The sequence below is a fragment of the Pseudomonas sp. UM16 genome, assembly GCF_050312595.1.
In the GTDB taxonomy this organism is placed as follows: domain Bacteria; phylum Pseudomonadota; class Gammaproteobacteria; order Pseudomonadales; family Pseudomonadaceae; genus Aquipseudomonas.
Map to the genome: position 1 here is coordinate 109813 of NZ_JBNPJT010000010.1, position 56596 is coordinate 166408.

The window sequence follows — 56596 nt, forward strand, 5'->3', positions numbered from 1 at the left end:
TCTCGTTGACGAAAAGCGCCCCGCCCCAACACTTGCTGTTGGGGCGGGGCTTTTTTGCCCATCCCGTTTGGCGCTGGTCGCAAACGCCTTCGGGAGATGGCTATTTTGGAGATACAAAATGACTGATTTCACTCTGAACGCCCAAGCGCGTACCGACCTGGGGAAAGGTGCGAGCCGCCGCCTGCGTCGTCTCGCCGCCCAAGTCCCTGCCGTTGTATACGGTGGCGACAAAGAGCCTGCATCCATCACCATGCTGGCTAAAGAAGTGGCCAAGCTGTTCGAAAACGAAGCTGCTTTCAGCCACGTTATCGAACTGAACATCGACGGCAAGAAAGAAAACGTCGTTGTTAAAGCCATGCAGCGTCACCCAGCCAAGCAGTTCATCATGCACGCTGACTTCGTTCGCGTTGTTGCTGGCCAGAAACTGACCGCTATCGTTCCTGTGCACTTCATCAACGAAGAAGCACCGGTCAAGAAAGGCGGCGAAATCTCCCACGTAGTGGCCGAGATCGAAGTTTCCTGCGAAGCCAAAGACCTGCCTGAGTTCATCGAAGTCGACATGGCCAACGCCGAAGTCGGCACCATCGTTCACCTGTCGGACCTCAAAGCTCCGAAAGGCGTCGAGTTCGTCGCTCTGGCTCACGGTAACGACCTGGCTGTTGCCAACGTTCACGCTCCGCGTGTTGCGCCTGAAGCTGCAGAAGGCGCTGCTGAGTAATCTCAGCACGCCGGCGTTGATCGGGTTACAGTGCCCCGCACTGTAACCCCCAACTCCAAGGAAGAGCCCCTGACGTGACCGCCATCCAACTGATCGTCGGCCTGGGAAACCCTGGCCCCGAATACGAACAGACCCGGCATAACGCAGGGGCTCTTTTCGTAGAACGCATTGCCAGCGCCCAGCGTGTCAATCTGACTGCTGACCGCAAATATTTCGGCCTGACAGCTAAATTCAGCTTTCAGGGCAACGACGTTCGTCTGCTGATCCCGACCACCTTCATGAACCGCAGCGGTCAATCCGTTGCTGCACTGGCGAATTTTTTCCGCATCCCGCCAGATGCCATCCTGGTGGCCCACGACGAACTCGACCTGCCCCCCGGCGTCGCCAAACTCAAGAAAGGCGGCGGCCATGGTGGGCACAACGGTCTGCGCGACATCATTGCGCAGCTCGGCAACAACAACGACTTTCACCGTCTGCGGCTTGGCATTGGCCACCCGGGTGACAGCAGCAGGGTCTCCGGTTTTGTCCTGGGCAAGGCGCCACGCGCCGAGCAGGAGAAACTGGACGCCAGTATCGATTTTGCCCTCGGCGTGCTGCCGGACATCCTCGCCGGCGACTGGACGCGTGCGATGAGAGAGCTGCACAGCCAGAAGGCCTGACTCCACGAAGAGGGATTCACCATGGGTTTCAATTGCGGCATCGTCGGTTTGCCCAACGTCGGCAAGTCCACCCTGTTCAACGCGCTGACCAAGTCGGGTATCGCGGCAGAGAACTTCCCTTTCTGCACCATCGAGCCGAACAGCGGCATCGTGCCAATGCCTGATGCGCGCCTGGATGCCCTGGCGGCCATCGTCAAGCCGAACCGCGTGCTGCCGACCACCATGGAATTCGTCGACATCGCAGGCCTGGTAGCCGGCGCATCGAAAGGTGAAGGCCTGGGCAACAAGTTCCTCGCCAACATCCGTGAGACCGACGCCATCGCCCACGTGGTGCGCTGCTTCGAAGACGAGAACGTGATTCACGTCTCCAACAGCGTCGACCCTAAGCGCGACATCGAAATCATCGACCTGGAACTGATCTTCGCCGACCTCGACAGCTGCGAGAAGCAACTGCAGAAAGTTGCGCGCAATGCCAAGGGCGGTGACAAGGATGCATTGGCACAGAAAGCCATCCTGGAAAAACTGATCCCGCACTTCACCGAAGGCAAGCCAGCGCGCAGCCTGATGAAGGGCATGGCTGATGACGAGAAGGCACTGGTCCGTGGCTTCCACCTGCTGACCAGCAAGCCGGTCATGTACATCGCCAACGTCGCTGAAGATGGCTTCGACAACAACCCGCACCTGGACGTCGTGCGCGCCATCGCCGAAGAAGAAGGCGCTGTCGTGGTACCGGTGTGCAACAAGATCGAAGCGGAAATCGCCGAGCTCGACGAAGGCGAAGAAAAAGACATGTTCCTTGAGGCCCTGGGCCTGGAAGAACCTGGCCTGAACCGTGTGATCCGCGCCGGTTACGGCCTGCTCAACCTGCAGACCTACTTCACTGCCGGCGTGCAGGAAGTTCGCGCCTGGACCGTGCGCGTCGGCGCTACCGCCCCGCAGGCAGCCGGTGTGATCCACACTGACTTCGAGAAAGGCTTCATCCGCGCCGAAGTGGTCGCCTATGACGACTTCATCCAGTACAAGGGTGAAGGCGGTGCGAAGGAAGCCGGCAAATGGCGCCTGGAAGGCAAGGACTACATTGTCAAAGACGGTGATGTGATGCACTTCCGCTTCAACGTCTAAGCCCCAGCATCGCGTTGAAAACCAAAACCCCTTGAGGCCAATCCGCCTCAAGGGGTTTTTCATTTCTATTGCCCTCAATCAGCCACCCGGCGCTGATGCCATGCCTATACTCAGATCCACTTTCAATCACGAGGACTCGGCGCATGGCTAAGAAGCAAAAGAACAAGGAACATAGCGTAGAGCGGCTCCCGCGCAAGGATTACGATCAGCAACTCAAGGACCTGCACGTCGAGCTGGTCAAACTACAGCAGTGGGTAGTGGCCGAGGGCCTGAAGGTTTGTGTGGTCTTCGAAGGCCGTGATGGCGCGGGCAAGGGTGGCACCATCAAGGCCATCACCGAGCGGGTCAGCCCGCGGGTGTTCCGGGTTGTCGCCCTGCCGGCGCCGACCGAACGGGAACAGAGCCAGATGTATGCCCAGCGCTATATTCAGCACATGCCTTCGGCTGGCGAAGTAGTGATCTTCGACCGCAGCTGGTACAACCGCGCTGGCGTCGAACGGGTGATGGGCTTCTGCTCCGAAGACAAAGCGAAGAAGTTTCTCACCGTGGTACCCCTATTCGAAAAGATGCTGGTCGAATCCGGCATCATTCTCGTCAAGTATTGGCTGGAGGTAAGCGCCGAAGAACAACAGCGGCGTCTTGAAGAACGTATCACCGATGGTCGCAAGATCTGGAAACTGTCACCGATGGACCTGAAGTCGTTCAGCCGCTGGGATGAATACACCCGCGCACGCGACGACATGTTCGCCGCTTCCGACTCCTCCTGGGCGCCCTGGTACATGGCGAACTCAGAAGACAAGCGCCGGGTGCGCCTGAACATCATCAAACACTTGCTTGAGCAAGTGCCTTACAAAGACATCACCCAAGATCAAAAGATCAAGCTGCCCAAGCGCGGCAAGATCGGCTCGTACAAAGCTGCCAACTATCCATTCCGGATGGTTCCCGAACGCTCCTGAGCAAGTCGATAAACCACAAAGCCCCGTCTGTGCGTACCAAAACGGGGCTTTGTGCTGTCAGGGTCAGCCGAGCACTTTGCTGGCGACCTCATCGACCGCTTCTTGGGTGATGGCGACGATCAGGTCGGCATCTTCACGGGTCAGTACCAGCGGCGGTGCAAAGCCGAGGATGTCGCCATGCGGCATCGCGCGAGCAACCATGCCACGTTCAAGGCACGCCGCCGATACTTGCGGCCCCACTTTGAAGGCTGGATCGAACGGCGTGCGCGCTTGGCGATTAGCCATGAACTCCACTGCCGCGAGCATGCCATCACCACGCACTTCTCCGACCAGCGGGTGCCCTTCCAGGGTTTGGCGCAACTTTTGGTTGAGGTAGGCACCCACGGTCTCGGCGTTCTCGGTGAGGTTTTCCCGCTCAAGAATGTCCAGGTTGGCCAAGGCTGCCGCCGCACACACCGGATGCCCCGAGTAGGTCCAACCATGGCCCATAGCGCCTTCTTTTTGCGAGCCCTGCTCGATCACGCTCCACACCTTCTCGCCAACAATGACCGCTGACAATGGTGCATAGGCGCTGGTTAGGCCTTTGGCGGTGGTGATCAGATCCGGCTTCATGCCATAGCGCTGGCTGCCCATTTTCGAGCCCAGTCGACCAAATGCGCAGACCACCTCATCGGCGATCAGCAATATGTCGTACTTGCTCAGCACCTCCTGGATTGCCGCCCAATAGCCCTTCGGCGGCACGATGATGCCACCGGTGCCCATCAGTGGTTCGCCGATGAAAGCAGCCACAGTATCGGGGCCCTCGGCGAGGATCATCTTTTCCAATTCGTTGGCGCAGTACTGCACGAAGGCCGTCTCATCCATGCCCGACGGTGCCTTGCGGTACCAGTGTGGGCAGACGGTATGCTTGACCCCCTCCACCGGCAGATCAAAGTTCTGGTGGAAACTGGCCAGCCCGGTGAGACTGCCAGTCATGATGCCCGAGCCGTGATAGCCACGGTCGCGAGAGATGATTTTCTTCTTCTGCGGGCGACCGAGGATGTTGTTGTAGTAACGCACCAGCTTGACCTGGGTTTCGTTGGCGTCGGAACCGGACAAGCCGTAATAGACTTTTTTCATGCCCGCTGGCGCCCAGTCGATGATGCGGCTGGAAAGCTCGATGATCGCCTCGGTCGAGTGGCCGACATAGGTGTGATAGTAGGCCAGCTCCTTGGCCTGCTTGTAGATCGCCTCGGCCACTTCAGTGCGGCCGTAACCAATGTTCACGCAGTACAGGCCGGCAAAGGCATCGATCAGCTCCCGCCCCTCGTGATCGCGCAAACGGATGCCCTCGGCACCGGTAATGATCCGCCCCTTGAGCGCACCGCTAGCGTGATCATGGGCGTGGGTTGAGGGGTGCATGAAATGGGCACGGTCTTGTTCGAACAGTTGGCTGAATGTTTGGCTCATGGCAACGCTCCTTAAATTTGACCTTGGTGGTGCACGCAGAAGTATTTGGTTTCTACAAAGGGTTCGAAGCCTTCACTACCGCCTTCGCGGCCCAGGCCTGAGGCCTTCATGCCACCAAACGGAATCGGATGGCCAGTGAACTTCACGCCGTTGACTGCAACCATCGCGTGGTCCAGTCGACGAATCAGTGGATAGACCTGGTCCAGGCGGTTGGAACAGATGTAGGCCGCCAGGCCGTATTCGCTATCGTTGGCCATGGCGACGGCTTCATCGAGGCTGTCAAAAGGCATGACGCCAGCGATCGGGGCAAAGTTTTCTTCCTGGTAGATACGCATTTGCGGAGTGACATCCGCCAGTACGGTCGGCTGATAGAACCAGCCACCCAAGGCATGCCCCTCTCCGCCCGCCAGGCGCCGCGCGCCTTTTTGCATGGCATCCTCGACCCGTGCACAGGTGGCATCGAAAGCGCCCTGGTGCATCAAGGGGCCGACATCGACCACCATCTCTTCACCCTCCACCATTGCAGGCCCCACCCGCAGGGCCTTGACCGCTTCGGCGAAGCGGGCCACGAAGGCTGAATACAATGGCCGTTGCACCATGATCCGATTGGCGGCACAACAATCCTGCCCTGAGGTCTGGAACTTGGCCGCCACGGCGACCTTCACCGCCAGGTCAAGGTCTGCATCGGCGCAGACGATAAATGGCGCATTACCTCCCAGCTCCAGTGCGACTTTCTTCACATCCTGGGCTGCCGCCTGCAGCACCAGCTTGCCGACCCGGGTGGAGCCAGTGAAGCTGACCGAACGCACGCGTGAATCACGCACCAGGGTTTGCATGGTCATCTGCGGCTCGCCGATGACCACATTGAACACGCCAGCAGGAAAACCCGCCTGCTCTGCCAACTGAGCCAGGGCCAGGGCCGAGAACGGAGTTTCGTGTGCCGGTTTGACCACAACGGTGCAGCCAGCCGCCAGGGCTGCGGCGGCCTTGCGGGTGATCATCGCGCTGGGGAAGTTCCACGGCGTGAGCAATGCACAGACCCCCACCGGTTCCTTCACCGTGCCCAGATGAGCACCGGGGATGTGGCTGGGAATGGTCTGCCCATACAAGCGCCGGGCTTCTTCGGCGAACCAGGGGATGAAACTGGCGGCATAGGCGATTTCGCCACGCGACTCGACTAACGACTTGCCCTGCTCTTCACTGAGGATCCGCGCCAGGTCTTCCTGATGCGCCAGAATCAATTCGGCCCAGCGCCGCAACAGCGCCGCCCTCGCGTCCAGGCTCTGTGCCCGCCATGGGCTGAAGGCGCGCTGGGCGGCGTCAATGGCAGCGACAATTTGCTCGTGTTCGAGCAATGGCACATGTCCAATCACCTGGCGGGTGGCTGGGTTGTGTACGGCAATACTGTTGCCCGTGGTGCTATGTAACCATTGGCCGTCAACATGACAGAGGGTTTTGAACGTCAACGCATGCTTATGTGGCATATCTTGTTCTCCAAACCGTATGGGCTCACGCGCTAGCGCAGTACCTCGGCAACCACCGCAAGGGTGTCGCCGCACTGCACCAGCCCCGGAAAGTGCCGCGCAGCCAACAGCCCGCCACGCCGTGCGCGGTACTCGACCGGCGCGGCACCGCTGCGCTTGATATCGTGGATGCGGGCGATGACCTCACCCTGTTCGATGTTGTCACCCAGGTCGCGGCACATCTCCAGCAAACCGTCATGTTCACTGGCCACGAAGCAGTCATCACCAGGCATGTCGAGCATGATTGACGCCGCAGGCGCAGGAGCCACCTCGGCGCTGAGGATCCCAGCGTGAATCAGCAGGTTGCGTACACCACGCTCGGCTATGGCAACGCTTTTGGCCGTGGAGGAACCGCCACCACCCAGCTCAGTGGTGACAAACACTTTGCCTTGGCTTTCCGCTGCTGTGTCATACATGGCCTGTGCATCCAGTTCGAACATGCGCATGCTGTAAGGCGCGGCAAAGGCATGCATGGCGGCCTCGCAGCGAGCTTGCTGGGTTTTGTCAGGCAAGACATGGCAAGCAGCGAAGGGCAGAAAGTCCAGGGTGCGGCCGCCGGAATGAATGTCCAGGACGATATCCGCCAACGGCAGCAGGCTGCGGCGAAAATAGTCGGCAATCTTTTCCGTTACGCTGCCGTCCGGCTTGCCGGGGAAGCTACGGTTCATGTTGCCTTTGTCAATCGGCGAGGTGCGCTGACCGGCATGAAACGCCGGGGTGTTCATGAACGGAACGATGATCACTCGACCACAGACCTGATCGGCTTTAAGGCGTTGTGCCAGCTTGCTCAGGGCCACCGGGCCTTCGTACTCGTCACCGTGATTGCCACCGCTGAGTAGCGCCGTCGGTCCGGTGCCATTCTTGACCACGGTGAGCGGAATCATCACCGCACCCCAGGCCGAATCATCGCGTGAATAAGGCAATTTGAGAAAACCGTGTTGCACACCATCACGCTCGAAATCGACCGAGCTGCTGATCGGATTCTGCGCCAGGGTGGTGTCAGGTAGAGGTGCGTTCATGACTCACTCCTTCACGAACAGTTGGCGCGGCACGTTGCACAACGTCTCGACGCCGGTCTCGGTAATCAGAATGCTTTCCGTGATCTCCAGGCCCCAATCGTCCATCCACAGGCCCGGCATGAAGTGGAAAGTCATACCTGGCTGCAAAACGCTGGTGTCACTCGGGCGCAGACTCATGGTGCGTTCGCCCCAATCTGGCGGGTAGCTGATACCGATGGGGTAGCCGCAACGGCTGTCTTTGTGGATACCGAACTTCTCCAGCACCTTGAAGAAAGCTTTGGCCACATCACCAGTGGTGTTGCCGGGGCGGGCTGCCTCCAGGCCGGCAGCAATACCTTCGACCACGGCTTTCTCGCCTTCGAGGAAATGCTGAGGCGGCTTGCCCAGGTAGACCGTGCGCGACAGCGGGCAGTGATAGCGCTTGTAGCACCCGGCGATCTCGAAGAAGGTCCCAGCGCCTTTGGCAAATGGCGTGTCATCCCAGGTCAGGTGCGGCGCGCTGGCATCGGCACCGGTGGGCAGCAACGGCACGATTGCCGGGTAGTCGCCGCCGAAGCCATCGGCACCGCGGATGCCGATGCTGTAGATCTCAGCTACCAGTTCGTTCTTGCGCATGCCGGGTTCAATTCGTTCGAGAATTCTGGCGTGCATGTTCTCGACAATGCGCGCAGCGATGCGCATGTACTCAATTTCCTGACTCGACTTCACCGCCCGTTGCCAGTTGACCAAGCCGGCGGCATCACTGAAACGGGCCTTGGGCAGATGCTTTTGCAGTGACAGATAGGCAGCGGCGCTGAAGTAGTAGTTGTCCATTTCCACGCCGATGTTCAGCGTGCTCCAGCCTCTGGCAGCGATCACCTCCTGGCACAGGTAGTCCATGGGATGACGTTCACGCGACTGCACGTAGATATCCGGGTAGCCAATGATATTTGCGTGCTGCATAAAAACCGTGCGCTTGGCGCCATTGGCGTCCTGACCCCGGCCATACCAGACCGGCTCGCCCTCTAGCGAAAGCAACACACACTGGTGCACATAGAACGACCAACCGTCATAACCGGTCAGCCAGGCCATGTTCGACGGGTCGGTAACCAACAACAACTCGATACCTTGCGCCTGCATCGCGGCACGGGTCTTGGCCAGGCGCTGTGCATATTCCTGCCGGCTGAACGGCAGATTGACGACGACCTCAGACATACAAATACCCTCGTTGGGGGAAAAATCGGAGTGATCAGCTGTTGAATTGCAATCCCTTGCCAGCCTGGAGCGCACGCTCGAAGGCCAGGTTGGCAATGGCGGTGTCCTGGGCCCCGGTACCAGTCAGGTCGCACAAGGTAATTTCACTGGCAGCACTGCGCCCCGGCCGCAGCCCGCTGATTACCTGGCCCAGCTCACTGAAACCGCGTTCCTCATTGATCAGCCCAGCCTTGAGCGCATGGTGCATCTCGCCCAGCACACGGGTCTGGCTCAGGCGGTCTGCGACATAACGGTCAACCGCTGCCAGTGCCTCTGGGGCAATTTCATTCTTGTGTTCGGCATCCGAGCCCATAGCGGTGATGTGCAGGCCAGGTTGCAGATGACGGGCGGCGATCAGTGGCTCACAGCTTGGCGTGCAGGTAATGGCAATATCGACGCCGTGCATCGCCTCATCGACCGAGGTGCAGGCCTGGACGTGCAGGCTGCCATCACGGCCGAGTTCATCGCACAAGGCTGCAACCTTGTCTGCGTCCCGGCCCCATACCCGCACAGCATTGATCGAACGCACCAGGCGTAACGCCCGCAGTTGCAAACGTGCCTGCTCACCGGTGCCGATCAAGGCCACACAGCGACTGTCATCGCGTGACAGCCAGCGCGCAGCGACAGCACCTGCGGCAGCGGTGCGCACTGCAGTGAGATAGCCGTTGTCGAGCAGTAAGGCGTCGAGCAATCCGGTACGCGCAGACAACAGCATCATCATGCCGTTGAGGCTCGGCAGCCCCAGTTTTGGATTGTCGAAAAAGCCTGGACTGACCTTGATTGCAAAGCGATCAAGCCCGGGCAAATAAGCGGTTTTCACGTCGACCTCGCCGTGGTGCTCCGGAATATCCAGGCGCAGGATCGGCGGCATGGCCACCGCCGCTGTAGCCAGCAGGAAAAAGGCCTGCTCGATAGCTTCGAGCACCGCATGGTCGAGGCTGACGCACGCTCGCAAATTGGCTTCGCTGAGCAAGGTAGTAGCAGGCATCACACATCCTCCATAGAAAATCAGGCGTCAGCGCCGTTGATCACCCGCAGGTGTTGTTCGATATCGATATTGCGACCGCTGACCACCACCACAATCGGGCCACGCGCCGGGATCAGGCCCTCGAGCAAGGCGGCGATGCCGACCGCGCCAGCGCCTTCCACCACCTGCCGCTCCTGACGATAGGCGTGGCGCATACCGGCAGCGATTGAGCCTTCATCAAGCAGGTGCAGTTGGTCACAAAGATCACGGGTCATGGCGAAGGTGTATTGGTTGTCCAGGCCGATGCCACCACCGAGGGAGTCGGCCAGCGTCGGCAGCTCCTGCACCTGGACCGGCTGATCTGCGCTGAGGCTGGCGTGCATTGCCGCGCCATCGCGCATGCTGATTCCGTGCAGGGTGATGGCCGGACTAGCGCTTTTCAGTGCCAATGCGACACCAGCAAACAGACCGCCTCCAGACAGCGGCACCAGCACCTGGGCGACCTGTGGTAACTGCTCAAGAATTTCCAGGCCCAAGGTTCCTTGGCCAGCAATGATTGCCGGGTGATCGAATGGCGGCAGCAAGATAGCGCCATGCTCGGTGGCAATGCGCTCGGCTTCGCGCTGGGCGTCATCCTGGGAGTTGCCGACAATGCACACTTCAGCGCCAAGGTCGCGAATGGCTTGCACCTTGTTGTCCGGCACCAACTGCGACAGGCAAATCGTCGCCCTCACCCCCAATTGTGAAGCCGCATGGGCCAAGGCACGACCATGATTGCCTGTGGAAGCCGCTACTACGCCGCAGTTTTTTTGTTCGGCATCGAGCTGGGCAATGGCATTGCTGGCGCCACGCAGTTTGAAGCTGCCGGTGATCTGCTGAGATTCGAGCTTGAGGTACACCGCCACCCCAACCCGCTGCGACAAGCTCGGCGAATACTCCAACGGCGTCGAACGCACCAGGCCAGCGATGCGCTGGCGGGCGAGGTAAATAGCGTTAAGCGAAAGCTCTGACATAACCGTATCCCAACAGATGGTCTGGTGTTGGGCGGAGTGTAAGAGCGGCAAATTGTCGTGATGAATGTACTAGGTCAATTCGCCAAGCTTTTTTATTTTTGCTGTGCAATCACAATTCATGGATCTGCGGGTACTGACCGAACAGCTCACGCATGGCCGCCAGCGCCTGGCGCATTTCCTTGTCGCTGCATTCGGCACCGACGCACAAGCGCACCGCACGTGGCCTTGGTGTGCCGCGCACAAGGAACGGCTCGGGCGGCGTCACTGCGATATTACGATGGCGCAGTGCGCGCACCAGACTGTCCACCTCCCAGTGCGCTGGAATTCCCAGCCAAGCACTGAGCGCCTGCGGGTGATGGCCAAGCAAATACTCTTGTAGATACTCACTGACCATAGCCTGACGTTTACTCAGCAGCTTGCGTTGCAGGCTTACCAGGGTCTCGGCACGCCCATCTCGGATCCAGCGACTGGCAATTTCCGAGACCAGTGGCGTGGCCATCCAGCTGTTGACCCGCAGGATACTTTCAGTGCGCAGCGCCAGCCGCTTGGGCATCACGAGATAGCCGACACGCAAGCCTGTGAGTACCGACTTGGTCATGCTCGTGCAATAGAAAGACAACTCCGGGGCGTAATGACTCAGCGGTCGCGCATGACGTTCACCAAGTAGTGGCCCGTAAACGTCGTCTTCAATGATATGCACGCCAAAGCGCCGGGCAATGGCGGCAATCTCGCGCCGCCGAGCATCGGGCATCAGGCTGGTGGTGGGGTTATTGAGGTTCGGCGTACACACCAGCGCGGTAATGCGCTCGTTGCTGCACATGTCTTCGAAATGTTCTGGATCAATCCCATCACGGTCCATCTCCAGACCTTTGAGGGTAAAACCGAGCACCTGTGAATTACCGATTACCCCGTGGTCGGTAAGGCCTTCGCACAGCACCACATCATCAGGACCTGCCAACGATGCCAGCGCCAGAAATATCCCATGGGCGGCACCGTTGGTGATCAGTACGTCATCGCGCTCAACTTCAAGGCCAAGACCATACACCCACTGTGCAGCCGCCTCGCGGTGCGCCTCGAAACCGGCAATGGGGCGAAAGGCGTGGATCCACGGCTGGTCTTCTTCGACGCTGAGCTCAGCGCAGGTGTCACGCCAAATCCGCTCATGGGCCTGAGTATGCAGAATGCGGGTAATGGAAAAATCCACCAGGGCACGTTCCGGTGTATCGAGTATGTCATTGGCGACACGATCGCTCATGCGGCGGGTGACAAAACTGCCGCGACCGATCTCGCAACGTACCAGGCCCTGGCGTTCCAGCTCTTTGTAGGCATTGGTCACGGTCTGCACACTGATACCCAGAGCGTCGGCGACCTGGCGCTGAGGCGGCAGGCGCTGATCGTTGAGCAAATGGCCTTGCTCGATTTCGCAGGTAATGGCCTGCACCAGAATTTTGTATTTAGACTCGCCGATTCGCGCCGCGGCGAGGGCTGCTTTCCAGTTTTGCATAGTGATTGCACCGCGTGTGCTGACGGATCTACAGCATCGCCTGTGCAACGATCGCAGGCAATTGTCCTAGTGCAATGCAATCTCTGGTGCAGCTTTTGTATGCTCGGTGCAAGGTCGATGAAACCGCTAGGTTCGCCAGCGCCAACAATAGCCACTCGACCGGTGCTGGAACGGATCCTCCGTTTGCCCGCTCCAAATTAGGAACGGCCCTGCACGTTTTGTTCTTGCTCCACTGCCTCCTAACACAGTGCCGTTTGCGACGGACGTATAAAAAACAGGAGATTTCAACGATGAGCCCGACGTTCAAGAACGCAGCCACGCCGTTCAAACAACTACTGCTTGCCTGTGCCGCCTTCGGGGTGATTGCCAGCGCACAGGCCGCGACGACGCTGGAAGAGATCAAGCAAAACAACAACATCCGCATCGGCTACGCCAACGAGACGCCATTTGCCTTCACCGAAACCGACGGGCGGGTGACTGGCGAATCGCCGGAAATTGCCAAGATCATCTTCGAGAAAATGGGCATCAAGAAAGTCGATGGCGTGCTCACGGAATGGGGCTCGCTGATCCCCGGGTTGCGCGCCGGTCGCTTCGACGTGATTGCCGCCGGTATGTACATCACCCCAGCACGCTGCAAACAGGTGATTTTCACCGACCCGCAATACCAACTGCCCGACACCCTGTTGGTGGCCAAAGGCAATCCAAAGAACCTGCACAGCTACGCGGATGTCGCAAAAAACCCCGAAGCCAGGCTGGCGATCATGGCGGGTACGGTGAACCTGGCCTATGCCCGTGATTCAGGGGTCAAGGATTCACAGATCCTCCAGGTGCCCGACACCACTGCGCAATTGCAAGCCGTGCGCGCTGGCCGCGCCGATGCCGCCGTCGGCACCCAGCTGACAATGAAAGGCCTGGCGAAAAAAGGCGGTGAAAAAGTCGAAGCCATCAGCGATTTTAGCGACGACCCTTCGCACACCGGCTATGGCGCATTGGCCTTTCGCCCCGAAGACAAGGCTTTGCGCGACGCGGTCAACGCCGAGCTTCAGAAGTGGCTAGGCAGCGAAGAACACCTCAATGCTGTCGCACCCTTCGGTTTCGATAAGTCCAACGTGACCAAAAAGACCGCTGCTGAGCTTTGCGCACAGTCGTGAGTCGAGGTGGCATGGCCCTGTCATGCCGTTCCCTGCTTAGTCCGAATAGTCAGGTAGAACCATGGGTGAATTGATACCGTTGTTATTGCAGGGGGCCTGGATCACCATCCAGGTCACTTTCTTCGGCTCGATCCTGGCCGTGGTGGCCGCGATTCTTGCCGCTCTCGGACGCCTGTCCGGGTGGCGACCGTTACGCTGGTTCTGCGTGGCCTACATCGAGCTGTTTCGTGGCACCTCATTATTGGTGCAACTGTTCTGGTTGTTCTTCGTACTGCCACTGCCGCCCTTCAACATCGAATTGAGTTCCTACACCGTAGCCATCCTTGGTCTTGGCTTGCACATTGGCGCTTATGGTGCCGAAGTGATGCGCGGAGCGATCAGTTCAGTTGGCAAAGGCCAATACGAAGCCGCCATTGCCCTGAATATGCCAGCAAGCACGCGGTTTCGCCGGATCATCCTGCCTCAGGCACTGCTGGCGGCGATCGCACCGGGCACCAACCTGTTGATCGAACTGCTGAAGAACACCTCACTGGTATCGCTGATCACCCTCTCGGACTTGAGCTTCCGCGCCCGCCAGCTCGACCAGGCGACCTTCCAGACCCTGGAAATCTTCAGCCTGGCACTGGTGTTCTACTTCGTCCTCGCTCAGGTCATCAACTTCACCATGCGCGGCTTTGAACGCCGCTTGAGTCGTGGTCGTCTGCGTGGAGGACTGTCATGAACCTTTGGGACTGGAACTACGTTTGGCAGATTCTTCCCGAACTGCTGCGCGCCTCATTGAACACCCTGGGTATTACTCTGGTGGGCTTTCTGATCGCCATCGTCCTCGGCTTGTTTCTGGCCATTGGCCGGCGCAGCCGCAAGGTCTGGCTGTCATGGCCGATGACCCTGCTGATCGAGTTTGTCCGCAGCACACCGCTGCTGATCCAGGTGTATTTCCTCTATTACGTGCTGCCCAATTACGGCGTCAACCTGACCGCCATGCAGGCGGGCATCCTCGGTATTGGCCTGCACTATGCCTGCTACATCGCCGAGGTCTATCGCGGAGGCCTGGACTCGGTAGCACGCAGCCAGTGGGAGGCAGTCATTGCCTTGAACTTCGCACCCTGGACGGCATATCGCGCAATCATCCTGCCGCAGGCGATACGACCAATTCTGCCGCCGCTGGGCAACTACCTGATCGCCATGCTCAAGGACACCCCCGTGCTGTCGGCAATCACCGTGGTAGAAATCATGCAGCAAGCCAAAAACGTCGGCTCCGAGAGCTTTCGTTACCTGGAGCCGATCACCTTGGTCGGTTTGTTCTTCCTGGCCCTGAGCGTTGCTCTGGCTTATCTGGTTCGGCGCCTCGAAGTGCGCCTGGAGTTACGCTAATGATCGCGCCCGTCTCGACCCTTGCCGTCAACACCAACCCGCTGCAGCAGGTGGCGACGCCCGCCCTGGACAGTGCCCAGTCGATTGTCAGCTTCAAAGACGTAACCAAACGCTATGGCAGTTTCACTGTGCTTGACCGCCTCAACCTCAGCGTCTCGCCGGGAGAGAAAGTGGCCATTATCGGTCCCAGTGGTTCAGGGAAATCGACCCTGTTACGGGTACTGATGACCCTGGAAGGCATTGATGAAGGCATGATCGAAGTCGACAACGACTCCTTGACCCACATGCGTAATCGCAATGGCATCCTGGTGCCGGCCAATGATCGTCATGTGCGTAAAGTGCGCGCCAAGATCGGTATGGTGTTTCAGAGTTTCAACCTGTTCCCGCACATGACCGCCTTGCAGAACGTCATTGAGGCGCCGGTACAGGTGCTGGGAGTCAAACCCATTGAAGCGCGTGAACGTGCTGCGCAATTGTTAGACCTGGTGGGTTTGGGCAACAAGTTCGAGCACTATCCATCGCAACTGTCCGGTGGCCAGCAACAGCGGGTGGCCATTGCCCGCGCCCTGGCCATGCGGCCCAAGGTCATGTTGTTTGACGAAGTGACCTCAGCGCTCGATCCGGAGCTGTGTGGCGAAGTGCTCAACGTGATTCGCAAGCTCGGAAGTGAGCACAACCTGACCATGCTCATGGTCACCCACCAGATGGGCTTTGCCCGTGAGTTCGCTGACCGCGTGTGCTTTTTCTACAAGGGCCAGATCCATGAGCAGGGCACACCGAAACAGATCTTTGAGAACCCGCAGCAGGAACGTACCCGCGCCTTTCTTAGTGCGGTGAAAGAAGCTAGCTGAGAGCTTAGGAGCGCGAGCTTATCCCGTCGCCACATTGAATGGATAAGCTCACGCGCTACCGACTTAAACGCTCTGGTACCAAGCAACGCCCTCATCATCTTCACTGACCCGCACCTGGCCACGGTGCAGCAGATAATTGAGATTGGCCAGGCACTCACCGGTGGCCATGGTCAGCAGCGGCTCATCGATCGAGCGCTTGAACAGTACGCTGAACAGATCCACCGCACGTTTCGGCCCTTCAAGCAGCGCTTGCTGCAATCGCTCGACGGCGCGCTGCTGACTGTTGTGCAGTTGGTCGAGCCTTGCGTGCAATGGTTTGAACGGTTCGTTGTGAGACGACAGCACAAGTACATCGTTGGGAATCATTTGCCGCAGTTTTGCCAGGGAGCTGAACCACAACGCCAACGGATCAGCACTGGGCTCGCTAGGAAACACCGAGATGTTGGATGAAATGCGCGGCAGCACCTGGTCACCCGAAATCAGCAGTTGCAGGGCTGGACAATGAAAGCAGGCGTGCTCAGGTGAATGGCCCTCGCCCACCACCACCCGCCACTCATGTTCACCGATACGCAAGGTGTCGCCATCACGCAGACGTCGATAGCCTTGCGGCATCGGTGAGATGTAACGCCCAAAGCCGCCGTAGCCTATGCGGTAGCTGTCGATGGCTGCGGCATGCCAGCCGGCGCGCCGATAGAAGTTCAAACTTGACGCAGGTGCGGCCCGCCCGCAGTCCGCCACCAGTACGCGGCAATTCATGTATTCGCCGAAGGTCATCCACAGATCACAGCCGTGAACCTCGCTCAGCCAGCCCGCCATACCAACATGATCGGGATGCATGTGCGTCACGAACACCCGGGTGACGCCCAAGCCTCCAAGCGGTCCATCGGCAGCGAGCAACGCCTGCCAGGCACTGACGGTGGCGGGGGTGTGCATTCCCGTGTCGAAGATCGCCCACCCCTCGTCGTCACGCACCGCCCACAGGTTGATGTGATCCAGCGACAGCGGCAGTTGCATGCGCAGCCACAGCACGCCTGGCGCGACTTCCACGGCCGCGCCTGGACCGGGGATCGGGCCACAGGGATAGCTCAACGGTTTGCGCTCTTCGCTCATTGGAACTCCGGGTGATGCCGATTTGTACATTGCAAACCGACGAGGCAGCTCATGTGTCGAAGGACCTCAACCTGCTGTACCGGTCAAAGGCGGTGTAACGCGCCTGACGGTCGCGCATGACCTTGATCATCGCCACCTGGGATCCCTGGCCAACACCAGACGACCGCGATTGGCCACCAGATGATCGAGCAGGCACTCCTTTTCATCAGCCAGGCATTCAGGATTACGGTCGTACCCGCTGCCGACCTCCAGCGCTAGCCAATGGATGCCAGGAATAAGGTCCCCAGCAAACACCACACATCCTCCAGGCAGGTCAATTTCAGGCAGCAGTTGCCCGGGCGTATGACCGTCGCTGAAGTGAAAACGCCAACCGCTGCCGAGCACGTCGCTACTGTTTTCATCAATCAGTTCCAGGCGGTCGCTGCTCTGCAGTTGGCTCAGAATCGGCGTCAGAAACAACGAGCGGTCACGCGGGTGCGGACGCAATGCCCGCAACCAATGGCGCTTGCCAGTAATGAAACGTGCCAAGGGAAACAGCAGGCGCGGTGCATCGCCTTCCTTGATGGCGTGACACAACTCTGCTGACACCAACGCCTGAAGATGGCTCAGCACCACAACATGGATATCGCCTTCGCCCAGCCCGTGTCGTGCCAGGCTCTCCAGCAGGCCTGGGGAGTGCCTCTGGCAACGGCACGTGAGTGGCAATGGTGCCAACAGTGCATCGCTACCGGCCAGAACTAGAATGTTCTTGCCGCCTTGCTGCACCAGCAACCCGCGTGAAGGCAACTCCACTTGATTCTCGTGGTCTGGCTTGATCCAGTCGGCCCAGTGTTTTCGTGGGGTGCTGCCAAACATGACGCCGCCATCAAGCGTGCGACTGCCGCAGGAGAGGGTGGAAATACTCCGGTTCACTGCGCATACCTCGTTGGTTCGAGCCATTCGCGCGCCTGGCCATTGCATGAGGTCGACGCTTGACGAATAGCTGCAGCCTAGTGCCCCAGCACACGCCAACGCCCCACCCACATGGAGTGGGTGGGTGGGGCTTGCTCCGCGATTACTCAGCCGCCCTGAGCCGGTAGGCCTTGCGATGGGCGCCACGGGCAAAGCAAACGAACAACGCCGCCATGATCGCCAACGCCATGGGCAGGCCATGCGGCGCCACATTCATCGCCGCGCCACTGACCAACGGCCCAACCAGGCTGCCTACGCCCCACAACAAGCCGACACTGGCATTGGCGGTGACCAGATCCTGGCCTTTGAACTGCTGCCCGATCAGCACCAGCGCCAAGGTGTACACCCCACCCGCCACTGCTCCCAGCAACACCAACGCCGGCCACAGCAGCCACTGCACCTGCAGCAACCACGGCAAGGCAATCCCGATCAGCATCGCCACGACACCGCACACCAGATGCACCATGGTTCGTTCGCTACGGTCGGCGAGCCAACCCAGCGGCAACTGGAACAGCATGTCGCCGGTCAGAATCACCGTCACCATCAACGCCGCCACCCCCACGGCAAAACCATGGCTGGAGGCATACACCGGCATCAGCGAAAGTATCACTGCATCGAAGAAGGAGAAGAACAACACCCCCATGCACAGCGCTGGCGCCACACGAAAGAAGCCCGCCAGAGAGAAACTCTTCTCGCCCTCCTCTGCGTGTTCAACGTGATCATTAGGTACCGTCAGCACAATACAGACCAGTGCCAGCCCATAGCAGGCAGTCACTACCGCGGTCACCCACACACTCTGCGCCCCCACCAGCGCCAACATGGCCGGGCCAAGCATCTGAAAACCGGTAAAGGCAGTGGCATACAGCGCCATGATCTTGCCGCGGTTATGCTCCGGGCTCAACTCGTTGACCCATGACTCGCCAAGAATGATCGCGATACCCATGCCGATACCCAGGCCCAGACGCAACAAACCCAGCAGGTAGATCGACGAGAACGCCCACTCCAGCAGACCGATGCTCAAGGTGCACAAGCCGAAACACAGCAGATAGATGGTGCGTCGGGTCAGGTGCCGACAGCAGGCGTCGACCATGAACGCCGAGAGCATCATCCCCGCTGCCGGAATGGCCGAAACAATACCGATTTGCAACGTACCGGCGCCCGCTTCGAGCAGACGCAAAGACACCAGTGGCAGGCTTGCCCCAAGGCTGAAACCCACCACCGACACGGCGAACAACAGGCCCGCCAAAAAACGCTTGTCCATCACAACTTCACCCACAGGCGCAGGGACGACTTCACCCTGGCCCGCACAAACATGACCATAAAAAATTCAGGTGCAGCAAAGCCCGGCCCCGGCCAAAAACCAGACACAAGACTGCCGGTCAGCAGTTGAATGCGGGTGGGGAGAAGGTGAAGGCGAACAGCACACTGCGCCGACGCTTGAGCACGGTATCGCTCGGCCAATCGCAGCAGCGGGTCAGAATGACCGGCTGGCAGGGCGCGAATGTGAGGCTGAAGCAGCTCATACGTCGGTTACACAGGAAGGAATGGGCGGCACTCTAGGAGAACCCATGCCACCCGTCAATAGCCCGTGCTTGAGCCCTCAACGCTTGCCGGTAGATGGCAGCAGGATCGCCAGCAAACCAAACAGCGGCAAGTACGAGCACAGGCTGTAGACATACTCGATGCCTTTGAAGTCCGCCAGGTAGCCCAGCAAGGCCGCGCCGATCCCGCCGAAGCCGAACATCAGGCCGAAGAAAATCCCGGCAATCATGCCGACATTACCCGGTACCAGCTCCTGGGCATACACCACGATGGCGGAAAACGCCGAAGCCAGGATAAAGCCGATGATGACGCTGAGCACGCTGGTCCAGAACAGGTCGACATAAGGCAGCAGCAAGGTGAACGGGGCGACGCCAAGGATCGAAAACCAGATCACCGCCTTGCGTCCGATGCGGTCACCGATTGGTCCGCCAAAGAAGGTTCCCGCTGCCACCGCACCCAGAAACAGGAACAAGTGCAATTGCGAGCTGGCCACCGAAATGTCGAACTTCTCGATCAGGTAGAAGGTGAAGTAACTGGTGAAGCTGGACATGTAGAAGTACTTGGAGAACACCAGCAGCCCCAGCACCACCAACGCGCCAATCACGCGCTGGCGAGAAAGGCCATGCGTTGCACGCTGGCCTTGCTTGGCCTTGAACAGGTTCAGGTGCTCACGGTACCAACGGCTCAAGCCGTAGGTTACCAGCACCGCAAACACCGCAAACAGGCCGAACCAGACCACATTACCCTGGCCGAACGGAATGATGATCGCCGCCGCCAGTAGCGGCCCCAATGCTGAACCGGCATTGCCGCCGACCTGAAAGGTCGACTGCGCCAAACCAAAACGCCCGCCCGAGGCTAGGCGGGCAATCCGCGAGGTTTCCGGGTGGAAGGTCGACGAACCAATGCCGATCAGCGCTGCTGCCAACAGAATCATTGGAAAGCTGCCGACATACGCCAACATTACGATCCCCACCAGCGTGCACAAGGTGCCCAGCGGCAGCAGATTCGGCATCGGCTTGCGGTCGGTATAAAAACCTACCCAAGGCTGCAACAGCGAGGCGGTGATCTGGAAGGTCAGGGTAATCATCCCCACCTGGGCAAAACTTAGCCCGTAGTTAGCCTTGAGCATGGGATAGATCGACGGCAGTACGGCCTGGATCAAGTCGTTGATCAGGTGCGCCAAGGCGCATGCGGCGATGATGCGCATGACCAACGGACTGCTCTGTGCGCTTGAGGTGCTTATGGGAGAAGTGGACGCGGCACTGCTTACAGCCATGGCATGGTCTTCCATCCGGTAGGTGGGATCCAATTATCCAGAATTCGTTAGCAAGCGCACTATTCTTTTCGACGAGCGTTAATTTAAATCGACCTCGATCAGCCCGGCAGCGCGATCACTGCCCTGCTCAGCAGTCAGAACCTACGCCGGAGCAAACGTGGCGGACTGGGGATAATACCCACTGTGCAAATACGACGCCTGAGCAGATGTGCGGCTAAGCGGTTGATCGCGCGTAAAAAAATTCAAAACAAGTGTTGACACAACTTCGTTTCGAGCGAATAATGCGCGCCACTTGGCTACATAGCTCAGTTGGTTAGAGCATAGCATTCATAATGCTGGGGTCCGGGGTTCAAGTCCCTGTGTAGCCACCAAGTACCGAAAAATGGCTTACCGCAAGGTAGGCCATTTTTTTTGCCTGATTACTTCTTCCCTGTGCCCGCCCCCCCCTTTAAGGCTGCTCCAGCGAGACCCGGGTCACCCACGGCGTGTAGTGCTCGACCTTGATCGGCAAGCTGCGCGCCAGCAAGCGTAAAGCCCGCTGACTGTCATCAGTCGGCAGTAGCCCTGCGACCCGCAGTAGCTGCAAGGATCTGGGATCAAACAACAGATAGCCATGATGGTTACGCGCCAGTCGTTCGAGTACCTGGTCCAGAGATTGATCGCGCACCAGCAATTGATGTCGCTCCCAGGCCTGCTCCAACTCGGCCGCATCGATACTTTGCGCCACGCCGAGCCCTGTCACATCGAAGCGTAGCGTCTGCCCGGCCTCAACTGTCATGCGCTTGCCGGCACTGTCGACTTCGGCCCTGGCATCGATCACCGACACATGGCTGGCATCAGGCAACTGCTCTACAAATAAGCGGCCACTGGTTACAAGAACACTGCCATGCTCGGTCAAAACCCGTAAAGGTCGTGCCAAATCCGTGCTCACCTCCAAGCGAATTTCCCCTTGCACCAGGCGCACCGTACGCCCCTGGCCATCGAACTGCAGATCCACGGCCGAGCTGCCGTCAAGGCTGATGCGGCTGCCATCGGCCAGCGGCTGGCTACTACGTTGGCCATTGCTGGTACTGATGTCGGCCAACAGGTAGGACGGTGGGAACTGCTGCAATGCCACCCCTAGCGGTAACAGCAGCAACGCTACCAGCGCCAGCGCTTTGATTGGCTGACGCCGCACTCGACGTCGGGCCATATGCTCAAGGGCCGCCTGCGCGGGTTCATGGGGTGTATTGCGCAGTGCAGCGAGGTTGGCTTGCAAGCGCTCAATAGCCTCCATGTGTTCCGGGTCAGCTGCAAGCCAGACCCGGAAGGCATTGCGCTCGGCTGCACCGACGTCGCCCTCCAGCCGTACCAGCCATTCGGCGGCCTCTTGCAGCGCTTGTGCAGACGGTGATTTGCTCATTGGCACGCCATCTTGCCCCTCAACGCACGTTAGCCAGCACCACCGTCAGCCCCAAGCCGATCAGCGCCACACCGATCACCCGGTCAACCAGCAACTGGCGATCAAGCATGACCCGACGCAAGGAAGACGAGGAGAACAGCAGCGCCACCAGGCTGAACCAGAGCCAGTGCGCCACGGACATGAACAGGCCGTAGCCCAGACTGGTTGTCAGCGGACTGCCCGGCTGCACCACCTGAGTGTAGGCACTGACCACGAACAGCATGGTCTTGGGGTTCAGGGCATTGGTCAGAAAACCTGAGCGAAACGCACCGAACACGCCAAGCTGAGCAGAAGTGGCATCGCCTTCGAGGGAAATTCTTGTGGTGTTGGTCAACGACTTGTAACCCAGATAAATCAGGTACCCCGCCCCCAGCACTTTCATCGCCAAAAACAACGCTGGTGTCTGGCTGATGATCAGGGCGATGCCCAGCACTGTGTACAGCACATGCACCTGCACGCCCAGGGCGATACCCAGCGCCGCAGACAACCCGGCGCGCCGCCCAAAGGCATAGCTGCTGCGGGTAACCATGGCAAAGTCGGCGCCCGGGCTGATCACCGCCAGGACGGTGAATACGGCAACGGCAATGAGTTCATTCACGAAAAGCTCCTCGATCTGCTAAGCAATTACACAGATACGACTGTGCGACGCCATTATCGAAAGCTTCGTACAAGGCAAAAAGCGATTTATAGTGCAGCAAATCCGCTAGTTTTCCTCACAGATATGAAACTGCCCGCACTCTCCGCCTTTCGCTATTTCGACGTTGCTGCGCAGACTGAAAGCTTCGTGCGCGCCGCCGAGTTACTCAACGTTACCCACGGCGCGGTGAGCCGTCAGGTGCGCCTGCTGGAAGAGTCGCTGGGAGTAGAGTTGTTCGAGCGACGCAACCGCGCGATCTTCCTCACCCCTGCCGGTCGCGCGCTGCACGGAACCACGTTGTCAGTGTTCGAGCAGTTGCAAGGCGCGGTATACCGCTTGCAACAACAGGCGCGAGAGAACGTCCTGGTGTTGTCCTGCGAACCGACCATTGCGATGAAATGGTTGATTCCACGCCTGCCTGCCTTTCATGCCGCGCACCCCGACATCCATCTGCATCTAGTCGCAGCTGGGGGTCCAATTGATTTTTCCCGCAGCGGCGTCGACCTGGCCTTACGCCGCGATGACTTTCGCTGGGATGCCGGCTTGCACGCGTTGAAGATTTGCGACGAATGGGTCGGGCCGGTGTGTAGCAGCAATCTGTCCATCCCGCAACAGGGTCTGGATGGCCAACGCTTACTGCACAGTGCCTCGCGGCCCAGTGCCTGGAACACCTGGTTGCGCTTGACCGAAGAATCGGCCAAGCACAGCCAGCGCGGCGACTACGAGCATTTTTACTTGTGTATCCAGGCCGCGGTGGCCGGTTTGGGCGTGGCCATGGCTTCATTCCTGATGGTGCAGGACGAAATCGACAGCGGCCAATTGCAAGCGCCGCGGGGCTTTATCCAGGACCAGTCGGCGTACTACCTGCTGTGCCCGCAACCGTTGCTCGACGACGACAAGTGCCGACGCTTTGCCCAGTGGGTCAGTACGCAAGCAGAAGCGGGCCTGGCTCATTTGCTTTGAGCTTTATCCACAGGCACCGCACAAAAGGATGAGCCGGAGCTGAAGTCCCCACCCCAGGTGCGGAACCCGGCGGTGTCGATATGAATGCGCCCAGAGGGGTAGCGCCCCAGCCCCATGTTCCAGGCCTTGCCTTCGGACTGCCAGAACTGGCACAGCGGCGTCGGATCGGCCCAGGAAGGCAATAACACATCAACGGCAAAGGCGCGGGTATGTGCACTGCCTATCGCCCCACCAGCGCAGCGATTGAGGCGCGGATCACGGTACGCCGAGACCACCTCATAACGTTTGAGTATGCCCTTCTCACCCAGGGTCTTGAGCAACTGCAGGGTCGAGCGTACGGCTGGCCACTGCGCCGCAGGTGCCACCGCAAAGGGCTGTGCCGAACACAGGCGCCAGTCACTGGCCGAGCGCAGCAACTGCGCGATCGGCACTACGCCATATAGCCGCGCATCCACCAGCATCTCTCGGAAGGCCCGCGTCTCATGGTCGCCTGCCCACTGCGCGAACATATACAAGTCACGCTCATCGGCGCGCGCCGAAGCGCCACTCAACATGGTCAGTAACAATACAGCCTGGACTCCACGCCTGCGCCACGCCCCCATCAGCATCCTCCCCTCCCAATTGGCAGAAAATCTCTCCACTATGACCGTCCTCCCGCTACGGGGAGGTTCTGACAAGGAGTTAAGCATGTACTCGACTGTTCGACTGGTGCTCGGCCTGACAATCCTCGGCACCAGTACAGCGGCCATGGCCGACGCCCAACTGAACCTGGGTAATCAGGAACGCGTGACCCGGCTGTTTGCCTACCCTAACAACTGTAATGTGATCTGCTTTCGCAACTGGACCCTCGAACAGACCGTAGAGCATTACCTGAACCAGAGCGTGCAGCGTGACGGTTACCCCGAAGCCAAGGTGCGAGTCAGTCGTGACAACGACACGCTGCATGCCGACATCCAGGGCGTTCCCCACCACTACAGCCAACCGCTGCAAGCGCTACTCGACACCGGCGAACTGGCTTACCAAGGCGCCAGCCGCCTGAACAGCGACGGCAAATGGGCCTACAACTGGAACCTGTTTCTGCCGCTGGGAATGGCTCTGGAGAATCGCCGCAGCATCGAACTGCTGCACTTCCCGCCGGACTACTCGTTGACCCAGGCCCAGGATTACCTGCGCTCCAACACCACTGATCGCTGGGCCACGCTGCTGACCTTCAACGGTGTGCCTGCCGAGCACACACCGGCTTACCAGACCATCGTCGACATCGCTCCGATCGCCGCCCCCGCCAACGCGGGCAAGGACCTGGAAGGCGTCTATGACTACTTCAAGGACTATCAAGTGCGCATGGTCAAGGAAGTCACTCGCAGCCACAGTGGCACTTCGCTGCCCATGGTTGCCTTCGGCTCACCGGTACGCAGCTGGATCGAGCAGCAGTACGGTCCTAAGCTCAACGTCCTGGGACTGGTCAGCATCAACCCAGGCGCCGGACACCAGGTGCCGGTACTCGGGGCCAACCATCCGAGCGCGATCTGGTATGCCGCCGACAAGAAAAACAATGAAGACGATCAGGACAAGGCCGATCAAGCCGGCTTGAAGATGATGGGGCAGGATCTGAGTGCGGCCTGTTGGCAGGCGGGGATGGGTCGCAATCCGGCAGCAGATGGCCAGGCGACGCTGCGGGCCTGCACACAGAAGTGGCAGGTGACAGCGAAGAAGCAGACCTGTGAACTGTTTTTTCGCACCATCCGCGACATGACGCCGGAACAGGCCAAAGCCAAGTGCAATACCGGCGTGATCAGCCGAAGCCTGGACAACCTGCGCAAGATTTGAACTGACAACGCCAAGCCCCACAGTGATTGCTGGCAATCCCTGTGGGAGTCGGCCTTGCCAGCGAGTGGGCGCCAAGCGCCCCTCAGATTCAGTCCTGTGGACGCAACCGATACTGCGGCGGCAACTGATCCAGGCCACTGATGGTCGCGTTCAGGCTCTTCCAGCGACCATCCTTGATGCCATAGATACAACCATGTACCGACAGGCTCTGGCCACGGTGCCAGGCATTCTGCACGATGTTGGTATGACCCACATTCGCCACCTGCTGGATCACGTTAAGTTCGCACAGGCGGTCTACCCGCTCTTCTTCGGTCGGCAGTTTTGCCAGCGCCACTCGGTTCTCGTAATACAGGTCGCGAATCGAACGCAACCAGCCATCAATCAGGCCAAACTGGCGGTCTTGCATCGCGGCCCGGACGCCACCGCAACCGTAATGGCCGGTCACCAGAATGTGTTTCACCTTGAGCACATCCACCGCGTACTGAATCACCGACAGGCAATTGAGATCGGTATGCAGCACCACGTTGGCAACATTGCGGTGAACGAACAGATCACCGGGCAGCATGCCGACAATCTCATTGGCTGGCACCCGTGCATCTGAACAGCCGATCCACAGATACTCCGGTGCCTGTTGGCGAGCGAGCTTGGCGAAGAAATCCGGATCTTCCTGTTTGATCGCATCGGCCCAGCGTGCGTTGTTATCAATCAGTTCTTGTAGATCGTGCATGGTCGCTTCTCATCAGTTGTTCGTAGCTTGGCTACAGAGACGCTCGCTTATTCGATCAGGGTACAGGCCATTACCAGAGCATCTTCACGACCGCCTGCCACTGGATAGTAGTCGCGGCGCCGCCCGATTTCGTTGAAGCCGTAACGCTCGTAGAGGCGATACGCCGACTGGTTGCTGGCGCGCACTTCAAGGAAACACTCGCGACCATTAAGCTCGTAGGCGCGTTTCATCAGTTCTTCCAGCAAGCGCAGGCCCAGGCCGCGGCCTTGGCTTTCCGGCTTGACGGTGATGTTAAGCAGGTGCGCTTCGTCGATGATCACATTGATCACCCCATGGCCGACCTGTTGCTCGCCTTCGAACATCAACCAGATTTCGTAAGACTTGAGCCCGTCGAGGAAGATTCCCCGAGTCCAGGGGTGGCTGAAGGCGGCGTATTCGATTTTCAGTACGGCTTCCAGATCCGCCTCGGTCATCCGGCGGAAACTGATTGTGTCACTCATCGCTTGGTTTCCAGCGCGCCATTAGCCGGCGCATGGCTTGCCAGACGTCCGCCTTGCGCTGCGGTTCGTCCATCAACAGTTCGAGGCCAGGCAAAGCCCAGGCGGTGCCCAGTCCTTCAACCGGCAACTCGCGGTAATAAGCTTGCGTATCTGCTTCGCCGGCAAAACGCACGGCAGGCAGGCCAATCAGCCATAAGCAGACACAAGGTGCGTCTTCAAGACGGGCCTGGATAAAGCCCTGAACGAAATCAGTCGCGGCCTGCGGCCCTTGGTCGAGATTACCGCGCACCAACAACGGCCAGCGCACCGGCTCACCAATGATCTGCGGGCTGTCGGGCAAACCGGCGGCGCGCAGCATGTCTTTGAGCAGCAGATAAGAAGGGTCGCGGCTCTGGAACGGTTCGCCAGTGGCCAGTTCAACCAACAACAGGCAACTGCCAGCACGCAGCAGCTGCAGGGCGAAACGCGGTGGCGGCACGGGCTTTGGTTTGGCCGCAACCGCTGCGGCATCGGCCTCTTCAACCGGCTTGCTCGCCCCTTTAGGCGTGCTGCCTGGGCGCGGAATCTCGATCTTCGGTCGCTCGCCGCCGCGTGCCACTGGCGCAGCCACTGCCGCCCGAGCCGATTCCACTGGCGGCGCGTCGAACTCGGGCACTACCTCAGGCACCAGCGGCAGCAACAGCTCCGGGCGCGAAGGGGCGGCGAACGGCAGTTCGGTACGCGGCAGCCAGTGCACCACTTGCATGGCGTTGAGGTAAGCGCGGCGGCGGGACTCGATTAACAAGAAGGATCGGCCATCTGTGGATAAGTCAGGGTCGATATTCTAACGTTGTTCGCCGCTGCGCGCCGCTGTTGATCGGCAGAAAACCGCCCAACAGCCGCTTGAAACGATCAGGGGGGTGAATCGACAGGCGCTTGATGCAGTACAATCTGCGCTTTTATTTGGCAACGAGTCGACCCGCCAATGATCGAACCCAAGCGCGTCCTGCGCGCCCTAGCCGAACACTGGGCCCTGCTTGAGCCGTTGTGCGAGCGTTTCGACGGAGGCACCCTGAGCCTCGCCGAACTGCGCCAGCAACTGGCCAACCAGCAATTGGAGAGCACGCCCCAGGACATCACCAGCCTGCTCGACGTGTGGATTCGCCTGGATATCCTCGTGCCGGTGGCGAAAAGCCCGAACCGTTTCGAGCTTAACGCGCAAATCCACGACTTCCTCGCTTACCTGCGCCGCGAGCACCGCCTCGGCCTGTGCCTGGAGATCGAAGCTTACCTGCGTCACCTGGAGCGCCTGGCCGGGCACATTCAGGACGCCTTCGAGATTCGTGATGGCAACGACCTGGCACGCCAGCTGCGTTTGCTCGACATGCGCGTTCGCGATGTCCTGAAAAAACTCGACAACGACGAACAGGCGCTGGTTGCCGTGGCCGAACGAGCCAAGACCAGCGACCGGCAGATCCCCCTGCGCCAGCGTTATGCTGAAGTGCTGGCGACCTGGGACGAATACGTCGAGCCGATGATCCAGCTGGTCAACGCCGACGGTGCCTTTGAGCAAGGCGTGCGCAAGGTCGAGACCGTACTGCTGCGTTTGCTCGGTGAACAAGCGCGCCTCGGCCACCTGGTCGATGACGACATGCTCTTGCGCACCCACGCACGCATCCTTGAAATGCAGACCAGCGCCCAGTTGACCCTGCGTCATGCCCGCGAACTGCTGCTGCCACTGCGTGAAGAAGCGCGTCGGCACAACGCGGTGACCCGTGGCGCCGCCCTGGCCCTCTCGGTAATCCGCCGCAAGGGCCTGGACGCTGTGCCCCAGGCCGCGATGCCGATGTTCACCCGGCCACAGAGCACCTTCCTCGGCAGCGCCAGCCAGGTCGAAGCCTATGTGTATGCCCTGGCCCGCTTTGAGCCCAAGCCTGCGCAGTTCCCCAAGGCGCACAAGAGCCACCGCGGCGACGCACCGCGTGCCCCGCGTACGGTCAAGGAGATGCTCGAACGCTGCGAAGGCGCCCTGCCGCTGCCGGACCTGATGGTCTGGCTGCTGGAGCAGGAGCCCGAAGGCGCCACCGACGAACTGCTGTACTGGTTCTCGCGCCTGTCGCGGGAAAAACGCTTTGCCCGCGAGCGCCTCGAACGCCGCGAATACCTCACCCGCGAACACCTGGTCAGCCTGCGCTCGTTCGCCCTGACATCGAGCCGCGCACCATCGCCTGAGACTACTGCGAGCCCTGCCCATGCATCTTGATCTTTCCGAACTGCCCCAGCTCGCACCGATCTTCCGCGAGCTGTTCAAGGGTTTCCATATCAGCCGCCGCGATCCTGAGCTGTACGCCCAACTGTCGAATTTCCAGGACCAGTACCGCGGCCTGTTCAAGGCCCTGGGCTTTGAACTGGTGTGCGATACCCGCGGCTTCTACTACTTTGTCCCGGACCAGGCCGCCGCCCAGGTCAACAAGACCGCGCAACGCCTGTCGCTGTTCACCTTCATTCTGGTTGAGCACCTGGCTGACCAAGGCCGTGACCCGATGTCGGTGCTCGACGGTGGCAGCCTGGGCCGCGATGAACTGCCGTCGATGCTGGAGAAATACCGCGACCTGTTCTTCCAGGCCGAAGTGCAGACTCCAGACGAGTTGGAAGAAAAGATCATGCGCCGCATGACCCAGCTCGGTTTTGCCCACGAAGAGAATGGCATCTACCGCTTCCTGCCGCCGATGCACCGCTTCCTCGACGTCTGCCTCTCGGTGCAGCAAGACCGCGACCTGGCCGCCAGCCTGCACAGCGCTCTGCCGCTACCAACGCCGGTACTGGTCGAAGAAGAGAGCACACAGGAGCTGAACCGCACCGACGACCCGCTCGACCTGAGCCCGTTCGAAGAAAGTGAAGAAGACGCCCTGGCCCGGGCCATCGCCGAAGAGCAACAGGAGATTGATGCATGAGCCAGGAACGCTACGGCATTCGCCGCTTTGCACTGCTCAACACCGCCGGCTACAGCCTCGGCCTGTTCCCGCTGGAACACCCGCTGTCGGTCTACGGTGCCAACAACCTGGGCAAGTCCGCCTCGATCAACGCCCTGCAGTTCCCGATCCTGGCACGCATGTCGGACATGAGTTTCGGCAAGTACAGCCTGGAGCAGTCACGGCGCTTCTACTTTGCCAGTGATACCAGCTACATCCTCTGCGAGGTCAACCTGCCCCACGGCCCACACGTCATCGGCGTAGTCGGTCGCGGTCCTGGGGGAGGTTTCGGCCACCAGTTTTTCGCCTATGCCGGTGAGCTGGACCTGGGTCACTACCAGAAGAACGACACTTGCCTGCGTCAGAAAGAGCTATTCAGCAACCTTGAGCGCAACGGCCTCAAGGCTTACGAACTCAAGCCCGACGAACTGCGGCGTCTATTGGTCGGTGGCCACACCTCGATCCCACTGGACCTGACCCTGATCCCGCTGCGCTCGACCAGTGAACAGAGCCTGAAAACCTTCCGCGCATTGTTCATCAACTTGCTGCACATGCGCGAAATCACCGCGGCCAAGCTCAAGCAGCTGTTTCTCGATGCTTTCGAGCACAGCCTGCGCTCGGGCAGCGTCGACTATATCGCTGCCTGTGAAGAAGCCTTCCGCGATGTTCGGCGCATGGAACAGGATTACAACTCGTTGGTGGCTGCCGGCCCGCTGGTCGAAGCACTGGCCAATGGCGTAGCTCAGCGCGACATCCTGCGCGGCAAGCTGCACCGCTTGTCGCCCCTGCTCGACTCGCTGCTCGGCACCTGGCAGGACTACGCCAGTGCCCGCAAGGAAGAACTGGTGATCCAGGCCGAGCACTACAAGAACGAACAGGACAGCCTGCAAAACGACCAGCGCGGCGGCACCCAGGAACTGATGCGCCTGGAGCGGGAAATCACCGGCGTGCAGCGCTGGCTCGGCGAGCTGTCGGTACTCAAGCACCGCTTTGCTCTGGTCGATGACGTCAAGGTTCTGGAGCAGCAACTGCTGGCCGCCAAGGACGCCCACGACGAATTGGCCGGCGCCCTGGCCCAGTCCCGTCAGTTCAGTGCCGAGGACCTCGAAGAGCGTCTGCGCGACCTGGAAAAACGCCTGAAGTCGGTCAAGCAACAGCTCGACCATGCCGACAACAACAGCTACGCCCGCCTGCGCGAAGAGTTCTCGCAACAGGATGTCGAGCGCCTGATGCGCCTGTTCAACGGCGCCCTGTTCAGCCTGCCACTGGGTGAGCGCGGTATCGAACTGGATGACAGCGACGTCTGGGTAAAATCCCTGGAAGCCGTCCTTGATGGCTTCAAGGGTGAGCGTTTCGAAGCACCCGGCCTGTCCATCGACCTGACCCACATCGAGCCACCTGCCCTGCAGGCCTTGGCCGACCGTGCCGCATTGCGCGACCAGAAGGAACGCCTGGAGAAAGAGCTCAAGCAGCTCAAGACTCAGCAAGCCGTGGCCGCTGACCGCGCCGCGAGCAAGACCCAGACTGAAGCGCTATACCAGCAGGTGCTGGACGCGCAAAAGGCCCTGGAAGATTTCCGCCGCAGCCAGACCCTGGCCGCCGAGGAAGGCGACAAGCTCGAGCAACTGGCGCAGATGGAAGCCGCCCAGGACGAACTCAAACGCTCCAGCGACGCCTTCACCGAACGCGTCCAGCAACTGTCGGCCAAGCTGCAACTGGTCGGCCGCCAGATCGCCGACATGGAAGCCAAACAGCGCACCCTCGACGACGCCCTGCGCCGCCGCCAACTGCTGCCGGCCGACCTGCCATTCGGCACGCCGTTCATGGAGCCGGTCGACGACTCGATGGACAACCTGCTGCCACTGCTCAACGACTACCAGGACAGCTGGCAAGGTCTGTTGCGCGTCGATGGCCAGATCGAAGCACTGTACGCCCAGGTACGCCTCAAGGGCGTGGCCAAGTTCGACAGCGAAGACGACATGGAGCGACGCCTGCAACTGTTGATCAACGCCTACTCCCACCGCACCGAAGAAGCCCTGACCCTGGGCAAGGCACGCCGTGCAGCCGTCACTGACATCGCTCGGACCCTGCGCAACATTCGCAGCGACTACGACAGCCTTGAACACCAGCTGGCGCTATTCAACCGCGAGATCAACAAACGTCAGGTTTCCAACCTGCAGAGCTTTCGTATTGTGCTGGCGCCGAACAAGGAAGCGCTCAAGCACATCGACCAGATCATCCATAGCGCCGGCCAGTACGAAGAAGGCGAGACGTTGTCGGTGTTCGACCTCAGCGCCAGCGCCGAGCAGGACAACAAGAACGAAGAGGCCAAGGAATACCTGGCGCGCCTGGTAGCCGCGAACCACAACCAGCTGGGCTTGAAGGATCTGTTCGAACTGGCCTTCGAGATCACCAAGGTCGGTGGTCAGCCAGTGATCCACACCGACATCGACGGTGCGGCATCCAACGGCACCACCATGACCATCAAGGCGCTGACCAACATGTACTTGTTGCTGCACCTGATGGACCGCGACCTGGCCGGTCGCGTGCGCCTGCCGTACTACCTGGACGAAGCGGCCGACATCGACGAACGCAACCAGGCTGCATTGCTGGAAACCAGCTTGCAGTTGGGCTTCGTGCCGATTCTGGCGAGTGTGAAGCCACAGGTCTCGGCGCATGTCGCCATCGACCTGGAAGGCGGCAGCGGGCCGAACGGTATCTACATCGACGAGGCGGACTGGAAGTACATCAGCCGCCGCGATGTGGAGAAGGCAGTGGTGCGTGAAGAAGAGGAAGAAGCTTCGGCTTAAGGCGTATTCAGGGGCCTTTCAGGCCCCATCGCCGGCAAGGCCGGCTCCTACAGAGATGGGAGCCGGGCTTACTGAGCCCACGGCAAAATCGGAATCGCCGTGACCGCATTCTGCGGGCTGCCTTCAATCAGGCGGTCCGAGTACACCAGGTAGACCAGGGTGTTGCGCTTCTTGTCGAGAAAGCGCACCACCTGCATGGTCTTGAACACTAACGAGGTACGCTCCTTGAACACCTCGTCACCGTCTTTGAGCTGTTCCTTGAAGCGAATTGGCCCCACCTGGCGACAGGCGATCGAGGCTTCCGCTCGGTCCTCGGCCAGGCCCAGGCCACCCTTGACGCCACCGGTCTTGGCGCGCGACAGGTAGCAGGTCACCCCTTCCACTTTCGGATCGTCAAACGCTTCAACGACGATGCGGTCGTTCGGCCCGACAAACTTGAACACGGTCGAGACCTGGCCAATTTCTTCGGCCCAGGCCAACACCGGCAATGCCAGCAGCGCGGCTGCCACTATTCCTTTGAACACAGCTGTTTCCTCAGACCAGAATCAGGTTGTCACGGTGCACCAGCTCCGGCTCGGCGCTATAGCCCAGCACGCTTTCGATGGCGTCCGACGACTGACCGATGATTTTTTGCGCCTCCAGGGCGCTGTAGTTGGCCAGGCCGCGAGCGACTTCCAACCCATCAGGGCCGACGCAAACAACCATTTCGCCACGGCGGAAGCTACCCTGCACAGTCTTGACCCCGACCGGCAGCAAACTCTTGTTGGCTTGGCGCAAGGCCGTCACCGCACCGTCGTCAAGCACCAGGGTTCCACGGGTTTGCAAGTGCCCGGCCAGCCACTGTTTGCGGGCGGCGAGCATGCCGCGCTCAGGCGACAACAGGGTGCCCAGGCGCTCGCCTGCCTTGAGGCGATCAAGTACGCGCTCAAGACGGCCACCGACGATGATCGTGTGCGCACCGGAACGCGCCGCCAGGCGTGCAGCGCGCAGCTTGGTCTGCATGCCGCCACGGCCCAGTGCGCCACCGGTGCCACCGGCCACGGCATCCAGGCTCGGATCATCGGCACGGGCTTCGTAGATCAACTGCGCATCAGGGTTGTTGCGCGGGTCGGCATCGAACATGCCGTCGCGGTCGGTGAGGATCACTAACAGGTCGGCTTCGACCAAGTTGGCGACCAGCGCGGCCAGGGTGTCGTTGTCGCCGAAACGGATTTCGTCAGTGACCACCGTGTCGTTCTCGTTGATCACCGGCACTACGCCCAGCTCGACCAAGGTGCGCAAGGTGCTGCGCGCATTGAGGTAACGTTTGCGGTCGGAGAGGTCATCGTGGGTCAGAAGAATCTGCGCAGTGTGCCGACCATGCTCGGCAAAACTCGACTCCCAAGCCTGCACCAGGCCCATTTGGCCGATCGACGCTGCAGCCTGCAGCTCGTTCATCGCACTCGGTCGCTTGGCCCATCCCAGGCGGCTCATCCCGGCGGCAACCGCCCCGGACGAGACCAACACCAATTCAACACCTGCTTCATGCAACGCCACCATCTGCTCGACCCAGACACCCATGGCCGCGCGATCCAGGCCCTTGCCATCTGCCGTCAGCAGGGCACTGCCGATCTTCACTACCCAGCGCTGCGCACCCGTCACCTTGCTCCGCATCTTCTTCCAACCTATAGAGATCTTTAGATACTAAAACGCCGCTCCAGAGAGCGGCGTTTAGTGTACTGCAACGAATCAGTCGCGCACGTAAATGATTTCCGGACCGTCTTCGTCGTCATCATCCCAATCGTCGTCATCGTCGTCGCCGATGTCGTGCACGCTCTTGACGCCGCTGCGGCGCAGGGCGCGAGCATCGTCCAGGGCCTGCAGTTGGGCACGGGCTTCGTCTTCGATGCGCTGATCGAGGTCTGCCAGTTCTTCGGCGTAGGCCGGATCGTTGGCCAGACGGTCGGCGCGGTCTTCGAGGTAGCGCATGATGTCGCGGCTGAGCTGCTCGGTGCCCTGCTTGGAGATGGCCGAGATCACGTAGACCGGACCTTCCCACTGCAGACGCTCGACCACTTCCTTGACGCGCTCGTCACGCTCGTCGTCCATCAGCATGTCGGTTTTGTTCAGCACCAGCCAGCGATCACGCTCAGCCAGCGACGGGCTGAAGCGGGTCAGCTCGTTGACGATGACTTCGGCGGCATCGGCGCTGCTGCTTTCATCCAGCGGCGCGAGGTCGACGAGGTGCAGCAACAGGCGGGTACGCGCCAGGTGCTTGAGGAAACGGATACCCAGGCCGGCACCGTCGGAAGCGCCTTCGATCAGGCCGGGAATGTCGGCGATGACGAAGCTCTTCCAACGGTCGACGCTGACCACACCCAGGTTCGGCACCAGCGTGGTGAACGGGTAGTCGGCGACTTTCGGCTTGGCGGCCGAAACCGAACGAATGAAGGTACTCTTGCCAGCGTTCGGCAAGCCCAGCAGACCGACGTCGGCCAGCACTTTCATTTCCAGTTTCAGGTCACGCTGCTCGCCCGGCTTGCCTGGCGTGGTCTGGCGTGGTGCACGGTTGGTACTGGATTTGAAACGGGTGTTGCCCAGGCCGTGCCAGCCGCCCTGAACTACCATCAGTTTCTGCCCTGGTTTGACCAGGTCACCGATGACTTCCTGGGTAGCGGAGTCGATCACCGTGGTACCAACCGGTACGCGCAGAATCAGGTCGTCGCCCTTTTTGCCGGTGCAATCGGTGCTGCCGCCGTTGGAGCCACGCTGGGCTTCAAAGTGACGGGTATAACGGTAGTCGACCAGGGTGTTGAGGTTTTCGTCGGCAACCATGAACACCGAGCCGCCGTCACCACCGTCACCGCCGTTGGGACCACCGTTCTCAATGAATTTTTCGCGGCGGAAGCTCATGCAACCGTTACCGCCATCACCGGCTTTGACCCGGATCGATACTTCGTCAACAAACTTCATAAAAACCGCCTCTCGTCAGCTGGACGAGCTGAGTGACACAAAGACATAAGGCTCTTGCAAAAGTGAGCGCGGCGGCCCCGTCACGACAGTAACTACCCACGCCGGCAGCCCATACAAACAGTTTTGCAAGAGACTCACCCCACAAACGAAAAAGCCCCGTCGCGAGACAGGGCTTTTCCAGCGTCAACGCGATCAGGCCGCGACGATGCTCACGTAACGACGACCGAAGGCGCCTTTTACTTCAAATTTGATCTTACCCTCGATCTTGGCGAACAGGGTGTGATCCTTGCCCATGCCAACGCCGTAGCCAGCGTGGAATTGGGTGCCGCGCTGACGCACGATGATGTTGCCAGGAACGATAGCCTGGCCGCCATACATCTTCACGCCAAGGCGTTTGGCTTCTGAGTCGCGACCGTTACGGGTACTACCACCAGCTTTTTTATGTGCCATGGTTCAATTCTCCAGAAATGGGGATTTAGGCGATTACGCCGAAATACCGGTGATCTTGATTTCGGTGAACCACTGGCGGTGGCCCATACGCTTCATGTGGTGCTTACGGCGGCGGAACTTGATGATGCGCACTTTGTCGTGACGACCTTGGGAGATCACTTCAGCAACAACTTTGGCACCAGCAACGACTGGAGCGCCGATGTTCACGTCGTCGCCATTGGCAACCAACAGAACGCGGTCGAAAGTAACGGATTCACCAGTGGCGATTTCCAGTTTTTCGATTTTCAGGTATTCACCTTCGGCGACTTTGTACTGCTTGCCACCGGTAACAATTACTGCGTACATGGTATTTCTCCGATAATCCTGCTCACCCAGCTCTTTATAGGAAGAGTATTGGCTGGCATGGCTGCATAGGGCTGGAACGGCCCAGTGCAATTGCGTAAGGCAGGTGCTGCCCAGGAAGTTCAGGGTGCGCGATTGTACGCAAGGCGCCCGCCCCTTGCAAGTCCCGACCCTAGCCAACGGGGACCGCGCCTTGACACGCCGGGACCCGCGACCTAGCATGCCGCGCAACCTTTATGGAGCACCTGTGGCCGATGCAACCCCAAGCTTTCTACCGCGCGGTAGCGGACGACTTCAGCGCCGTTGACGAGATTATCAAGAAACAGCTGACTTCGCGTGTACCGCTGGTATCGAAAATCGGCGACTACATCACTTCAGCCGGCGGTAAGCGCTTGCGCCCGCTGTTGGTGCTGCTGTGTGGCAAGGCCCTTGGTCGCGAAGGCGACGACGTGCGCCTGTTGGCCGCCACCATCGAATTCCTGCACACCGCCACCCTGCTGCATGACGACGTCGTCGACATGTCTGGCATGCGCCGCGGCCGCTCCACGGCCAACGCCCTGTGGGGCAACGCGCCGAGCGTACTGGTCGGTGACTTCCTCTATTCGCGCTCGTTCGAAATGATGGTCGAACTGGGCTCGATGCCGGTCATGCAGATCCTTTCCAAGGCCACCCGGGTCATCGCCGAAGGCGAAGTCCTGCAGCTGTCCAAGGTTCGCGACGCCAGCACCACCGAAGAAGTCTACATGGACGTCATCCGCGGCAAGACGGCGATGCTGTTCGAGGCGTCGACCCACAGCGCTGCCGCCCTGGCCCAGGCCACGCCGGAGCAGAGTGAAGCCCTGCGTACCTTCGGTGACCACCTGGGCGTGGCCTTCCAATTGGTCGACGACCTGCTCGACTACAAGGGCGATGCGCAGACCCTGGGCAAGAACGTCGGTGACGATCTGGCCGAGGGCAAGCCAACCCTGCCACTGATCTACACCATGCGTGAAGGTACTGCTGAACAGGCTGCGCTGGTGCGGCAGGCGATCCAGAAAGGCGGCATCGAAGACCTCGAAAGCATCCGTGCCGCGGTCGAAGCCTCCGGTTCTCTGGACTACACCGCACAACTGGCTCGCGACTACGTGGCCCGCGCCATTGCCTGCCTGGACGTCCTGCCAGCCAGCGAATACCGCGATGCCCTGGTGGAACTGAGCGAGTTTGCGGTCGCCCGTACCCACTGACGCTGCCTCCGGCCCGTCGCTCGACGGGCCTGATTAACCTCTGACGAACAAAACCCTATACAATGTAGGCTTTGTACCTGTACGTCTTGAGGAACCCTAGTGAGCACTTTGCCACCCTGCCCTAAATGCAACTCCGAATACACCTACGAAGACGGCACCCAGCTGATCTGCCCCGAGTGCGCCCACGAGTGGTCCGCCGCTGGTGATGCCGAAGCAGTGAGCGATGAAGCGGTCAAGAAGGATTCGGTAGGCAACGTCCTGCAGGACGGCGACACCATCACCGTGATCAAGGACCTCAAGGTCAAGGGCACTTCACTGGTGGTCAAGGTCGGCACCAAGGTCAAGAACATCCGCCTGTGCGATGGCGACCACGACATCGACTGCAAGATCGACGGCATCGGCCCGATGAAGCTGAAATCGGAATTCGTCCGCAAGGTCTGAATGCCCATGGTTTCGGGGCTGGCAATCAGCCTCGAAGCACTTCGCTGTACCATTGGGCGATTTTTTGCCAATAGCCCCTTGCTATTTTGATAATAAGAATTATTCTCATTGGACGCTTCCAAGGAGAATAGCCATGACTTATCTGATAGACGCCTGGCTTGACCGCCCCCATCCGTACCTGCGCATCCTGCACCGGGAAACCGGCGAAGTCTGTGCCGTGCTTGAAGAAGAAGCACTGGACGAGCTGCGCGACCAGGGTGACCTGGACCTCAATGGTTTGAATTCGAGCGAGCCGATTGTACTCAAGGAACTGGTGAGAAATCTGTTTCTGTTCTGCTATGCGCGGGCGTTGCGCCCGGGTGGCGGGACCGAGTGGAACTGAAAAGCACCCTGTAGGAGCTGGCTTTACCGGCGATGCAACGCAACGCGTTGCCAATCCGGGGCCACTAAGCAGCCCATCGCCAGCAAGGCCGGCTCCTACGGGGTCAGTGCAACGTTACAGTACGTCGAGCAGTTCTACGTCGAACACCAGAACGCTGTGCGGCGGGATGCTGCCAACGCCCTGAGCGCCATAGGCCAGCTCGCTCGGAACGTACAGGCGCCATTTGCTGCCGGCGTTCATCAATTGCAGGGCTTCGGTCCAGCCAGCGATCACGCCGCCAACCGGGAATTCTGCTGGCTGGCCACGCTCGTAGGAGCTGTCGAAAACGGTGCCGTCGATCAGGGTGCCGTGGTAGTGCGTACGAACGCTGTCATCACGGCTAGGCTTGGCGCCTTCACCTGCGGTCAGCACTTCAAACTGCAGGCCCGACGCCAGGGTGGTGATGCCGTCACGCTTGGCGTTTTCAGCCAGGAAGGCCTTGCCTTCGCCTGCAGCAGCTTCTGCCTTGGCAGCGGCTTCAGCCTGCATGATTTCGCGGATGACCTTGAAGCTGGCCGACAGGTCTTCTTCGCTAACGCGGCTGTCTTTGCCGTTGAAAGCGTCGGTCAGGCCGGCCAGGATGGCGTCCAGGCTAACACCCGGTGGCGGGTTGTCACGCAGTTGGCCACCCAGCTGACGGCCGATGCCGTAGCTGACGCGCGTTTCGTCGGTAGACAGGTTGATTTCGGACATTTGCTTGCTCCGCTGCAGGGCGCACGACAACCGCGCCCTTTATGAAAAGGGCGAGCAGCCTAGCACACTGCGGCGTGGCAGTTCAGCTACCAGGCAGAACGGCGAGGCATCGGTATTTTCAAGTCGCCATCACCGGTGCTGCCACCGCCGCACATCTCGTCATCCATCGACCAGTGCACCAGGTGCACCGGTACGGCAGGCAAGCCATTGAGCAGGCGCTGCGCATCGACCACCGAATGGACTTTCAGGCGCTCGCCGCGCGTATCTGACAGTGGATGGGCGTGACCTTTTACCCGGGCTTCAAGAATGAAATCTCCGCCCTCAAGGGCGATCAGGTTGAGTTCTTCTACATGACCAGCCCTGGCCTCTGTGTTCAGTTGTTGAAGGTTCATTGCGATACCTCGTGACTGGCACTTTGGGTGACGGTTCATTTTTTGTACAGGCATGGCCAAAGCACAAGCCAAAACGCAACCGCCCGTCCGTTTTGCAACGGACGGGCGGTTGATTACTGCACCAACGGTCGATCAGTGCTTGGTGAGCTTGTCCAGATAGCCCATGGCAAAGGCCGAAACCACGAAAGTCATGTGGATGATCACGTACCACATCAGGTACTCGGTCTCGATGTTGCGCGCATCCATGAACACCCGTAGCAGATGGATCGAGGAAATCGCCACGATGGAAGCGGCGACCTTCATCTTCAGCGAAGATGAGTCCATCTTGCCCAACCAGCTGAGTTTCTCCTTGTCTTCATCGATGTCCAGCTGCGAGACAAAGTTCTCGTACCCGGAAATCATCACCATCACCAGCAAGCCTCCAACCAGGGCCATGTCGATCAGCGACAGCAGCACCAGGATCAGGTCGGCCTCGGCCAGGGCGAAGACGTTGGGCAAGACGTGGAAGATCTCCTGGAAGAACTTCAGTGCCAGCGCCAGCAGGCCCAACGACAGACCAAAATAGATCGGGGCGAGCAGCCAGCGTGAGGCATACATCGCATTTTCGATAATACGTTCCATTGAAAACTCGTCAGGTGGCGAAAAAAGCGAGCGCGAGTATAACAGCCAGACATGACAGAAAAAGCCCGTGGCACGCTGCCACAGGGGCAGTGTCGGGCGTTGCGCTGATGGATCCGGATGGACGCTTCAGGTTTCCGGATGGAACTGGAAGTCGCCGACGTGGTGGACACGTTCACCATTGATCCGACGCAGTTGCGCCTGCAAGTGTACGCACCAGATCTGCGGATCGTCGGCCACCTGATAACCGTGCAGGGTCAGGCTATCGACAATCGCGTCGAGTACCGACTCAGCCACAAAGGGTCCATGAAACGGCCCTTGAGCCTTGATCGCAGAAGGTTGCTCGCCAGCCATGCCGGCGGCGAACAGAAGGGTCCACATGCCGTTGTCACCGGCCAGTGGGCGAATACTGCATTCAATGCGGGTCACCAGGCCCAGGCATTGACGGGTGAGGCTGAGGCTGCGCGGCATGGCGACGATCCTCGGTAAAACCCTTGTTCAACCCTGCGAGCAGGGTTGTTTCGTTCCTGTAGTGACTACAATCCCTGAATTGAGAATAGAAGAAATCCGCTGCCGCGTGGAAAAACCGGCGCCGAGCGGTCGTGGCCACTGCGGCGCCGATAATTTGACTCAGGTCGGCTTTACCTGGGCCAGGGCTTGCTCGGCCTGTTCTTTCTCGGCTTCTTTGAGGTCCTCTTCGCTGATCATCTCGGCGATTACCCGCAGACGCTCAACCACGCGGGCGTTGACGCTGCCCTCGGGGAACTCACCCTGTTCATCCGGCTCACCGGCCGGCTCGCCGACCAGCAGGCTCAACGCCTCGTCGGCCTGGCTCACGGCATAGACGTGGAACATGCCGGCACGCACCGCCTGTAGCACCCGTTCATCGAGCATCAGGGTCGCGACGTTGGCTTTCGGAATGATCGCGCCCTGCTCCCCGGTCAAACCCCGCGCTTCGCAGAGCCGGAAGAAGCCTTCGATCTTCTCGTTGACCCCGCCGACCGCTTGTACTTCACCAAACTGGTTGATCGAACCGGTGATGGCAAAACACTGTTTGAGCGGGGTTTTCGACAAGGCCGAGATCAGCGTACAAGCCTCACCCAGCGAGGCACTGTCACCATCCACGTAACCGTAGGATTGCTCCAGGGCAATACTCGCCGAAATCGCCAGGGGGAATTCCTGGGCATAGCGGCTGCCCAGGTATCCGGTGAGGATCATCACGCCCTTGGAGTGAATCGGCTGGCCAAGGTTGACCTCCCGTTCGATATCGACAATGCCACTGCCACCGGGGTACACCGTGGCGGAAATCCGCGCCGGTATCCCGAAGGCTGAATCACCCACCTCCAACACGGTCAGACCGTTGCACTTGCCGACCGCTGCACCCTCGGTGTCGATGAGGATGATTCCAGCCAGCATGTCATCGAGAATCCGCGCCGAAACCCGACCCGTACGGGTCGCCTTGGCCTTGAGCGCGCGTTCGATATGGCCGGCATCGGTCATCTCGTCATTGGCCAGGTGCCGAATGAAATCCGCCTCGCTGACCAACTGGAACAAGTCACCGATGCGTGCTGACAACCGCCCCTGATGTTCAGCCAGGCGGGCGCTATAGGTCGCCAGACGCGCCACCGCATCAGCGCTCAAGGGTGCCATACCCTCCTCGCTGGTACGGGTCTTGAGCAACTGGGCAAACTGCTCCAGGCTCTCGTCGACCATTGGGATGTCTTCGTCGAAGTCGACCAGCACCCGGAACATTTCCTGGAAGTCCGGATCATGGTCCTGCAGGGCGTAGTACAGCTGACGCGAGCCGATGATCACCACCTTGATATTCAGCGGCAGCATCTGTGGGTTGAGGGTGACGGTGGCCAGGCGGCCATATTCACCCAGCGGCGATTCCATCTTCAGCTTGCGCGACTGCAGCGCACGCTTGAGCGCATCCCAGACAAACGGCTCGCCGAGCATCTTCTCCGCTTCAAGTATCAGGAAACCGCCATTGGCCCGGTGCAAAGCGCCGGGACGCAACTGGCGGTAGGTGGTGTACAGCGCGCCTTGATCGGTGCTGTATTCAATTCGGCCAAACAGGTTGTCATAGGTCGGGTGCGGCTCGAACACCACCGGTGCACCACCACTGACGTGATGGCCGACCACCAGGCTCGGTGCGTATTGCTCCTCGAGCAGTTTGCGCGCCTGGGCATCGGTTTTGCTGTCATCGACCAGTTGCTCGACCACCGTGCGTAGCAGGTAAACCTGCATGCCCTGCAGGTAGGCGCACACCGCGGCATTTTCTGCGTATTTTTCAGACAGCGGGGCCAGCAGTGGCTGCAGCGCCAAGGTGATGGTTTCTTCGTTGAGCTGACGCAGTTGATTGTTCGACTCGCGCTTCCACTGCGGCAGGCTGGCCAGTTCTTCGTTGAGGCGCTCTTCCAGGATGGCGATATCGTCATGAAAGCGCTCGCGCTCAGCTTCCGGCAGCTGGGCGAATTCCGCCTCATCCAGCGCCTTACCATCGGCCATCGGCGTGAACGCGACGTTGCTGCTATCGCGGTACAGGGCCACGTCCTTTTCCAGGGAGGCGCGCTCGATCACATCCAGAGCGCGGTCATACCGCTGGTTGAAAGCACGGTCGATGGCGCTTTTTTTCTGTTGGTAGGACGGGTGTTCGAACACCGCCGGAAAGGTTGCCAGCAAGTTGTCGATCAGGCCGCCGATGTCGCTGATGAAAGCCCCGGCACTCCCTGGGGGCAGTTCCAGGGCCCGCGGCTCACGCGGTTCGTCGAAATTATTGACGTAGACCCAGTCCGGCGGCGTGTGCAGGCGCTTGCCTTCGGCCTTGAGGTAACGTTTGACGAACGAGAAACGCCCGGTACCGGGCTCGCCCATGACAAATACGTTGTACCCAGGACGCGGCATGGCGACGCCGAACTGCAAGGCTTCAACAGCACGTTCCTGGCCAAGCACACCGCGAAAAGGCTCCAGATCATTGGTGGTGGAAAAGGCGAACTGTTCGGCGGAAAACGGCCGGGTCAAGGCCTCTGGCGCAAGACGCAGGCTCGCAGCAACAGGATCGGGCATCGGGCTTCCTTACTTCGGCGGGGCAGATGACGGCATTCTGGCGCCGCCTGCCCGCGCGTTGCAAGGCTCATCGGCACAATATGTCGCAGGGTCGAAAAGCCGATCCACGTCAATATTCTCATGCAATTTTTGGCAATAAATCACGGAACCCTTAGATCGTGCCTAAACTCCATTACTGCGCGGCTGGGTAAACAACCGACCCGCCCCTGGCAAACGCTCCCGCAGCCATGCCAGACAACCCTGACCTTTGGTATGTACGACTAGAAAGAGAACAACGCTATGAAACGGATTCTTCTGGGTACTCTGTTCACCGCGGTATCACTCAATGCCATGGCTCAGGCCCCTGGCGGACCGGACTGCGGCTGGGGCAACATGCTGTTCGAGGGCCAACGCGGTACCCCGGCCCACTTCCTCGCATCCACCACCAACGGCACCTCCGGCAACGCGACCTTCGGCATGACCTCGGGCACTAACGGCTGCTCGACCAACTCGGCGCTGACCTACGGTGGTAAATCCTGGTTTGCCATGAACGGCATGATGAACGAGCTTTCCGAAGACATGGCCATGGGCAAAGGCGAAGCGCTGACCACCTATGCCGTGGTGCTCGGTGTCGCGCCAGAAGACCGCGCGCACTTCGCCGCTGTCACTCACCAGCACTTCCAGGAAATCTTCAAGACTGCGGATGTGACCGCCGAAGATGTGCATAGCAACACCCTGGCGGTGCTGAAAAGCGATCCACGCCTGGCCAAATACGCCACCCAAGCTTAAGCTCGGCCCACCCGCCCCCTGACCGGGGCGGGTTGTTTCCTGCCTCTATCGGCATCATTCAGACTTAGTTGCCCGACATGCTCAAACGCCTTGCCTACCTGGCGCTCTGTGCCTGCGCCCCGCTGCATGCTGCACCCTCGTTCGATGACGCGCGTCTGGCGCAACTGGCGGCTGAGCGCTACTGGATTTCCCTGGGTCACTACGAGACGGCCAAGCTTGGTGGCTGGCGCAGCTATGTCGATGACCGGCGCTTCTTTCTTGCCGAAGACGGCGCCCACCATCCCGATCAAGAGCTAAGGGCCACGGTAAATGCGCTTTACGCACCGGCCAGTCTCGGCGACAAACATGCTCAATGTGTATTCCCCGCACGAACGCGCTGGCTGCGTGAACAACTGCAACTCGATGACCTGCCCGCACCTGATTGCAAGGAATTCACCCAGTGGTACCAGGACGTCTCGCCGCATAGCGCGGTAATGATCTTCCCTGCCGCCTACCTCAACAGCCCTTCGTCGATGTTCGGCCATACCTTGCTGCGCATCGACCAGGCTGACGTGCAGAGCAACGACACCGCCCTGCTCAGCTATGCGATCAACTTCGGGGCCTACATCGAAGGCAACGACAACAGCATTCTCTACGCCTGGAAAGGCCTGATGGGCGGCTATCCGGGCCTGTTCGCCCTGGTGCCTTATCAGGAAAAACTCTCTGAGTACCGCAGCCTGGAAAACCGCGACCTGTGGGAGTACCGGCTGAACCTGACGCCGGAAGAAACCGGGCGCATGGTCGAACATATCTGGGAGCTCAAGCAGATCCAGTTCGACTATTTCTTCTTCGATGAAAACTGCTCCTACCGATTGCTCGAACTGCTCCAGGTGGCCCGTCCGAATCTGGACCTGACTTCACAGTTCCCGCTGACCGCAATCCCCACTGATACCGTCAAGGCAGTCAAACAGTCAGGCCTGGTGGAACGCATCGACTATCGCCCATCGCGTGAGCGTGAGCTGCTGGAGCGCGCCAAGCCGCTCAATACCGATGAGCAGCAACAAGTGCTGACGGTCAGTGCCGACACGGCCTACCTGCAAAACCCCGAGTTCACCGCCCTGCCCCGCGACCGTCAGGCGCTGGTGCAGGACGCTGCCTACCGTCTTGAACGCTACCGGGCCAACGGTCAGGCACGCGATCCGGCACGTACCCAGCGCAGCTTCGAACTGCTGCGGGCGATCAACCGTAACCCGCCCCCAGCGCTCAACATCGAACGCCCAGGCTTACCCGAAGACGGCCACCAGTCGCGCACCTGGCAGCTTGGCGCTGGCACCCGTGAAGATCGCGCCTTTGCCGAGTACGGCCTGCGCATGGCCTATCATGACCTCAACGACAACAGTGAAAGTTTCCCCCTGGGTGCACAGATCGAGATCCTCCAGCTCAAAGTGCGCCAGTACGAAAACAACGACTGGCAGGTGCAGCGCTTTGACCTCGCCACCATCCGCTCCCTGACCCCGCGTAACGACCTGCTGCAACCCTGGTCGTGGCAGGTTACCGGTGGTCTGGAGCGTGTGCTGGGCAAGCATGAAGACGAAGTGTTGGTCAGTCACGTCAATGGTGGCGCGGGCGGCACCTGGCAACTGGCTGACGACATGCTCGGTTTTGCGCTGGGTACGGTACGGGTCGAACACAACAATGACTTTGCCGAGTTCATCTCCCCGGCTGCCGGCTTCAACACCGGCCTGCTGTGGCGCAATCCACTCGGCACCCTGAGCCTGGAAGCCAAAGGCGATTACTTCACCAATGGCGAGGTGCGCCGTAGCCTGAGCTTGAATCAGCAATGGGAGCTATCCCGAGACCTGGGCTTGAGGCTGAGCGCCAAGCGCGACTTCAGCCAACTGGCAACAGCGCAGAACGAGGTGATGCTGGAGCTGAAGTGGTATCACTATTAGTGAGCCGCAAGTGTCAAGCACTACGCTGCAAGAAGAAGCATTACGAGACAGGCTGGCCGACTGCACTTTGCGTCGCACTGCCAATAGCTTGAAGCTTGGAGCTTAAAACCTGGAGCTTTAGATATGAGCCGAGCATTCGTCAACGAAGATCACGCCGCCGACCAGGCTGACCAGCCGGTGGAGCGTAAAGTCAGCGAACAGCCCAACTATGTCACTGCCCAAGGTCTGGACCAGTTGCAACAACGGGTCCACGCGCTGAATGCGCAGCGCAACGAACTGCAGGCTCAAGGCGAACACGCCGACAAGCAACGTCTGGCCGACACTGAGCGCGACCTGCGTTACTACACCGCTCGCGTGCAGAGTGCCCTGGTTGTGCCTAAGGCAAGCGCTGTGGATAAAGTGCAGATTGGCAGCCGGGTGACCTACCTCGATGAACACAACCAGCAGCATGAAGTGCAACTGGTAGGCGAAGATCAGGCCGATGCCGCCCATGGCCTGATCAACTGGGGTTCACCGCTGGGGCGGGCACTACTGGGCGCTGCGCCCAGTGACGAAGTGCTGTGGCGACGACCGGCAGGGGATCTGTCGATCGAGATCGTCGCCATTAGCCCAGAGGCTTAGACCACGCCCTGCGCCAGCATCGCATCAGCGACTTTGACGAAACCGGCGATGTTGGCGCCTTTGACGTAGTTGATCCGGCCGTTCTCTTCGCCGTAATGCACACAGGCATGGTGGATCGACTGCATGATGTTGTGCAGCTTGCTGTCCACCTCGCCCGCCGTCCACAGCAGACGCATGGCGTTCTGTGACATTTCCAGACCGCTCACCGCCACGCCGCCGGCGTTGGACGCCTTGCCCGGAGCGAAGAGGATGCCAGCCTCGATAAAGATATCCACAGCGTCGAGGGTGGTCGGCATGTTGGCGCCTTCAGCTACGCAGATGCAGCCGTTGCGCAGCAGGGTGCGAGCATCTTCGCCGTTGAGTTCGTTCTGGGTCGCGCATGGCAAAGCGATATCGCACGCCAGGCTCCATGGCGTCTGCCCCTTGCGGAACTCCAGAGCAAAACGCTCAGCCAGCTCGCTGATGCGGCCACGCTTGACGTTCTTCAACTCCATCAGTGCATCCCACTGCTCGTCGGTCATGCCGGCTTCGCAGAACAGGGTGCCTTCGGAGTCGGACAGCGAGATGACCTTGCCGCCCAGATCCATGACCTTGCGCGCCGCATATTGAGCGACGTTGCCAGAGCCGGAAATCGCCACGCGGCGACCATCAATACGCAGGTCCTGACGCTTGAGCATTTCTTCGGCGAAGTACACGCAACCGTAGCCTGTGGCTTCCGGGCGAATCAGGCTACCGCCGTAGGTCATGCCCTTGCCGGTCAGTACCGAGGTGAACTGGTTGGCCAAGCGCTTGTACTGGCCGAACATGAAGCCGATCTCGCGCGCACCGACGCCGATATCACCGGCAGGTACGTCCAGGTCAGCGCCGATGTGGCGGTACAGCTCGCTCATGAAGGCCTGGCAGAAGCGCATGACTTCAGCATCACTCTTGCCCTTCGGATCGAAGTCCGAGCCGCCTTTGCCACCGCCCATAGGCAGCGAAGTCAGGGAGTTCTTGAAGACTTGCTCGAAGGCCAGGAACTTCAGTACACCTAGGTTCACCGAAGGATGGAAACGCAGACCGCCTTTGTACGGGCCGATGGCGCTGCTCATCTGGATGCGATAGCCGCGGTTGACCTGGACCTTGCCCGCATCATCAACCCACGACACACGGAACAGGATCGCGCGCTCGGGCTCGACCATACGTTCGAGAATGCCGTCCTGAAGGTAATGAGGATTGGCCTCAAGGAAAGGCCAGAGGCTGCGCAACACTTCTTCGACTGCCTGGTGGAATTCAGGCTGGGCCGGATCGCGTTGTTTCAGGCGCGCGAGGAAATCTTCGACAGATTCGATCATGGAGACATTCACCAGAGAGAGTTGGACTTATTGGTTTTTTTCGGACTTTACCAAGAACCACTCGCACCGGAACAGGGCGATATGTCGTTTTTATGAAATTAAATGGTGCATTTGTATAAGTGTATACATTTAAACCGAAAAAAACGGGGCCATAGGGCCCCGTCGTTGTGCAAAACCGTAAAGGTTATGCCAGTTTTTTGTGCCGTACCCGGTGAGGCTGGGCAGCGGCTTCGCCGAGACGCTTCTTGCGATCAGCTTCGTACTCGGTGTAGTTGCCTTCGAAGAACACCGCTTGCGAATCATCTTCGTAAGCCAGGATGTGGGTGGCCACACGGTCCAGGAACCAGCGATCGTGAGAGATCACAATGGCCGCGCCCGGGAAATCCAGCAGGGCTTCTTCCAACGAACGCAGGGTTTCTACGTCGAGGTCGTTGGACGGTTCGTCGAGCAGCAGGACGTTGCCGCCCTCTTTGAGGGTCAGCGCCAGGTGCAGGCGGCCGCGCTCACCGCCAGAGAGGTCCTTGACGAACTTCTGCTGGTCGCCACCTTTGAAGTTGAAGCGACCAACGTAGGTACGCGACGGAATCTCGTAGGTGCCGATACGCAGTTGGTCGGAACCGTCGGAGATTTGCTGGAACACGGTCTTGCTGCCGTCCAGGTCTTCGCGGCTCTGGTCAACACAGGCCAGTTGCACGGTTTCACCGATCTCGATGCTGCCCGAGTCCGGTTGTTCCTTGCCCATCAGCATGCGGAACAGGGTCGACTTACCGGCACCGTTACCGCCGATCACGCCGACGATGGCACCTTTGGGCATGCTGAACGACAGGTTGTCGATCAGCACGCGATCGCCGTAGCCTTTAGTGACGTTCTTGAACTCGATGACCTTGTCACCCAGACGCGGACCGGCCGGGATGTAGATCTCGTTGGTTTCGCTGCGCTTCTGGAATTCCTGCGACTGCATTTCTTCGAAGCGTTGCAGACGGGCCTTGGACTTGGACTGACGGGCTTTGGCGCCTTTGCGCACCCACTCCAGCTCTTCCTTCATGGCCTTTTCATGGGCCGACTGCTGCTTGGATTCCTGGGCCAGACGATCGGACTTGGCTTCCAGCCACCCCGAGTAGTTGCCTTCGTACGGGATACCGGCGCCACGGTCGAGTTCGAGGATCCAGCCCGCGACGTTGTCGAGGAAGTAACGGTCGTGGGTAATCGCTACCACGGTGCCCGGGAAGTCGTGGAGGAAATGCTCCAGCCAAGCGACGGAGTCGGCATCCAGGTGGTTGGTTGGTTCGTCGAGCAGAAGCATGTCAGGGGCCGACAGCAGCAGGCGGCATAGAGCCACACGGCGTTTTTCACCCCCAGACAGGTGTTCGACCTTGGCGTCCCAGGCTGGCAGACGCAGAGCATCGGCGGCGACTTCGAGCTGGCGCTCCAGGTTGTGACCGTCGCTGGCCTGCAGGATGGCTTCAAGCTTGGCCTGTTCGGCAGCCAGCTTGTCGAAGTCGGCATCGGGTTCGGCGTAAGCGGCGTAAACTTCGTCCAGGCGAGCCTGGGCGTCCTTGATCACGCTGACCGCCTCTTCAACCACTTCGCGCACGGTCTTGGTCGGGTCCAGCTGCGGTTCCTGTGGCAGGTAACCGATGTTCAGGTCCGGCATCGGACGGGCTTCACCGTCGAACTCTTTGTCGACGCCGGCCATGATTTTGAGCAGGGTGGATTTACCCGAGCCGTTCAGGCCGAGCACGCCGATCTTGGCGCCGGGGAAAAACGACAGGGAGATGTTCTTCAAAATTTCCCGCTTCGGTGGGACAACTTTGCCCAGCCGATGCATGGTGTAGACGTATTGAGCCATGGAAAAACCTAGCGTCAGAGACGAAAAAATGAGCGCGAAACAGATGAAGGGAGCCGCAGCCCCCAGGAAAGGGCCAAAGCTACCGCAATGCGCCTTGTTGGGCAAACCGCCGACGAACAGGGCTGGCACTTTGCCATAATTGCGGGCATGCTAGCCGCCCTCTGGGCGTCGGGCTTATAGTACGAGGCCAGAGTAGCCGCCAGGACCGCGGCACATGCCAACCCGCAGCTCAAAACCTGCCATCCAGCCATACCGCAGGATCATCGTTTGACCAATCTCATTCAGCCGACATCCCTGCGCAAACCGTCCACCGCGCCCGGCTCTGCATTGCGTGGTTCGTTAAAAAGCGCGCTGGCCCTGTTGGTCCTGTTGTTACTCGGCCTGCTGCTCTGGCAACTGCTCGACCAGTACCGCCACACCCAAGCCGACCAATACCAGCACAGCGTCGATGCCAGTGCCGAGTTGGCAGACCACCTGGCCCTGAACATGTCGCTCAAGGCGCAGGTCGCCCATACGATTGTTCAGCCTTACCATTCGTCGCCAAGCCCTGCGCAACTGTCTGAGATACTCACTCAATTACAGAAGCAGATGCCAACCTTGCAAAGCCTGGCCTGGATCGACACAGGTGGCGATGTGGTCGCTGACAGCCTCGGTCAAGCCCCGGACCGCAGTGCACTGAAAACCTTGTGGCAACTGAGTCAGGGCCGCCATTTCTACTACAGCAACACGCCGGACAATCAGCAGATCTACCTGCTGCTCCGTCAGCCTGGCGATACCCCAGGCTATTGGCTGCTGCGCCTGGACTCGGCGTACTACAGCGAGCTGACTTCACACCTGGACCGCCCCAACCACCCCTTGTGGCTCCTGGAAAACAGCCGTACCGGTGAGGTCATCAATCGCCACCAACCTGCGCCAGGCAGTGACGAACCGCTGCAAAGCGTCATGTTGGCGTTCCTCGACAACAGTACCTGGCAGCTTCGTGGCTTGTTCGATGCTGGACTGGCGCGCCAACAGTTGCTGCCGGCATTGATCGGCAAGTGCCTGCTCGGCTTGTTCTGCGCCTTGATCCCCCTGCTCGCCTTGATCAACATGCGCCGCCGACATCGCATGCTGCATGAAAGCCGTCGGCGCTATCACGATATTTTCGAAGGCACTGGCGTTGCCCTGTGCGTGCTGGACCTCTCCGGTTTGCCTACCCAGTTCGAACGGCACCGCCTGCGCAATCGTCAGGCCCTGCAGCAACGCCTGGCTTTCGACAGCTCCCTGCGGCGTACCTTGCTGCAAGAATTGAAAGTCACCGAGGTCAACCAGGTGGCGCTGCAACTGCTCGGCGTCAACTGCTGTAATGAAGCCTGGCGACGCCTGGTGGAAGGCACTGGCGCCGGTAGCCATGGCATCGGTATGCAGTTGCTTGAAGCAGTGTTGGACAACCAGCAGCAGCTGGAATTGGAAGTCTGCCTGCCGATCACCGATGGCCAGGACGTGCACCTCTGGCTGATGGTGAAGTTCCCCGAGCAGCGTCGCGACTATGAGGCGGTCATCCTCAGCATCAGCGACATCACCAGCCGCAAACAGGTGGAGCTGTCTTTGCTTGAGCGCGAAAGCTTCTGGTCGGACGTCGTGCGTACCGTACCTGACCAGCTCTACGTGCAGGATGTGCAAACCAAGCGAATGATCTTCAGTAACCGCAACCTGGGCCAGACCCTGGGTTACGAGCGCGCGCAACTGGCACAGATGGGTGAACGATTCTGGGAGACTCTTTTGCACCCGGACGACGCTCAACTGTATCGTCACAACCGTGAACAGTTGCTCAACTCAGACGGTGCCGAGCAATTGCATTGCCAGTTACGTTTCCTTCATCTCGATCAGCGCTGGCGGCGTTTCGAAATCCGCGAACAAGCACTGACCCGCGATGCCCAAGGCGTGGTCACCCGCATTATCGGCGTGGGCAAGGACGTCACCGATCAGATCGAGGCCAGCGAATCCCTGCGCGACAGCGAACAGCGCTACCGCATGCTCGCCGAAAGCATCAGCGACGTGATTTTCTCCACTGACAGCCTGCTACAGCTCAACTATGTCAGCCCATCGGTACAGACGGTGCTTGGCTATGAAGTCAACTGGATCTTCGACAATGGCTGGCATTCGACCATCGCCAACCCGGCACAGCTGACCGGCATTTATGCCCTGATCGAACGGGTCAATCGAGCCTTGGGCAACCCCGAACTATTGGAGCAACTGCGCATGCAGCTGCCCAATCAGCTGTTCCTGTTCGACTGCCTGCGCGCCGATGGGCGCAAGATTCCTATCGAATTGCGTTTGGTACTGGTTTGGGACGATCACGAACGCTTCGAAGGGATCCTCGGTGTCGGTCGCGACATCAGCCAGCAGCGGCGCGCCGAAAAAGACCTGCGCATGGCTGCCACGGTTTTCGAACACTCGACTTCGGCCATCCTCATCACCGACCCCGCAGGCTATATCGTCCAGGCCAACGAAGCGTTCAGCCGGGTCAGCGGCCACGCAGTGGCCGATGTGCTCGATCAGTTGCCAAGCATGCTCACCGTGGACGAGCATCAGGAAGCCCACCTGCGCTATGTGCTCAAGCAGCTCAGCCAACGCGGCACCTGGGAAGGTGAAGTCTGGCTCAAACGCCGTAATGGCGAGCATTACCCCGCCTGGGTCGGCATCACTGCTGTACTTGATGATGAAGGCGACCTGGCCAGCTACGTGTGCTTCTTCACCGACATCAGTGAACGCAAGGCCAGTGAGCAACGGATTCATCGCCTGGCTTACTACGATGCCCTGACCCACCTGCCCAACCGCACCCTGTTCCAGGACCGTCTGCACACAGCCCTGCAACAGGCCGAACGGCAAAAGGCCTGGGTGGTGCTGATGTTCCTCGACCTGGACCGGTTCAAACCGATCAACGATTCGCTCGGGCATGCCGCCGGCGACCGGATGCTCAAAGACATGGCCGAGCGCCTGCTCGACTGCGTTGATGATGACGACACTGTGGCACGCATGGGCGGCGATGAGTTCACCCTGTTGCTGCAACCGCGGGCAACGCGGCAGATGGCCCTGAACCGTGCCATCCATGTCGCCGAGCAGATTCTCGCCAGCCTGGTGCGGCCGTTCGTCCTGGAAAACCGCGAATTTTTCGTCACTGCCAGCATCGGTATTGCCTTGAGTCCGCAGGACGGCAGCGAGCTCAGCCAATTGATGAAGAACGCCGACACGGCCATGTATCACGCCAAAGAGCGCGGCAAGAACAATTTCCAGTTCTACCAGGCGGACATGAACGCCAGCGCACTGGAACGTCTGGAACTGGAAAGCGACCTGCGCCATGCCCTGGAACAGAACGAATTCATTCTTTACTACCAGCCGCAGTTCAGTGGCGACGGCAAACGCCTGACGGGTGCCGAAGCGCTGTTGCGTTGGCGTCATCCACGTCGTGGGCTGGTACCGCCGGGCGACTTCATTCCGGTGATCGAAGAGCTGGGGCTGGTGGTGGATGTTGGCGACTGGGTGCTCAAGGAGGCCTGTCGCCAGCTCAAAACCTGGCATCAGGCCAAGGTCCGCGTGCCGAAGGTTTCAGTGAACATCTCGGCCCGGCAGTTCTCCGACGGCCAGTTGGGCACACGTATTGCCACCATTCTCAAGGACACCGGTCTGCCGCCGGCATGCCTGGAGCTGGAACTGACCGAAAGTATCCTGATGCGTGAGGTCAACGAGGCCATGGTGATCCTCGACAGCCTGAAGAAACTCGGGCTAAGCATTGCCGTTGATGACTTCGGCACCGGCTACTCGTCGCTCAACTACCTCAAACAATTCCCCATCGACGTACTGAAAATCGACCGCACCTTCGTCGACGGCTTGCCCGAAGGCGAACAGGACGCGCAGATTGCCCGAGCAATCATCGCCATGGCCCATAGCCTCAACCTGGCGGTAATTGCCGAGGGCGTGGAAACCCATGAGCAGCTGGAGTTCCTCCGTGAGCACGGCTGTGACGAAGTACAGGGCTACCTGTTCGGGCGGCCGATGCCGGCCAACCAATTCGAAGCCCAGTTCAGCAACGAAACCTTGTTCATGTTTGAGTAGGCTTGAAGCTACGAGCCATAAGCCACAAGCGGCAAGTGAGATGCGGTGGGTGATCGGCCTTTAGCTCGGCGCTTGCAGCTTGTCGCTCATGAGCCCCATTTGTCTGCGACATGATGCCCTTTCATATGCCAGACAAAAGCTGATGAGGTAGAATGCCCGCCTATTTCAGCACGATCCTTGAGGACCGCCATGTTCAGCCGTGATTTGACCATTGCCAAGTACGACGCCGATCTCTTTGCCGCCATGGAGCAAGAAGCCCAGCGCCAGGAAGAGCACATCGAGCTGATTGCGTCGGAAAACTACACCAGCCCGGCTGTCATGGAAGCCCAAGGCTCGGTTCTGACCAATAAATACGCCGAAGGTTACCCAGGCAAGCGCTACTACGGTGGCTGCGAATACGTCGACGTGGTCGAGCAACTGGCCATCGACCGCGCCAAGGAGCTGTTCGGCGCTGATTACGCCAACGTTCAGCCGCACGCTGGCTCGCAAGCCAACGCTGCCGTTTACCTGGCCCTGCTGTCGGGCGGTGACACCATCCTGGGCATGAGCCTGGCCCACGGTGGTCACCTGACCCACGGTGCCAACGTCAGCTCCTCGGGCAAACTGTACAACGCTGTCCAGTACGGCATCGACGCCAACGGCCTGATCGACTACGACGAAGTCGAGCGTCTGGCTGTCGAGCACAAGCCGAAGATGATCGTTGCCGGTTTCTCCGCTTACTCGCAGATCCTGGACTTCCCACGCTTCCGTGAAATCGCTGACAAGGTCGGTGCCTACCTGTTCGTCGACATGGCCCACGTTGCCGGTCTGGTCGCTGCAGGCGTGTACCCGAACCCAGTACCGTTCGCCGACGTCGTTACCACCACTACCCACAAGACCCTGCGCGGTCCACGTGGCGGTCTGATCCTCGCGCGTGCCAACGCCGAGATCGAAAAGAAGCTGAACTCCGCCGTATTCCCAGGCGCCCAAGGCGGCCCGCTGGAGCACGTCATTGCCGCCAAGGCGATCTGCTTCAAGGAAGCCCTGCAGCCTGAGTTCAAGACTTACCAGCAGCAAGTGGTGAAAAACGCCCAGGCCATGGCTGGCGTGTTCATCGAACGCGGCTTCGACGTGGTTTCCGGTGGCACTGAAAACCACCTGTTCCTGCTCTCGCTGATCAAGCAGGAAATCTCCGGTAAAGACGCCGACGCCGCTCTGGGCAAGGCCTTCATCACCGTCAACAAGAACTCGGTGCCAAACGACCCACGCTCCCCGTTCGTCACTTCCGGCCTGCGCTTCGGCACCCCGGCTGTGACCACTCGTGGCTTCAAAGAAGCAGAGTGTAAAGAACTGGCTGGCTGGATCTGCGACATCCTGGCTGACCTGAACAACGAAGCGGTGATCGACGCCGTTCGCGAGAAGGTCAAGGCCATCTGCGCCAAGCTGCCGGTTTACGGTAAGTAATCGCAGCTGCTAGATGTGGAAAAGCCCGGCCTTGTGCCGGGCTTTTTTGTGCCAGCAATCAAGCCCTCAAGATCGACACAACGCCTCGAATCCTTCACGAATCTTCGCTTCCGGCAAGTCATCGGCAATAAACACCATCACGCTCTCCCTCGCCTCAGCGTCGGCCCACTCTGTGTCCCAGTCGAAACCATAGAGCTTCAACACCCCCTGGAACACCAGACGTCTATCCTCGCCAACAATATTCAACACTCCCTTGTAACGCAGCAGTTGCTTGCCATGGTCTTCGAGCAGTTGGTTCATAAAGTCACTGAGCCGATCGATATCCAACGGCGTATCAGTACGCAGCACCAGGCTGGAAATGCGATCGGGGGTTGTCGACGCTACGACCGGTCGCAAACTCAAGCCGCCACCCACGTCAGCATTGAGGTTGAAACCACGCACATCCAACAGCTCCGCCAAATCGATCTTGCCGTGATCCACTACCCGAATCGGCGCCCGACGGTTGATTCTCCCCAACCGCTCGCTCAGCGCCTGGAAACTATCGCCATCGACCAGGTCGGTTTTGCTCACCAGCAGACGATCGGCAAAACCGACCTGAGCCTGTGCAATGGCTTGGGCCAGGTGTTGTTCGGCATGCGCCGCATCGACCAGGGTGATGATGCCGTCAAGGATGTAGCGCTCCCGCAGCTCTTCATCAATGAAGAAGGTCTGCGCCACCGGCGCCGGATCGGCAAGGCCGGTGCACTCGATTACCAGGCGGTCGAAAGCGATTTCGTCAGCGTCCAGGCGCTCAAGTAGCAGGAACAGGGCGCGGGTCAGGTCACCATGAATGCTGCAACAGACGCAGCCGTTCGCCAGGGTCATGACCTGCACCGGCTCGTCGCCCAACAATTGGCTATCAATGCCGGCATCACTGAATTCGTTTTCGATTACGGCGATCTTCAAGCCATGTTCGGCCTTGAGCAGATGGCGCAGCAAGGTGGTCTTGCCGGCTCCCAGAAAACCGCTGAGTACTGTTACCGGAATGGGCGCGTGCAAACGAAAAATCTCCTCAACTGAAAATGACTGTGGGAGCACGGCAAGCCGGGCTCCCACAGGTTCAACTGCCGTCAGTTACTGTCGTTCAACAGCACTTGGGCCCACCCTTGCCACCGTAACGCGCCTCTTGGCGTTCGCGAAAGAACGCCTCGTAGGTCATTACTGGCTTGTCCGGGTGTTTGGTCTGCATATGCTCGACGTAATTGTCGTAGTCGGGCATACCGACCATCAGGCGGGCTGCCTGCCCCAGGTACTTACCCAGTCGACCGAGATCGTTGAACATCACTGCATTCCTCTTCGGTTACGCATCCGGCAATGCCTGGAACGGGGACTCTTTGTCAGTTCGCTCTTTTTTGTTCAGGGCGCCAATACCGACCTTGAGGGCAAAAAACAGAATACTGAAGACCACGAACAGGAACAGGATGGTCAGACCAGCGTTGGTATAAGCGTTGAAGATCACGTGCTGCATCTGGCCGATGTCTTTGGCCGGAGCCAGTACCTGCCCAGCGTCAAGCGCCGTGCTGTACTTGTTAGCCAAGGCCAGGAAACCGACTGCCGGGTTCGGATCGAACAGTTTGATGAAACCTGCAGTAGTGGTGCAGATCAGCAGCCATACTGCTGGCAGCAGAGTGACCCACATGT

At 59.7% G+C, this 56596-nt stretch carries 52 protein-coding genes, 1 tRNA gene and 1 pseudogene (1 of these 54 cut by a window edge); 22 read left to right on the forward strand and 32 right to left on the reverse strand.

Going from position 1 to position 56596, the window contains the following annotated elements:
- Positions 1 to 118: 118 nt before the first annotated feature.
- From ACQRAX_RS13820 to ppk2, 4 genes are all read left to right on the forward strand, one after another.
- On the forward strand, positions 119 to 718 hold the full coding sequence (locus ACQRAX_RS13820; RefSeq protein WP_412038531.1) for a 50S ribosomal protein L25/general stress protein Ctc: 600 nt from the start codon (positions 119 to 121) through the stop codon (positions 716 to 718).
- Positions 719 to 792: 74 nt separating this feature from the next.
- The gene (pth, locus tag ACQRAX_RS13825; RefSeq protein ID WP_045188016.1) at positions 793 to 1377 is read left to right on the forward strand and encodes an aminoacyl-tRNA hydrolase; all 585 of its coding nucleotides are present in this window, start codon (positions 793 to 795) and stop codon (positions 1375 to 1377) included.
- 21 nt (positions 1378 to 1398) lie between these two features.
- Positions 1399 to 2499, forward strand: coding sequence for a redox-regulated ATPase YchF (gene ychF, locus ACQRAX_RS13830; protein ID WP_412038530.1), 1101 nt, complete (start codon positions 1399 to 1401; stop codon positions 2497 to 2499).
- A 143-nt stretch (positions 2500 to 2642) separates the two neighbouring features.
- Positions 2643 to 3455 (forward strand): polyphosphate kinase 2, encoded by an 813-nt coding sequence (ppk2, locus tag ACQRAX_RS13835; protein ID WP_412038529.1) that lies wholly within the window; start codon positions 2643 to 2645, stop codon positions 3453 to 3455.
- Positions 3456 to 3518: 63 nt separating this feature from the next.
- On the opposite strand, the gene ACQRAX_RS13840 is transcribed toward ppk2, so the two are convergent.
- The 7 genes from ACQRAX_RS13840 to ACQRAX_RS13870 form a co-directional block, all read right to left on the reverse strand.
- Entirely contained in the window at positions 3519 to 4904 is a 1386-nt protein-coding gene (locus ACQRAX_RS13840) for an aspartate aminotransferase family protein (RefSeq protein ID WP_412038528.1), read from the reverse strand.
- Between the two features lie 11 nt (positions 4905 to 4915).
- Positions 4916 to 6388 (reverse strand): NAD-dependent succinate-semialdehyde dehydrogenase, encoded by a 1473-nt coding sequence (locus tag ACQRAX_RS13845; protein WP_412038527.1) that lies wholly within the window; start codon positions 6386 to 6388, stop codon positions 4916 to 4918.
- Positions 6389 to 6420: 32 nt separating this feature from the next.
- Positions 6421 to 7446: a N(2)-acetyl-L-2,4-diaminobutanoate deacetylase DoeB gene (gene doeB / locus ACQRAX_RS13850; protein WP_412038526.1), complete on the reverse strand. Its 1026-nt coding sequence runs from the start codon at positions 7444 to 7446 to the stop codon at positions 6421 to 6423.
- A 3-nt stretch (positions 7447 to 7449) separates the two neighbouring features.
- A complete protein-coding gene (gene doeA / locus ACQRAX_RS13855) occupies positions 7450 to 8640 on the reverse strand; it encodes an ectoine hydrolase DoeA (RefSeq protein WP_412038525.1) in 1191 nt (396 codons plus the stop codon).
- A 34-nt stretch (positions 8641 to 8674) separates the two neighbouring features.
- On the reverse strand, positions 8675 to 9667 hold the full coding sequence (gene eutC, locus ACQRAX_RS13860; RefSeq protein WP_412038524.1) for an ectoine utilization protein EutC: 993 nt from the start codon (positions 9665 to 9667) through the stop codon (positions 8675 to 8677).
- A 20-nt stretch (positions 9668 to 9687) separates the two neighbouring features.
- On the reverse strand, positions 9688 to 10659 hold the full coding sequence (eutB, locus tag ACQRAX_RS13865) for a hydroxyectoine utilization dehydratase EutB (protein ID WP_412038523.1): 972 nt from the start codon (positions 10657 to 10659) through the stop codon (positions 9688 to 9690).
- A gap of 109 nt (positions 10660 to 10768) precedes the next feature.
- Entirely contained in the window at positions 10769 to 12163 is a 1395-nt protein-coding gene (locus ACQRAX_RS13870; RefSeq protein WP_412038522.1) for a PLP-dependent aminotransferase family protein, read from the reverse strand.
- 290 nt (positions 12164 to 12453) lie between these two features.
- Here ACQRAX_RS13870 and ehuB point away from each other — a divergent pair, with 290 nt between their 5' ends.
- The 4 genes from ehuB to ehuA all read left to right on the forward strand — a co-directional run bounded on the left by ehuB (position 12454) and on the right by ehuA (position 15539).
- Positions 12454 to 13314, forward strand: coding sequence for an ectoine/hydroxyectoine ABC transporter substrate-binding protein EhuB (gene ehuB, locus ACQRAX_RS13875; RefSeq protein ID WP_412038521.1), 861 nt, complete (start codon positions 12454 to 12456; stop codon positions 13312 to 13314).
- A 61-nt stretch (positions 13315 to 13375) separates the two neighbouring features.
- Positions 13376 to 14035 (forward strand): ectoine/hydroxyectoine ABC transporter permease subunit EhuC, encoded by a 660-nt coding sequence (ehuC, locus tag ACQRAX_RS13880; RefSeq protein ID WP_412038520.1) that lies wholly within the window; start codon positions 13376 to 13378, stop codon positions 14033 to 14035.
- A complete protein-coding gene (gene ehuD / locus ACQRAX_RS13885) occupies positions 14032 to 14688 on the forward strand; it encodes an ectoine/hydroxyectoine ABC transporter permease subunit EhuD (protein ID WP_412038519.1) in 657 nt (218 codons plus the stop codon). Before ehuC ends, ehuD begins: the two co-directional genes overlap by 4 nt.
- Positions 14688 to 15539 (forward strand): ectoine/hydroxyectoine ABC transporter ATP-binding protein EhuA, encoded by an 852-nt coding sequence (ehuA, locus tag ACQRAX_RS13890; protein WP_412038518.1) that lies wholly within the window; start codon positions 14688 to 14690, stop codon positions 15537 to 15539. Before ehuD ends, ehuA begins: the two co-directional genes overlap by 1 nt.
- A 63-nt stretch (positions 15540 to 15602) precedes the next feature.
- Here the strand turns inward: ehuA and ACQRAX_RS13895 are convergent, their stop codons facing one another.
- The 4 genes and pseudogenes from ACQRAX_RS13895 to ACQRAX_RS13910 form a co-directional block, all read right to left on the reverse strand.
- A complete protein-coding gene (locus ACQRAX_RS13895; protein ID WP_412038517.1) occupies positions 15603 to 16649 on the reverse strand; it encodes an MBL fold metallo-hydrolase in 1047 nt (348 codons plus the stop codon).
- Between the two features lie 49 nt (positions 16650 to 16698).
- Positions 16699 to 17504, reverse strand: a pseudogene (locus tag ACQRAX_RS13900) (MBL fold metallo-hydrolase).
- A gap of 199 nt (positions 17505 to 17703) precedes the next feature.
- Positions 17704 to 18861 (reverse strand): MFS transporter, encoded by a 1158-nt coding sequence (locus ACQRAX_RS13905; RefSeq protein WP_412038516.1) that lies wholly within the window; start codon positions 18859 to 18861, stop codon positions 17704 to 17706.
- Positions 18862 to 19200: 339 nt separating this feature from the next.
- Positions 19201 to 20418 (reverse strand): MFS transporter, encoded by a 1218-nt coding sequence (locus ACQRAX_RS13910; protein ID WP_101292827.1) that lies wholly within the window; start codon positions 20416 to 20418, stop codon positions 19201 to 19203.
- Between the two features lie 294 nt (positions 20419 to 20712).
- Between ACQRAX_RS13910 and ACQRAX_RS13915 the strand changes: the two genes are divergently transcribed.
- Positions 20713 to 20789: transfer RNA gene (locus tag ACQRAX_RS13915), tRNA-Met, on the forward strand.
- Positions 20790 to 20866: 77 nt separating this feature from the next.
- On the opposite strand, the gene ACQRAX_RS13920 is transcribed toward ACQRAX_RS13915, so the two are convergent.
- Both ACQRAX_RS13920 and ACQRAX_RS13925 read right to left on the reverse strand, forming a co-directional pair.
- Positions 20867 to 21820 (reverse strand): FecR family protein, encoded by a 954-nt coding sequence (locus tag ACQRAX_RS13920; RefSeq protein ID WP_412038515.1) that lies wholly within the window; start codon positions 21818 to 21820, stop codon positions 20867 to 20869.
- A 19-nt stretch (positions 21821 to 21839) separates the two neighbouring features.
- The gene (locus ACQRAX_RS13925) at positions 21840 to 22457 is read right to left on the reverse strand and encodes a LysE family translocator (RefSeq protein WP_412038514.1); all 618 of its coding nucleotides are present in this window, start codon (positions 22455 to 22457) and stop codon (positions 21840 to 21842) included.
- 123 nt (positions 22458 to 22580) lie between these two features.
- On the opposite strand from ACQRAX_RS13925, the gene ACQRAX_RS13930 reads away from it, so the two are divergent.
- Positions 22581 to 23459, forward strand: coding sequence for a LysR substrate-binding domain-containing protein (locus tag ACQRAX_RS13930; protein WP_412038513.1), 879 nt, complete (start codon positions 22581 to 22583; stop codon positions 23457 to 23459).
- Here ACQRAX_RS13930 and ACQRAX_RS13935 read toward each other — a convergent pair.
- Positions 23447 to 24013: a D-Ala-D-Ala carboxypeptidase family metallohydrolase gene (locus ACQRAX_RS13935; RefSeq protein ID WP_412038790.1), complete on the reverse strand. Its 567-nt coding sequence runs from the start codon at positions 24011 to 24013 to the stop codon at positions 23447 to 23449. The genes ACQRAX_RS13930 and ACQRAX_RS13935 overlap by 13 nt on opposite strands.
- A gap of 133 nt (positions 24014 to 24146) precedes the next feature.
- Between ACQRAX_RS13935 and ACQRAX_RS13940 the strand changes: the two genes are divergently transcribed.
- Positions 24147 to 25286, forward strand: a complete 1140-nt coding sequence (locus ACQRAX_RS13940; RefSeq protein ID WP_412038512.1) for a hypothetical protein — start codon at positions 24147 to 24149, stop codon at positions 25284 to 25286.
- Between the two features lie 88 nt (positions 25287 to 25374).
- Here the strand turns inward: ACQRAX_RS13940 and can are convergent, their stop codons facing one another.
- The 3 genes from can to ACQRAX_RS13955 are packed head-to-tail and all read right to left on the reverse strand — an operon-like array spanning position 25375 to position 27297.
- The gene (gene can, locus ACQRAX_RS13945) at positions 25375 to 26013 is read right to left on the reverse strand and encodes a carbonate dehydratase (RefSeq protein WP_412038511.1); all 639 of its coding nucleotides are present in this window, start codon (positions 26011 to 26013) and stop codon (positions 25375 to 25377) included.
- A gap of 47 nt (positions 26014 to 26060) precedes the next feature.
- Positions 26061 to 26513 (reverse strand): ribosomal protein S18-alanine N-acetyltransferase, encoded by a 453-nt coding sequence (rimI, locus tag ACQRAX_RS13950; protein ID WP_045187994.1) that lies wholly within the window; start codon positions 26511 to 26513, stop codon positions 26061 to 26063.
- Positions 26506 to 27297 (reverse strand): energy transducer TonB, encoded by a 792-nt coding sequence (locus tag ACQRAX_RS13955; RefSeq protein WP_412038510.1) that lies wholly within the window; start codon positions 27295 to 27297, stop codon positions 26506 to 26508. The genes rimI and ACQRAX_RS13955 overlap by 8 nt, the downstream gene beginning before the upstream one ends.
- A gap of 180 nt (positions 27298 to 27477) precedes the next feature.
- On the opposite strand from ACQRAX_RS13955, the gene mksB reads away from it, so the two are divergent.
- The 3 genes from mksB to mksF are packed head-to-tail and all read left to right on the forward strand — an operon-like array spanning position 27478 to position 32274.
- Positions 27478 to 28755: an Mks condensin complex protein MksB gene (gene mksB, locus ACQRAX_RS13960; protein WP_412038509.1), complete on the forward strand. Its 1278-nt coding sequence runs from the start codon at positions 27478 to 27480 to the stop codon at positions 28753 to 28755.
- On the forward strand, positions 28745 to 29446 hold the full coding sequence (gene mksE / locus ACQRAX_RS13965) for an Mks condensin complex protein MksE (RefSeq protein WP_412038508.1): 702 nt from the start codon (positions 28745 to 28747) through the stop codon (positions 29444 to 29446). Before mksB ends, mksE begins: the two co-directional genes overlap by 11 nt.
- Positions 29443 to 32274: an Mks condensin complex protein MksF gene (gene mksF, locus ACQRAX_RS13970; RefSeq protein ID WP_412038507.1), complete on the forward strand. Its 2832-nt coding sequence runs from the start codon at positions 29443 to 29445 to the stop codon at positions 32272 to 32274. Before mksE ends, mksF begins: the two co-directional genes overlap by 4 nt.
- A 68-nt stretch (positions 32275 to 32342) precedes the next feature.
- Here the strand turns inward: mksF and ACQRAX_RS13975 are convergent, their stop codons facing one another.
- The 5 genes from ACQRAX_RS13975 to rplU form a co-directional block, all read right to left on the reverse strand.
- Positions 32343 to 32798 carry a CreA family protein gene (locus ACQRAX_RS13975; RefSeq protein ID WP_412038506.1) on the reverse strand — a complete coding sequence of 152 codons (456 nt, stop codon included), beginning with the start codon at positions 32796 to 32798 and terminating at the stop codon, positions 32343 to 32345.
- A gap of 10 nt (positions 32799 to 32808) precedes the next feature.
- Positions 32809 to 33927: a glutamate 5-kinase gene (gene proB, locus ACQRAX_RS13980; RefSeq protein WP_412038505.1), complete on the reverse strand. Its 1119-nt coding sequence runs from the start codon at positions 33925 to 33927 to the stop codon at positions 32809 to 32811.
- A gap of 75 nt (positions 33928 to 34002) precedes the next feature.
- The gene (gene cgtA, locus ACQRAX_RS13985; protein WP_045187980.1) at positions 34003 to 35226 is read right to left on the reverse strand and encodes an Obg family GTPase CgtA; all 1224 of its coding nucleotides are present in this window, start codon (positions 35224 to 35226) and stop codon (positions 34003 to 34005) included.
- 192 nt (positions 35227 to 35418) lie between these two features.
- Positions 35419 to 35676 carry a 50S ribosomal protein L27 gene (gene rpmA / locus ACQRAX_RS13990; RefSeq protein WP_045187979.1) on the reverse strand — a complete coding sequence of 86 codons (258 nt, stop codon included), beginning with the start codon at positions 35674 to 35676 and terminating at the stop codon, positions 35419 to 35421.
- A 33-nt stretch (positions 35677 to 35709) separates the two neighbouring features.
- Entirely contained in the window at positions 35710 to 36021 is a 312-nt protein-coding gene (rplU, locus tag ACQRAX_RS13995; RefSeq protein ID WP_010225695.1) for a 50S ribosomal protein L21, read from the reverse strand.
- 251 nt (positions 36022 to 36272) lie between these two features.
- On the opposite strand from rplU, the gene ACQRAX_RS14000 reads away from it, so the two are divergent.
- The 3 genes from ACQRAX_RS14000 (at position 36273) to ACQRAX_RS14010 (ending at position 38064) form a co-directional block, all read left to right on the forward strand.
- Positions 36273 to 37241, forward strand: coding sequence for a polyprenyl synthetase family protein (locus ACQRAX_RS14000; protein ID WP_157194294.1), 969 nt, complete (start codon positions 36273 to 36275; stop codon positions 37239 to 37241).
- Positions 37242 to 37340: 99 nt separating this feature from the next.
- On the forward strand, positions 37341 to 37682 hold the full coding sequence (locus ACQRAX_RS14005) for a zinc ribbon domain-containing protein YjdM (RefSeq protein WP_028944048.1): 342 nt from the start codon (positions 37341 to 37343) through the stop codon (positions 37680 to 37682).
- Between the two features lie 133 nt (positions 37683 to 37815).
- The gene (locus ACQRAX_RS14010) at positions 37816 to 38064 is read left to right on the forward strand and encodes a hypothetical protein (RefSeq protein WP_028944047.1); all 249 of its coding nucleotides are present in this window, start codon (positions 37816 to 37818) and stop codon (positions 38062 to 38064) included.
- Between the two features lie 114 nt (positions 38065 to 38178).
- On the opposite strand, the gene ACQRAX_RS14015 is transcribed toward ACQRAX_RS14010, so the two are convergent.
- From ACQRAX_RS14015 to ACQRAX_RS14035, 5 genes are all read right to left on the reverse strand, one after another.
- On the reverse strand, positions 38179 to 38796 hold the full coding sequence (locus ACQRAX_RS14015) for an FKBP-type peptidyl-prolyl cis-trans isomerase (RefSeq protein ID WP_412038504.1): 618 nt from the start codon (positions 38794 to 38796) through the stop codon (positions 38179 to 38181).
- An 86-nt stretch (positions 38797 to 38882) separates the two neighbouring features.
- Complete coding sequence (locus ACQRAX_RS14020; protein WP_412038503.1) at positions 38883 to 39188, reverse strand: DUF6482 family protein; 306 nt, start codon at positions 39186 to 39188, stop codon at positions 38883 to 38885.
- Positions 39189 to 39320: 132 nt separating this feature from the next.
- Positions 39321 to 39809, reverse strand: a complete 489-nt coding sequence (locus tag ACQRAX_RS14025; protein WP_412038502.1) for a TIGR00645 family protein — start codon at positions 39807 to 39809, stop codon at positions 39321 to 39323.
- A gap of 126 nt (positions 39810 to 39935) precedes the next feature.
- Positions 39936 to 40277, reverse strand: coding sequence for a hypothetical protein (locus tag ACQRAX_RS14030; RefSeq protein WP_045187966.1), 342 nt, complete (start codon positions 40275 to 40277; stop codon positions 39936 to 39938).
- A gap of 159 nt (positions 40278 to 40436) precedes the next feature.
- Positions 40437 to 42875, reverse strand: coding sequence for a Lon protease family protein (locus ACQRAX_RS14035; protein ID WP_412038501.1), 2439 nt, complete (start codon positions 42873 to 42875; stop codon positions 40437 to 40439).
- Positions 42876 to 43154: 279 nt separating this feature from the next.
- Here ACQRAX_RS14035 and ACQRAX_RS14040 point away from each other — a divergent pair, with 279 nt between their 5' ends.
- From ACQRAX_RS14040 to ACQRAX_RS14050, 3 genes are all read left to right on the forward strand, one after another.
- The gene (locus tag ACQRAX_RS14040) at positions 43155 to 43643 is read left to right on the forward strand and encodes a DUF3015 domain-containing protein (RefSeq protein ID WP_412038500.1); all 489 of its coding nucleotides are present in this window, start codon (positions 43155 to 43157) and stop codon (positions 43641 to 43643) included.
- A 77-nt stretch (positions 43644 to 43720) separates the two neighbouring features.
- On the forward strand, positions 43721 to 45574 hold the full coding sequence (locus ACQRAX_RS14045; protein WP_412038499.1) for a DUF4105 domain-containing protein: 1854 nt from the start codon (positions 43721 to 43723) through the stop codon (positions 45572 to 45574).
- A 123-nt stretch (positions 45575 to 45697) separates the two neighbouring features.
- On the forward strand, positions 45698 to 46195 hold the full coding sequence (locus ACQRAX_RS14050; RefSeq protein WP_412038498.1) for a GreA/GreB family elongation factor: 498 nt from the start codon (positions 45698 to 45700) through the stop codon (positions 46193 to 46195).
- On the opposite strand, the gene gdhA is transcribed toward ACQRAX_RS14050, so the two are convergent.
- Both gdhA and ettA read right to left on the reverse strand, forming a co-directional pair.
- Positions 46192 to 47529, reverse strand: a complete 1338-nt coding sequence (gene gdhA, locus ACQRAX_RS14055) for an NADP-specific glutamate dehydrogenase (protein WP_412038497.1) — start codon at positions 47527 to 47529, stop codon at positions 46192 to 46194. The two genes, ACQRAX_RS14050 and gdhA, sit on opposite strands and share 4 nt — an antisense overlap.
- Before the next feature lie 184 nt (positions 47530 to 47713).
- Positions 47714 to 49378: an energy-dependent translational throttle protein EttA gene (ettA, locus tag ACQRAX_RS14060; protein ID WP_028944037.1), complete on the reverse strand. Its 1665-nt coding sequence runs from the start codon at positions 49376 to 49378 to the stop codon at positions 47714 to 47716.
- Positions 49379 to 49645: 267 nt separating this feature from the next.
- On the opposite strand from ettA, the gene ACQRAX_RS14065 reads away from it, so the two are divergent.
- Positions 49646 to 53473, forward strand: coding sequence for a bifunctional diguanylate cyclase/phosphodiesterase (locus ACQRAX_RS14065; RefSeq protein WP_412038496.1), 3828 nt, complete (start codon positions 49646 to 49648; stop codon positions 53471 to 53473).
- 189 nt (positions 53474 to 53662) lie between these two features.
- Positions 53663 to 54916 carry a serine hydroxymethyltransferase gene (glyA, locus tag ACQRAX_RS14070; RefSeq protein ID WP_412038495.1) on the forward strand — a complete coding sequence of 418 codons (1254 nt, stop codon included), beginning with the start codon at positions 53663 to 53665 and terminating at the stop codon, positions 54914 to 54916.
- Positions 54917 to 54982: 66 nt separating this feature from the next.
- On the opposite strand, the gene yjiA is transcribed toward glyA, so the two are convergent.
- The 3 genes from yjiA to ACQRAX_RS14085 all read right to left on the reverse strand — a co-directional run.
- Complete coding sequence (gene yjiA / locus ACQRAX_RS14075; RefSeq protein ID WP_412038494.1) at positions 54983 to 55954, reverse strand: GTPase; 972 nt, start codon at positions 55952 to 55954, stop codon at positions 54983 to 54985.
- A gap of 85 nt (positions 55955 to 56039) precedes the next feature.
- Entirely contained in the window at positions 56040 to 56237 is a 198-nt protein-coding gene (locus ACQRAX_RS14080) for a YbdD/YjiX family protein (protein ID WP_130263046.1), read from the reverse strand.
- An 18-nt stretch (positions 56238 to 56255) separates the two neighbouring features.
- Positions 56256 to 56596: the final stretch of a carbon starvation CstA family protein gene (locus tag ACQRAX_RS14085; RefSeq protein WP_412038493.1), read on the reverse strand. It continues 1726 nt past the right edge of the window; the window shows 341 of its 2067 coding nt (coding positions 1727–2067); its start codon lies off the right edge, out of view — the gene reads right to left on this strand; its stop codon occupies positions 56256 to 56258.

Excerpts from the sequence above, each read along its gene's own strand:
- ACQRAX_RS13905 (WP_412038516.1), bottom strand. The coding sequence starts at position 18,861 with ATGGACAAGCGTTTTTTGGCGGGCCTGTTGTTCGCCGTGTCGGTGGTG.
- ACQRAX_RS13870 (WP_412038522.1), bottom strand. The coding sequence starts at position 12,163 with ATGCAAAACTGGAAAGCAGCCCTCGCCGCGGCGCGAATCGGCGAGTCT.
- ACQRAX_RS14035 (WP_412038501.1), bottom strand. The coding sequence starts at position 42,875 with ATGCCCGATCCTGTTGCTGCGAGCCTGCGTCTTGCGCCAGAGGCCTTG.
- ACQRAX_RS13910 (WP_101292827.1), bottom strand. The coding sequence starts at position 20,418 with ATGGCTGTAAGCAGTGCCGCGTCCACTTCTCCCATAAGCACCTCAAGC.
- ACQRAX_RS14015 (WP_412038504.1), bottom strand. The coding sequence starts at position 38,796 with ATGTCCGAAATCAACCTGTCTACCGACGAAACGCGCGTCAGCTACGGC.
- ehuB (WP_412038521.1), top strand. The coding sequence starts at position 12,454 with ATGAGCCCGACGTTCAAGAACGCAGCCACGCCGTTCAAACAACTACTG.
- proB (WP_412038505.1), bottom strand. The coding sequence starts at position 33,927 with ATGCGGAGCAAGGTGACGGGTGCGCAGCGCTGGGTAGTGAAGATCGGC.
- ACQRAX_RS13930 (WP_412038513.1), top strand. The coding sequence starts at position 22,581 with ATGAAACTGCCCGCACTCTCCGCCTTTCGCTATTTCGACGTTGCTGCG.
- rplU (WP_010225695.1), bottom strand. The coding sequence starts at position 36,021 with ATGTACGCAGTAATTGTTACCGGTGGCAAGCAGTACAAAGTCGCCGAA.
- ehuA (WP_412038518.1), top strand. The coding sequence starts at position 14,688 with ATGATCGCGCCCGTCTCGACCCTTGCCGTCAACACCAACCCGCTGCAG.
- rpmA (WP_045187979.1), bottom strand. The coding sequence starts at position 35,676 with ATGGCACATAAAAAAGCTGGTGGTAGTACCCGTAACGGTCGCGACTCA.
- ACQRAX_RS14040 (WP_412038500.1), top strand. The coding sequence starts at position 43,155 with ATGAAACGGATTCTTCTGGGTACTCTGTTCACCGCGGTATCACTCAAT.
- cgtA (WP_045187980.1), bottom strand. The coding sequence starts at position 35,226 with ATGAAGTTTGTTGACGAAGTATCGATCCGGGTCAAAGCCGGTGATGGC.
- gdhA (WP_412038497.1), bottom strand. The coding sequence starts at position 47,529 with ATGATCGAATCTGTCGAAGATTTCCTCGCGCGCCTGAAACAACGCGAT.
- ACQRAX_RS13845 (WP_412038527.1), bottom strand. The coding sequence starts at position 6,388 with ATGCCACATAAGCATGCGTTGACGTTCAAAACCCTCTGTCATGTTGAC.
- eutB (WP_412038523.1), bottom strand. The coding sequence starts at position 10,659 with ATGTCAGAGCTTTCGCTTAACGCTATTTACCTCGCCCGCCAGCGCATC.
- ACQRAX_RS14010 (WP_028944047.1), top strand. The coding sequence starts at position 37,816 with ATGACTTATCTGATAGACGCCTGGCTTGACCGCCCCCATCCGTACCTG.
- mksF (WP_412038507.1), top strand. The coding sequence starts at position 29,443 with ATGAGCCAGGAACGCTACGGCATTCGCCGCTTTGCACTGCTCAACACC.
- doeB (WP_412038526.1), bottom strand. The coding sequence starts at position 7,446 with ATGAACGCACCTCTACCTGACACCACCCTGGCGCAGAATCCGATCAGC.
- ACQRAX_RS14020 (WP_412038503.1), bottom strand. The coding sequence starts at position 39,188 with ATGAACCTTCAACAACTGAACACAGAGGCCAGGGCTGGTCATGTAGAA.
- ACQRAX_RS13840 (WP_412038528.1), bottom strand. The coding sequence starts at position 4,904 with ATGAGCCAAACATTCAGCCAACTGTTCGAACAAGACCGTGCCCATTTC.
- ppk2 (WP_412038529.1), top strand. The coding sequence starts at position 2,643 with ATGGCTAAGAAGCAAAAGAACAAGGAACATAGCGTAGAGCGGCTCCCG.
- ettA (WP_028944037.1), bottom strand. The coding sequence starts at position 49,378 with ATGGCTCAATACGTCTACACCATGCATCGGCTGGGCAAAGTTGTCCCA.
- doeA (WP_412038525.1), bottom strand. The coding sequence starts at position 8,640 with ATGTCTGAGGTCGTCGTCAATCTGCCGTTCAGCCGGCAGGAATATGCA.
- ACQRAX_RS13820 (WP_412038531.1), top strand. The coding sequence starts at position 119 with ATGACTGATTTCACTCTGAACGCCCAAGCGCGTACCGACCTGGGGAAA.
- ACQRAX_RS14045 (WP_412038499.1), top strand. The coding sequence starts at position 43,721 with ATGCTCAAACGCCTTGCCTACCTGGCGCTCTGTGCCTGCGCCCCGCTG.
- ACQRAX_RS14025 (WP_412038502.1), bottom strand. The coding sequence starts at position 39,809 with ATGGAACGTATTATCGAAAATGCGATGTATGCCTCACGCTGGCTGCTC.
- ehuC (WP_412038520.1), top strand. The coding sequence starts at position 13,376 with ATGGGTGAATTGATACCGTTGTTATTGCAGGGGGCCTGGATCACCATC.
- ACQRAX_RS13895 (WP_412038517.1), bottom strand. The coding sequence starts at position 16,649 with ATGAGCGAAGAGCGCAAACCGTTGAGCTATCCCTGTGGCCCGATCCCC.
- ACQRAX_RS14080 (WP_130263046.1), bottom strand. The coding sequence starts at position 56,237 with ATGTTCAACGATCTCGGTCGACTGGGTAAGTACCTGGGGCAGGCAGCC.
- ychF (WP_412038530.1), top strand. The coding sequence starts at position 1,399 with ATGGGTTTCAATTGCGGCATCGTCGGTTTGCCCAACGTCGGCAAGTCC.
- ACQRAX_RS14000 (WP_157194294.1), top strand. The coding sequence starts at position 36,273 with ATGCAACCCCAAGCTTTCTACCGCGCGGTAGCGGACGACTTCAGCGCC.
- ACQRAX_RS14050 (WP_412038498.1), top strand. The coding sequence starts at position 45,698 with ATGAGCCGAGCATTCGTCAACGAAGATCACGCCGCCGACCAGGCTGAC.
- ACQRAX_RS13920 (WP_412038515.1), bottom strand. The coding sequence starts at position 21,820 with ATGAGCAAATCACCGTCTGCACAAGCGCTGCAAGAGGCCGCCGAATGG.
- ehuD (WP_412038519.1), top strand. The coding sequence starts at position 14,032 with ATGAACCTTTGGGACTGGAACTACGTTTGGCAGATTCTTCCCGAACTG.
- rimI (WP_045187994.1), bottom strand. The coding sequence starts at position 26,513 with ATGAGTGACACAATCAGTTTCCGCCGGATGACCGAGGCGGATCTGGAA.
- can (WP_412038511.1), bottom strand. The coding sequence starts at position 26,013 with ATGCACGATCTACAAGAACTGATTGATAACAACGCACGCTGGGCCGAT.
- mksB (WP_412038509.1), top strand. The coding sequence starts at position 27,478 with ATGATCGAACCCAAGCGCGTCCTGCGCGCCCTAGCCGAACACTGGGCC.
- ACQRAX_RS13935 (WP_412038790.1), bottom strand. The coding sequence starts at position 24,013 with ATGTTGAGTGGCGCTTCGGCGCGCGCCGATGAGCGTGACTTGTATATG.
- eutC (WP_412038524.1), bottom strand. The coding sequence starts at position 9,667 with ATGCCTGCTACTACCTTGCTCAGCGAAGCCAATTTGCGAGCGTGCGTC.
- ACQRAX_RS14030 (WP_045187966.1), bottom strand. The coding sequence starts at position 40,277 with ATGCCGCGCAGCCTCAGCCTCACCCGTCAATGCCTGGGCCTGGTGACC.
- glyA (WP_412038495.1), top strand. The coding sequence starts at position 53,663 with ATGTTCAGCCGTGATTTGACCATTGCCAAGTACGACGCCGATCTCTTT.
- ACQRAX_RS13940 (WP_412038512.1), top strand. The coding sequence starts at position 24,147 with ATGTACTCGACTGTTCGACTGGTGCTCGGCCTGACAATCCTCGGCACC.
- mksE (WP_412038508.1), top strand. The coding sequence starts at position 28,745 with ATGCATCTTGATCTTTCCGAACTGCCCCAGCTCGCACCGATCTTCCGC.